Annotated in this window: 43 protein-coding genes and 1 pseudogene; 7 read left to right on the top strand and 37 right to left on the bottom strand. The window is 41.9% G+C overall.

Annotation, left to right across the window (positions count from 1 at the left end; translation table 11 throughout):
- Together AC1DRQ_RS14085 and AC1DRQ_RS14090 are read left to right on the top strand one after the other, a co-directional pair.
- Nucleotides 1-430, top strand: a pseudogene (locus AC1DRQ_RS14085) (glycoside hydrolase family 2); the annotation flags it as partial.
- Between the two features lie 2 nt (nucleotides 431-432).
- The gene (locus AC1DRQ_RS14090) at nucleotides 433-1,608 is read left to right on the top strand and encodes an alginate lyase family protein (RefSeq protein ID WP_477425349.1); all 1,176 of its coding nucleotides are present in this window, start codon (nucleotides 433-435) and stop codon (nucleotides 1,606-1,608) included.
- A 71-nt stretch (nucleotides 1,609-1,679) separates the two neighbouring features.
- Here the strand turns inward: AC1DRQ_RS14090 and AC1DRQ_RS14095 are convergent, their stop codons facing one another.
- From AC1DRQ_RS14095 to AC1DRQ_RS14190, 20 genes are all read right to left on the bottom strand, one after another.
- Nucleotides 1,680-3,104, bottom strand: a complete 1,425-nt coding sequence (locus AC1DRQ_RS14095) for an outer membrane beta-barrel protein (RefSeq protein ID WP_477425351.1) — start codon at nucleotides 3,102-3,104, stop codon at nucleotides 1,680-1,682.
- A gap of 935 nt (nucleotides 3,105-4,039) precedes the next feature.
- Nucleotides 4,040-4,738, bottom strand: coding sequence for an ankyrin repeat domain-containing protein (locus AC1DRQ_RS14100; RefSeq protein ID WP_477425353.1), 699 nt, complete (start codon nucleotides 4,736-4,738; stop codon nucleotides 4,040-4,042).
- A 152-nt stretch (nucleotides 4,739-4,890) separates the two neighbouring features.
- Nucleotides 4,891-5,718 (bottom strand): MBL fold metallo-hydrolase, encoded by an 828-nt coding sequence (locus AC1DRQ_RS14105; RefSeq protein WP_477425355.1) that lies wholly within the window; start codon nucleotides 5,716-5,718, stop codon nucleotides 4,891-4,893.
- A 128-nt stretch (nucleotides 5,719-5,846) separates the two neighbouring features.
- The gene (locus AC1DRQ_RS14110) at nucleotides 5,847-6,287 is read right to left on the bottom strand and encodes a VOC family protein (RefSeq protein ID WP_477425357.1); all 441 of its coding nucleotides are present in this window, start codon (nucleotides 6,285-6,287) and stop codon (nucleotides 5,847-5,849) included.
- A gap of 18 nt (nucleotides 6,288-6,305) precedes the next feature.
- Complete coding sequence (locus tag AC1DRQ_RS14115; protein ID WP_477425359.1) at nucleotides 6,306-7,487, bottom strand: acetyltransferase domain-containing protein; 1,182 nt, start codon at nucleotides 7,485-7,487, stop codon at nucleotides 6,306-6,308.
- 114 nt (nucleotides 7,488-7,601) lie between these two features.
- Entirely contained in the window at nucleotides 7,602-7,967 is a 366-nt protein-coding gene (locus tag AC1DRQ_RS14120) for a bleomycin resistance protein (protein ID WP_477425361.1), read from the bottom strand.
- 29 nt (nucleotides 7,968-7,996) lie between these two features.
- The gene (locus AC1DRQ_RS14125; protein ID WP_477425363.1) at nucleotides 7,997-9,163 is read right to left on the bottom strand and encodes a DUF2264 domain-containing protein; all 1,167 of its coding nucleotides are present in this window, start codon (nucleotides 9,161-9,163) and stop codon (nucleotides 7,997-7,999) included.
- A 113-nt stretch (nucleotides 9,164-9,276) separates the two neighbouring features.
- A complete protein-coding gene (locus tag AC1DRQ_RS14130; protein WP_477425365.1) occupies nucleotides 9,277-10,656 on the bottom strand; it encodes a sulfatase-like hydrolase/transferase in 1,380 nt (459 codons plus the stop codon).
- Nucleotides 10,657-10,788: 132 nt separating this feature from the next.
- Nucleotides 10,789-12,372: an arylsulfatase gene (locus AC1DRQ_RS14135; RefSeq protein WP_477425367.1), complete on the bottom strand. Its 1,584-nt coding sequence runs from the start codon at nucleotides 12,370-12,372 to the stop codon at nucleotides 10,789-10,791.
- A 177-nt stretch (nucleotides 12,373-12,549) separates the two neighbouring features.
- A complete protein-coding gene (locus tag AC1DRQ_RS14140) occupies nucleotides 12,550-13,290 on the bottom strand; it encodes a rhodanese-like domain-containing protein (RefSeq protein ID WP_477425368.1) in 741 nt (246 codons plus the stop codon).
- Nucleotides 13,291-13,300: 10 nt separating this feature from the next.
- Nucleotides 13,301-15,178: an arylsulfatase gene (locus AC1DRQ_RS14145; protein ID WP_477425369.1), complete on the bottom strand. Its 1,878-nt coding sequence runs from the start codon at nucleotides 15,176-15,178 to the stop codon at nucleotides 13,301-13,303.
- A gap of 18 nt (nucleotides 15,179-15,196) precedes the next feature.
- Nucleotides 15,197-17,080 carry an arylsulfatase gene (locus tag AC1DRQ_RS14150; RefSeq protein ID WP_477425370.1) on the bottom strand — a complete coding sequence of 628 codons (1,884 nt, stop codon included), beginning with the start codon at nucleotides 17,078-17,080 and terminating at the stop codon, nucleotides 15,197-15,199.
- Between the two features lie 30 nt (nucleotides 17,081-17,110).
- Nucleotides 17,111-17,512: a rhodanese-like domain-containing protein gene (locus AC1DRQ_RS14155; RefSeq protein ID WP_477425371.1), complete on the bottom strand. Its 402-nt coding sequence runs from the start codon at nucleotides 17,510-17,512 to the stop codon at nucleotides 17,111-17,113.
- Nucleotides 17,513-17,533: 21 nt separating this feature from the next.
- Nucleotides 17,534-18,010: a hypothetical protein gene (locus AC1DRQ_RS14160; RefSeq protein WP_477425372.1), complete on the bottom strand. Its 477-nt coding sequence runs from the start codon at nucleotides 18,008-18,010 to the stop codon at nucleotides 17,534-17,536.
- A gap of 22 nt (nucleotides 18,011-18,032) precedes the next feature.
- The gene (locus tag AC1DRQ_RS14165) at nucleotides 18,033-19,589 is read right to left on the bottom strand and encodes a RagB/SusD family nutrient uptake outer membrane protein (protein WP_477425373.1); all 1,557 of its coding nucleotides are present in this window, start codon (nucleotides 19,587-19,589) and stop codon (nucleotides 18,033-18,035) included.
- Nucleotides 19,590-19,615: 26 nt separating this feature from the next.
- Nucleotides 19,616-22,705 carry a SusC/RagA family TonB-linked outer membrane protein gene (locus AC1DRQ_RS14170; protein WP_477425374.1) on the bottom strand — a complete coding sequence of 1,030 codons (3,090 nt, stop codon included), beginning with the start codon at nucleotides 22,703-22,705 and terminating at the stop codon, nucleotides 19,616-19,618.
- A 378-nt stretch (nucleotides 22,706-23,083) separates the two neighbouring features.
- Nucleotides 23,084-24,229 (bottom strand): formylglycine-generating enzyme family protein, encoded by a 1,146-nt coding sequence (locus AC1DRQ_RS14175; RefSeq protein WP_477425375.1) that lies wholly within the window; start codon nucleotides 24,227-24,229, stop codon nucleotides 23,084-23,086.
- A 20-nt stretch (nucleotides 24,230-24,249) separates the two neighbouring features.
- Nucleotides 24,250-25,215, bottom strand: coding sequence for a sterol desaturase family protein (locus tag AC1DRQ_RS14180; RefSeq protein WP_429401212.1), 966 nt, complete (start codon nucleotides 25,213-25,215; stop codon nucleotides 24,250-24,252).
- A gap of 11 nt (nucleotides 25,216-25,226) precedes the next feature.
- Nucleotides 25,227-25,415: a hypothetical protein gene (locus AC1DRQ_RS14185; RefSeq protein ID WP_429401214.1), complete on the bottom strand. Its 189-nt coding sequence runs from the start codon at nucleotides 25,413-25,415 to the stop codon at nucleotides 25,227-25,229.
- A gap of 2 nt (nucleotides 25,416-25,417) precedes the next feature.
- Nucleotides 25,418-25,585 carry a hypothetical protein gene (locus AC1DRQ_RS14190; protein WP_429401216.1) on the bottom strand — a complete coding sequence of 56 codons (168 nt, stop codon included), beginning with the start codon at nucleotides 25,583-25,585 and terminating at the stop codon, nucleotides 25,418-25,420.
- Nucleotides 25,586-25,717: 132 nt separating this feature from the next.
- Here AC1DRQ_RS14190 and AC1DRQ_RS14195 point away from each other — a divergent pair, with 132 nt between their 5' ends.
- Nucleotides 25,718-25,897: a hypothetical protein gene (locus tag AC1DRQ_RS14195; protein WP_477425376.1), complete on the top strand. Its 180-nt coding sequence runs from the start codon at nucleotides 25,718-25,720 to the stop codon at nucleotides 25,895-25,897.
- 193 nt (nucleotides 25,898-26,090) lie between these two features.
- Here the strand turns inward: AC1DRQ_RS14195 and AC1DRQ_RS14200 are convergent, their stop codons facing one another.
- Together AC1DRQ_RS14200 and AC1DRQ_RS14205 are read right to left on the bottom strand one after the other, a co-directional pair.
- Complete coding sequence (locus AC1DRQ_RS14200; protein ID WP_477425377.1) at nucleotides 26,091-26,420, bottom strand: hypothetical protein; 330 nt, start codon at nucleotides 26,418-26,420, stop codon at nucleotides 26,091-26,093.
- Between the two features lie 8 nt (nucleotides 26,421-26,428).
- Nucleotides 26,429-26,872, bottom strand: coding sequence for a hypothetical protein (locus AC1DRQ_RS14205; RefSeq protein WP_477425378.1), 444 nt, complete (start codon nucleotides 26,870-26,872; stop codon nucleotides 26,429-26,431).
- A gap of 153 nt (nucleotides 26,873-27,025) precedes the next feature.
- Between AC1DRQ_RS14205 and AC1DRQ_RS14210 the strand changes: the two genes are divergently transcribed.
- Both AC1DRQ_RS14210 and AC1DRQ_RS14215 read left to right on the top strand, forming a co-directional pair.
- Nucleotides 27,026-27,628, top strand: a complete 603-nt coding sequence (locus AC1DRQ_RS14210) for a methyltransferase domain-containing protein (protein WP_477425379.1) — start codon at nucleotides 27,026-27,028, stop codon at nucleotides 27,626-27,628.
- Nucleotides 27,629-27,738: 110 nt separating this feature from the next.
- Nucleotides 27,739-28,512 carry an HAD-IIA family hydrolase gene (locus AC1DRQ_RS14215; RefSeq protein ID WP_477425380.1) on the top strand — a complete coding sequence of 258 codons (774 nt, stop codon included), beginning with the start codon at nucleotides 27,739-27,741 and terminating at the stop codon, nucleotides 28,510-28,512.
- 385 nt (nucleotides 28,513-28,897) lie between these two features.
- On the opposite strand, the gene AC1DRQ_RS14220 is transcribed toward AC1DRQ_RS14215, so the two are convergent.
- The 7 genes from AC1DRQ_RS14220 to AC1DRQ_RS14250 all read right to left on the bottom strand — a co-directional run bounded on the left by AC1DRQ_RS14220 (nucleotide 28,898) and on the right by AC1DRQ_RS14250 (nucleotide 40,153).
- The gene (locus AC1DRQ_RS14220; RefSeq protein ID WP_477425381.1) at nucleotides 28,898-30,448 is read right to left on the bottom strand and encodes a DUF5689 domain-containing protein; all 1,551 of its coding nucleotides are present in this window, start codon (nucleotides 30,446-30,448) and stop codon (nucleotides 28,898-28,900) included.
- Between the two features lie 40 nt (nucleotides 30,449-30,488).
- Complete coding sequence (locus AC1DRQ_RS14225) at nucleotides 30,489-31,979, bottom strand: SusD/RagB family nutrient-binding outer membrane lipoprotein (protein ID WP_477425382.1); 1,491 nt, start codon at nucleotides 31,977-31,979, stop codon at nucleotides 30,489-30,491.
- 11 nt (nucleotides 31,980-31,990) lie between these two features.
- Complete coding sequence (locus AC1DRQ_RS14230) at nucleotides 31,991-35,434, bottom strand: SusC/RagA family TonB-linked outer membrane protein (protein ID WP_477425383.1); 3,444 nt, start codon at nucleotides 35,432-35,434, stop codon at nucleotides 31,991-31,993.
- Nucleotides 35,435-35,440: 6 nt separating this feature from the next.
- Nucleotides 35,441-36,409, bottom strand: coding sequence for a FecR family protein (locus tag AC1DRQ_RS14235; protein WP_477425384.1), 969 nt, complete (start codon nucleotides 36,407-36,409; stop codon nucleotides 35,441-35,443).
- Nucleotides 36,410-36,574: 165 nt separating this feature from the next.
- Nucleotides 36,575-37,153 carry an RNA polymerase sigma factor gene (locus AC1DRQ_RS14240; protein ID WP_477425385.1) on the bottom strand — a complete coding sequence of 193 codons (579 nt, stop codon included), beginning with the start codon at nucleotides 37,151-37,153 and terminating at the stop codon, nucleotides 36,575-36,577.
- Between the two features lie 105 nt (nucleotides 37,154-37,258).
- The gene (locus AC1DRQ_RS14245; RefSeq protein WP_429401236.1) at nucleotides 37,259-37,591 is read right to left on the bottom strand and encodes a helix-turn-helix transcriptional regulator; all 333 of its coding nucleotides are present in this window, start codon (nucleotides 37,589-37,591) and stop codon (nucleotides 37,259-37,261) included.
- Nucleotides 37,592-37,687: 96 nt separating this feature from the next.
- Nucleotides 37,688-40,153 (bottom strand): outer membrane beta-barrel protein, encoded by a 2,466-nt coding sequence (locus tag AC1DRQ_RS14250; RefSeq protein ID WP_477425386.1) that lies wholly within the window; start codon nucleotides 40,151-40,153, stop codon nucleotides 37,688-37,690.
- Between the two features lie 260 nt (nucleotides 40,154-40,413).
- On the opposite strand from AC1DRQ_RS14250, the gene AC1DRQ_RS14255 reads away from it, so the two are divergent.
- Together AC1DRQ_RS14255 and AC1DRQ_RS14260 are read left to right on the top strand one after the other, a co-directional pair.
- Entirely contained in the window at nucleotides 40,414-41,538 is a 1,125-nt protein-coding gene (locus AC1DRQ_RS14255) for a sensor histidine kinase (protein ID WP_477425387.1), read from the top strand.
- Between the two features lie 14 nt (nucleotides 41,539-41,552).
- On the top strand, nucleotides 41,553-42,296 hold the full coding sequence (locus AC1DRQ_RS14260) for a LytR/AlgR family response regulator transcription factor (RefSeq protein WP_477425388.1): 744 nt from the start codon (nucleotides 41,553-41,555) through the stop codon (nucleotides 42,294-42,296).
- Between the two features lie 124 nt (nucleotides 42,297-42,420).
- Here the strand turns inward: AC1DRQ_RS14260 and AC1DRQ_RS14265 are convergent, their stop codons facing one another.
- The 8 genes from AC1DRQ_RS14265 to AC1DRQ_RS14300 all read right to left on the bottom strand — a co-directional run.
- Nucleotides 42,421-42,642 carry a hypothetical protein gene (locus AC1DRQ_RS14265; protein WP_477425389.1) on the bottom strand — a complete coding sequence of 74 codons (222 nt, stop codon included), beginning with the start codon at nucleotides 42,640-42,642 and terminating at the stop codon, nucleotides 42,421-42,423.
- A 60-nt stretch (nucleotides 42,643-42,702) separates the two neighbouring features.
- Entirely contained in the window at nucleotides 42,703-43,644 is a 942-nt protein-coding gene (locus AC1DRQ_RS14270) for a DUF6268 family outer membrane beta-barrel protein (protein WP_477425390.1), read from the bottom strand.
- Nucleotides 43,645-43,824: 180 nt separating this feature from the next.
- Entirely contained in the window at nucleotides 43,825-45,216 is a 1,392-nt protein-coding gene (locus AC1DRQ_RS14275; RefSeq protein ID WP_477425391.1) for a glycosyl hydrolase family 18 protein, read from the bottom strand.
- Nucleotides 45,217-45,253: 37 nt separating this feature from the next.
- Nucleotides 45,254-46,666 (bottom strand): glycosyl hydrolase family 18 protein, encoded by a 1,413-nt coding sequence (locus AC1DRQ_RS14280; RefSeq protein WP_477425392.1) that lies wholly within the window; start codon nucleotides 46,664-46,666, stop codon nucleotides 45,254-45,256.
- Nucleotides 46,667-47,155: 489 nt separating this feature from the next.
- The gene (locus tag AC1DRQ_RS14285) at nucleotides 47,156-50,002 is read right to left on the bottom strand and encodes a hypothetical protein (RefSeq protein WP_477425393.1); all 2,847 of its coding nucleotides are present in this window, start codon (nucleotides 50,000-50,002) and stop codon (nucleotides 47,156-47,158) included.
- A 258-nt stretch (nucleotides 50,003-50,260) separates the two neighbouring features.
- On the bottom strand, nucleotides 50,261-52,429 hold the full coding sequence (locus AC1DRQ_RS14290) for an alpha-galactosidase (RefSeq protein ID WP_477425394.1): 2,169 nt from the start codon (nucleotides 52,427-52,429) through the stop codon (nucleotides 50,261-50,263).
- 8 nt (nucleotides 52,430-52,437) lie between these two features.
- Entirely contained in the window at nucleotides 52,438-53,313 is an 876-nt protein-coding gene (locus AC1DRQ_RS14295; RefSeq protein WP_477425395.1) for an AraC family transcriptional regulator, read from the bottom strand.
- Nucleotides 53,314-53,347: 34 nt separating this feature from the next.
- The coding region (locus tag AC1DRQ_RS14300) for an alpha-L-fucosidase (RefSeq protein ID WP_477425396.1) at nucleotides 53,348-54,599 on the bottom strand (1,252 nt) is incomplete at its 5' end.

Here is a 54,599-nt window from a genome sequence, read left to right on the forward strand (position 1 = left end):
CAGCCAGGATTTCCCGGCAGCAGGATTACGCTGGATGGTTCCATTACAATCAGGCAACAATGATATTAAGGTAATTGCACACAAAGGCAAGCAGGTTGTTACCGACCAGATCAGTCAGCAATACCAAACTGAAAAATGGGATAAGCCAGCCAAATTACTGATCGAAAAAATCAAGGATGAAAACGGCGAAGCTACGATACAGGTAAAACTGGTGGACAACAAAGGGGTGCAATGCCTTGATGCTGTTAACTGGATAGCCTTCTCATTAACCGGTGATGGTACACTGATAGATGATCTGGGTACTTCACGAGGATCGCGCAAGGTACAAGCTTACAACGGCCGGGCTCAGATCAGTGTAAAAACAAATAATGGCAAAAGCGTGGTTGGCATACAATCGCCGGGATTATCAACAGTATTTATAAACTTATAGTGATGAAGTTTAAAACAAGATATATATTATTCTTTTTGCCCTTACTTATGCTGAGCTGGCAAACAGATACCCAACCATCGGTTAAGGAGCAGGTAACAGCCGCTTTAAAAGTTGATATTTTGAAAGAAGCCGCCTGGGCTTTGCAACAGCAGCCGGTAACAGTTACTACCGAAACTTGTGCCCGAAGTGCCGGTGGCAAACATGATTTTTACTCCGAAGGCGATTACTGGTGGCCCAATCCACAAAACCCTGACGGCCCTTATATTCAAAAAGACGGACTAACCAATCCGCAAAACTTTGTAGCCCACCGCCTGGCGATGATCCGTTTTAGCCGCATTATTGGCGCGCTGGCATCGGCCTATAAAATTACCGGGGATAAAAAATATGTTAAGCAGGCCCTCTGGCATCTGAAAGCCTGGTTCATTAACCAGGAAACTTTGATGAATCCCAATTTGCAATATGCGCAGGCTATTAAAGGCATAGCTACCGGGCGGGGCATTGGTATCATTGATACTATACAATTGATGGAAGTAGTGCAGGGCCTGGAAGCTATGCAAAGTTCMCCATTGATAGATAAACAAACTATGGATGGTATTAAGGGCTGGTTTAGCCAATATCTTACCTGGCTTACTACGCATCCTTATGGCAAAGATGAAATGAATGCCAAAAACAATCATGGTACCTGCTGGACAATGCAGGTAGCTTGTTTTGCAAAGTTTACCGGGAATAAGGAGATCATGGATTTTTGCCGCAATCGTTTCAAGGAGGTTCTATTACCAAGCCAGATAGCCGCCGATGGTAGCTTTCCACTGGAATTAAAGCGGACCAAACCTTATGGCTATTCCATATTTAACCTGGATGCCATGACCACCATTTGCCAGCTATTAAGCGATAAAACAGATAATTTATGGACTTATCAAACAAGCGACGGTCGTTCTATAAAAAAAGGTATCGAGTTTTTGTACCCTTATTTAAAAGATAAAAACACCTGGCCTTACCCACATGATGTAATGCACTGGGAAAGCTGGCCGGTTGCACCGCCCTCATTGGTTTTTGGGGCCGCTGCTTATGACAATGCCGATTGGCTAAACACCTGGAAAAAATTGGAACACTCTCCTGCCGACGAAGAGATCATTAGAAATTTACCGGTAAGGCACCCGTTGATCTGGTTGAATTAGAAGCCTATAAAAAAGGGCCCGTTCACTAATGAACAGGTCCTTTTAGGGTATTAAATCCTAAGATATGGCGATTAAAACCGTACCAGCAAAGCACCAATAAATCTGGTTTCGGATGGTACCAGATCAGGTGTAAAATCCGTTGGCACGGGTGTAGTATTATATCCGTCTGGGGAGGTTACGCCACCGTGGCCCGCAAAGTAAGGCACACTTGCATGGCGGTGAACAACCTCTAAACGGAAGGTTAAGTAATCATTCGGCATCAGGTCGATAGTTGTTGAATAATCATACCCATGAAACTGATCGCCGGGATTAGCTGTAAACGGATGTGAGCCAACCGCACCGGTATTAATAGCAGGTATTGGGTTTGCATCACCAGTTGGGTACAATACCAGGTAACGACCAGGATTATTGATCACTCCACCACCAATTGTCCAACCTAAGTGACCTTTAGCCATCACCATACGGTGATAGATCATTCCACTGGCAAAATACTGAGCCGGGCCTTTAATCGGGTCGGCATGGAAACCGTTTACACCATCACCCTTTTCAAAACCAATATCACCTGTGATTGAAAATGCGGCGCTGTTAATAAAACTGCCTTTATCCTGGCTTTTAAAATACCTTACCTCAATACTGTTATCAGAATGGAACCGTTTTCTTCCTGGTTTATCTTGTGTATCTGCACCATAATAAGTGTTAGTTAAAGCCTGGAACCATTCTACCGGACGCCATAAAATCTGACCACCTATGCCCGGCTGACTATTGAACATACCATAAGACTGCCAGCCATTGATCAACCAAGGTTCAATTTTCAATTTATCGCTTACAAAGATCTGCACACGGATACCATTAAAAAACCATGGTGTATTATCAGATGTAAAAGATGGCTGATAGGCCCAGTTTTCGGCATTGTAATAAGAAAACAAACCAACATATGACATGAATATACCCGCATCCACGTTAATACCGTGTAATACGTTAAAGTGATAACCTGCATTGGCTTCGCTTAAATAGCGGTATGCGGTTGCCAGATCAAACTGTCCGCGGGTAACGCTAAAATCGTTACGGGGCACAACAGTTGCCCGTGTACCAAACTGTGTAAGTACGCTGGCACGAACATTATCATAATGAAAGTCGCCGCCAAAGGCAATGGTTGAAATTTCAAATTCGTGGTCACGGGCCAAGGCTGTAGAACCTACCACCGTATGGTCTACAGGGTTATGGTTTGATGCGGTATAATTAAAATCGAGCAGGAAACGACCGGTAAAATATTTGGTATCAAGCAGGGCTTTATGCCTGCGGTCGTTACCATTCAGCCAGGTAAAATCGCCAAAGGCAAAGGGTTCGCTTTTGGCAACTACAGTGTCTTTTTTACTTTGGTTAGTTGTAGAGTCCTTGATCTGGGCATTACCTTTTGAAGTGGATGCCGTCAGATCCTGGGAATAGGCATAAGTTAAAGATGCGCCTAAAACAATAGATAAGAAAAGTTTTTTCATTTTTATAAAATATAAGTGTATTGCTCCTGGTGCATGGGCACCAGGCTTACGGTTGTTACCGGTAAGATCTTTTGTATTTAAATTTGAGTAGTTAGCTAATCCGTCAAACTATGTGTGTGTTTGTATATTTATTAGAGAGGCGCCAGCAGTATTGAACTGAACTTTTTCATTGTGATTACGATATTGTTTATTTAAAAATTAAGCGATTTGAAAATGCATGGAAACAGCGCGGGATAAAAAAGCCGGGCAACTACCCCCGGCTTCCAATCAGAACCTAAATTTACCTACTAAATTAAAAAGCAAGTTTCTTGAACTATTCACCAGATTATTGGGCCGGATATAATTACAGATATCGTGGCTCAATTGCATATAGTTTAGGCAATCTCTTATGTTACCGGCTAATGAATGCTCTTTCCAGGTAACCATTTTTATTTACTGCATAGGATGCAGTTGTGTTAGGCCTGTTTCTTTTAACTATAAGCTTTTTCTTCTTTTTGCGGGGCCCAATGAAAGGAAGGATCATGAAAGCTAAAAAACAAATTATTTCAATTATTACTAAATACATAACATTCAACTTTAATATATGCTTCAAATGTTTGGTGTTCACTGTTAAAGCGTTTCCATAACATTTTAGCTATACATGCCAAAGCGATGCCATTTGTATTGTTGATTAATATAAACCGTGTTTTTAGCGTTTAAATGCAGGTTTAGTTAATTAAGCATGATCAATATCAACTCATAATGATAGGCTTGTAATTTCAAAATGATAAAAGCGGATATTATAGCTGTTATTAGTGCTGCATATTAGCAAACTCCTTAATCAGGTAACTGGCTTCTGAATTTAGCCTGTGTTGGTACAGGTCTGTCGGCCGAATAGGTAGTACAATTTAGTGTTAATATGGAGTCGTTTACATTAAATTTAGTAACTAATTGACTTACCTCTCCTCAAAAAGACTTAAAATTTTCCTTTGCCTATTTAATTCGGCTAATTTTTTAGGCGATATCCCTTCGTTGTTCTCTTTATCAAAATCAGCCCCAAACTTTAATAGCAGTTTAATATCTTCAATCTTATATTTTCTTTTTATGGCATAATAAAGCGCTGTATTACCTTTAGCATCTGCAAAATTTACATCTGCACCATTTTTCAGTAACCAGGTGGCTATGTTAAACCGCTTCCAATTATAAGCAGCCAGAAAAGGCGTATCACTACCTGAACCATCATCAATTTTGGCACCATGTTTCTTAAACAGGCTTGCTGCTTTAACATCATCATACCAGGCAATAGCAAACATGCAATGATCTGGGTTAGCACTGTTTTTTAAAAGCCAGGTATAAAGCGTTTCATTTCTTCCGCGGGTATAGGCATACCAAAGTGGTGTAGCGGGGAAAAAACCACAATTCTCCGTGATCCGGTGAACAGAATTGATATCCATACCATTTTTTAAAAGCAATTTTAGAATCTCCATGCTGGTCTCCGCTTTTTGCTGATCCTCACCAATATTAAGGCCACACAAATAATGGAGCGCGTTTTTACCGCTGTTTTCTGCCCATGTGATCCATTTGGCATCTCTGTGAAGTAATTCCTCAATTAGAGAAAGATTCAGATTTTTAATAGCTGTGATGAATTTGTTCATAACTGATTATCTGAATAGTTAACAAAATAATATAACACCCTGAATTTAAGCATTGTGTCAAATTATTTTAAATATTATTCATAAAAAATGCCCTTAAATTATTCAAAGGCATTTTTTGTTTTATCCAGGTAGATGAGCGTTTTGTTCCTGTTTTAAACAGCCGACAAATTAAGTGTTGTACCTGATACATTATATCTTGCTACTGATGAATTAAAAACAGTTTTTGCAACGTTTTTTAAATTTTGCCATTCAAACCCACCATATATAGTATCAAAATCTATTTTTTCGACCCGTCGGAGCACTTCTGCCAATTCCTTTGCCGGCAGAGGGATAAAGTTGGGGTAACTATACATGAAAGCTAAATGTTTTTTACTTTTTGCAACGTAAATACTGTCTCCGGTAAGCAACGCCCCGGCCTTCGAAAAGGCGGGCACCCGCAATACACTACTGCCTGGAAAGTGCCCCCCCGTATTGATGATGGAAATCTCATCCCATAACAACTGTTGAGATCCATCCCAAAACCTGATCATCGGTCCTTTATTAAACATCCATTGCTCATCGGCACGGTGAATATAAACCGGGCAGTCGAAAGTTTCGGCCCACTGGTTTACATTGCTATAAAAATGCGGGTGAGAAAACGCGATAGCCTTTAAACCACCCTTTGATCTGATAAAATCAATTATTTCCGGGTTAAGCAGCGGAATGCAATCCCACAGAATATTACCTCCCGACGAAAGTACTAATAATGCTCTTTGGCCTAAGGCAAACAAAGGGGCTACCTGCAAAGCATACAATGAGGGAGTAAGTTCCGTGATGCTTACTTTATGATGAGTTATTATTTCTGTTGTATTGGTCCAGATCTGTCCTTCGTCAGTAAAGTATTGCCTGTCATCGCTGCAAATTGGGCAAAGGTCTGGTATTAATGTATCAGCTGGATATTGTGTTCCGCAGGTGCTGCAAGTGTTTTTTACTTGTTCCATGATATTATTTTTTCTTAGATGATTTTAATAATTATCAACTAATTTCAGTCATTATTGGTCTATTCATATAGTCCAGTTTTTCCAAAACAAATAGTCCAGCAATTGAATTGTTTTGCGACAGTTAAAGTTTACTTACCCCATTCAGAAAATCGGGTCTCTTCCGGCACATCGGTAAGACTTTCAAATTCAACGCTATACCCGTCAGTGTCTTTCAGGGAAACAACCCACATTCCGTTACCCACAAAAGGTTCTGAAACTTCCAATCCGTTCCCGGTAAACTCGTTGTACATGGCCAAAGCATCTTCGCATATAAAAACTATAGATACTCCTACCCCAACTTTGCTTCCAGGTACCCATTCATGAAATCCTTCTTTATAAGATTCCTGCAGCATTAGCGTACCGCCCCCACGTTGCAGGCTGCACCACTCTATCTTTCCTCTGGGCATCCATTGATTTGTGATCTCAAACCCCAAACCATCCACATAAAAGTGCAACGATGCTTCCATATTTGAAACTGCTAAAAATGGTACAGTTTGTTTGATGTTGGGGTTAACGGTTGTTTGAGTCATCGGCTAATTTGTTAATTCTTATAAATATTTCAGCCATTTCTTTTCCGGGTGATTAGCCTTATAACCGGCATAGCTGCGGCAAACCACATACAGGATTACCTCAACAATAATAAATACCAGGTAAAGCAGTGGCAACCCCCACTGGTGACCGTCGGGCATTTGTGTGTATGGGGCTGTTCCGTACCATTCCTGATGAAAGCTGCCCTCCCTCATATAATTAACAAAGAGTGCTGCAATATGAATAAGCGGGATATGCAAGAGATAATAAAACAGCGGTACACGACCAAATGTGGTTAGTACTCCGGCAAACCAGCCATGAGCCTTTTCTGCAAATGGCACAAGCGCAATCAGCGGACCAAGCGTCATTAAAAGATAAAGTTGTGATGCCGGGTATTTTTGCTGGGCAAGCAGGCGGAATATGAATGGTATATCACCTTTATATGGTGGGCTAAAGCGAATCGATAAACTACCTACAACTAAGAATAGTATGATAGCTGAAAGACCTATCCAAAGGCAAATATTACGGCGCGCGGCTGCCTCCCTGATCAATATCGGGCCAAAACTATAACCGGCCATCATTACCCCTATCCAGGGTACCAAAACGTATAAAATATTGATACCCGGAACGCTGTCCAACCCTGATGGGTAGATGAACTCCCATAACCAGCCAAAGTAGCTGTGCCAGCCTTGCGGCAAAAACCGTGGCAATAACCCAAAGATCTGTTGAAAAAAGATGACAGCAAGCCCAATGAGCCCAATGGTTTTAGCTCGAAGCCTTATAAGCGCAGCCATAACAACCATACACCAGCCCAGCATCCAGATTACGCCGGCCAGGGTAAATTGTGCATAGTTCAGGTTAAATGTCCAGCAAAAGCGGATGAGGGTTAATTCGAGAAATACCAGCAAAAGCCCCCGGCTAACCAAAAAGCGCGACACTGCATGCTTATCATTCAAATTTAGTCTGTATAAAAATGCTCCGGTACCAGCAAAAAACACAAAGGCCGGCACACAAAAATGAGTGACCCACCTGGTGAAGAAGATACCGGGATCCGGTCCACCCGCTGGTATCCCTGAGTATACACGTACATGATCAATGGCCATGAGCACCATAACGGCACCGCGTAACAGATCAACTGAATGAACCCTCGTTACTGAAGTTGTTTTTTCTGTTTGATCAGGAGCAGAAGCCGAAGATGTCATAAAGTATTTTCAATTGATTGGGTTTACCACTTATAAATTTATAAGAAATAAAATCAATAAAAGAATTATGATGTATGGCAGCAAAGTGTTTACTGGATCAATGAGAAAAATGTATCATCCAATTAACTGGCCAAATCTCAGCGTGTTACCATCGGGATCATCCACATAAAACTCCCTCATTCCCCATGTTTGGTCAACCGGCCCCTGGTGTACCGGTGATTCTTTTTTATTAGACGTGTTTAAGCCTCTTCTTATAAATTTTTGAAAGAGTGCATCAACATTGCTTACTATAATATTAACCCTGTTACCAAATACGCCATCACCACTATTAGTTGACAGATCCAGTCGTGCCCCGTCCCTGATCAGCAAAATATAAGAATTTTCGGACTCGGGATTTAAAACCTTAAAATCCAATACCTCTGTGTAAAAACGCACAGACTCATCCATATCCCTGCATTTCATGATCGGTATAATGTTCATTACAATTTTAAAAGATTAAACCTCAAATTTCAATCAATAGCGTGATCTGTACCAGGATCAAGCCCTTTCCATACCTTTTTGGCGGTCCAGTCCTCATCAGCATTTTGCCATAACTCGTCTGAAGAGGGCAACCCTAAAATAAGAAAAGCCTCAGAACAAAGATAAAGACTTCCCGTAGATATATACCCCTCGCCTATGTTAGGCTGATGGCCATAAAGTCCTATCTGTAACCAGCCTTTATCGTCAAAAGTTCCGGGGGCTTCCAATTGCCGTTTGATCATGGTGTACAATGCGGCCCTTACCTGCTGTGGTTTAATATTATCAGGCAATGCTTTGATCAACGCTATTTTTGATAGTAGCTGAAAAGCGCCAAACCTATAGGCCAGTGAGCGGCCGATGGGTGGATAAGTGCCTTCGGGCGATATAAGTCTTTCCTGTATGGCCGCATAGCGCCGGGCATGTTTTAACGCTGTTTCATAAGTTACCTTTTGATTTTTATCAGCGTCTTGCAAAGTCTGCAGCACCTCTAACAGCATTGGTTGAATAACAAAACTGTTATAATAATCCCAATGAAAATTTGGTCCGTCTCCATACAAGCCGTCCCCTTTGTACCATAGTTGGTGCTGTTTAATGGCATAATCCATGCGCATCCGGTCACCATAATTGTCAAACTTTAACAATGCGGCTTCAATAGTTGCACTAAACAGCAGCCAATTGGAATATCCGGGTGTAATAACCCGTGATGATTTCAGGGCAGCAATAATATTTGCTTTGGTGGTAGCATCCAGCGGATCCCATAATTGATGGGGTGCACGCAATAATGCCTGAGCTAAAAAAGCGGCATCTACTACGGGCTGGCCACCCATATTAAAATTCATAAAATCGGGCGAGTTTGGGTCCGTGGCATTGTGAAGGCAGGTACGGGCCAGTTCGATATACTTTTTTCGCAATATACCTTCAGGTGTTTGATCCGGCCCTATTTCCAGCCATGGCGCCATCCCGGCCAGCAAACGGCCAAATGCTTCCAGATAGGTATAATTTCTGCGGTCATTGGTGCTGGCTTCAACCGGCATTTGCAGCTTAAGCTGATTTTTACTCAATGCTGTTAATACAGGGTCGGCTATGTGGGTAAGCGATTTAACCAGGTATGTACGTTCTTTTTGCCCGGCATCATTATTCGGTGCGGACTGAGCCATGGCCATAGCTGACAAAGGCAGGGTTAAGATTAAACAGAGAAATTTGTTTCGCATGGGAGAAATGGTGTGGCATAAAAGTAGTTCTCCTTTTATACACTATCAACAGTTACAATTTAATTTTCTGTTTTGCCAGGAAATTTATCAAACAATGCTTTCAGTTCTTTGGCCTTATCCGGATAATCATCGATCACATTGGTACGTTCGCTGGGATCATATGACAGGTTAAATAATTCTGTTTTGGATTCCTGTGTTTGATTTGAGATCCCACCATTAGTATTGCCTGATTTTACCTCCCTGTATTTCCAATCACCTTTCCTTACGGCCTCACAAATACCATTGTTCACATAATATATTTCACGATGTATAGGATGAGCCACAGCTTTACCCAAAAGCACGTCAGAAATAGATTGCCCGTCGAGTGTACGCCCTTTTGGAAGTGGGGTATTTGTCCATTGGGCAAGCGTTGGCAGTACATCAAGATTGCTAACCATACTGGTAATTGAAGCTCCTACCGGCGTGTGGTTTTTCCAGTAAACAATAAATGGTTCGCGCACGCCGCCTTCATAACTTTGCCCTTTGCTGCCGCGGAACACTCCTGCTGTACCCGCATCCCAGCGTTTGGTAGCGCCATCGCCCGACATGCGCGACGGGAAATCGATCCATGGCCCATTATCGCTCGAGAACATGAATATCGTATTATCTGCCAGCCCTTGTTTTTCCAATTCCTGCCAGATTTGGGCCAAACTCGCATCCAGTTGTTCAACCACATCACCAAGATGGCCACCGTCTGAACGATTTTTATTTTTTTTAGATGATGCAAAAGCCACCGGCAAATGCGGCATGTTATGAGCCAGGTACAGGAAAAATGGTTTACCCTTTTTCTGACCTTTTATATATCTTATAGCTTCGTTGGTATAAAGATCTACGATTGATGAATCTGCCGRCTTAATAACTTCCGGGGTATGGTTCCTGAATATCTTTAAGGTTGTATCTGATTTTACGTAAGGCGTCTTATAATCATGGCTATACAAAAGGCCATAATAAGAGTCGAAGCCCTGTGCCATTGGATGATTAAAAGGTTTATGATCGCCCAAATGCCATTTGCCTATCATGGCTGTTTTATAACCCACGGTTTTAAGCATTTCGGCAATGGTTACTTCCTGATCGGGTAATCCCAACTCTGACCCTGGTGGAATAGGATAAGGCAAGTTCATCCTTGAAGCATAACGGCCTGTTAATAACGATGCCCTCGACGGCGTACAGGACGGACTGGATACCACATAATTGGTTTCACGAACGCCCTTTTGCGCCATCTTATCTAAAAAGGGTGTTTTTATAACCGGATTGCCATAACAGCTCAGATCCGAATAGCCCATATCGTCGGCCAAAACAAAAATGACATTGGGCCGCTGCTGTGCATGGGTGTTAATCGTTATCAGCAGTAATACTAATAATACCAGCTTACCCAGGTACTTATCCATAAAAAAATTCATCCTGATAGGTTTATATTTTATAAAGTAACCGATTGATGTTTTAGTATGCAACAAGAAATCAGTTAGAATTATGTTACAAATTACAACTTCATCTAAAAGCATTAAGCTCCAATACATTATCCTGCGATATTTTTATAGTGCTTTGATCTTATTCCAGTCAACCACGCCTACTTTTTGTGCCCATTGCAGGTATTCGCTCTCCAGGTCTTTTACTTTATCCGGATATTTGGCGGCCAGGTTATTAGTTTCAGATCTGTCGGCTTCCAGGTCATAAAGTTCCCAGAGTTTATCAATTTCGGCAACCAGCTTCCACTTCCCTTTTCGGATGGCCCTGCTCCCCTCATGTTCCCAGAAAATAGCATCGTGGCTCTTATAGGGTTTGTTTTTTAATATGTTTACCAGGCTTATCCCCTCCAATGGGGTTAGTTTTCTGTTCTTAAATTCAGCGGGATAGTTAATACCTGCAAGGCCAAGACAGGTTGGCATAATATCAATAAAATGAGCAGGCGCTGTATTGGTGCTACCGGGTTTAATTACACCCGGGAACCAGGCTATAAATGGTGTGGCAATACCACCCTCATGGGTATTCCTTTTAAATAGTTTAAACGGGGTATTGCTTATATTGGCCCAGGGAATTTCATAACTGTCAATAGAATTTACTGACCCCGGCGTTCCGTTTTTTTGGATCACTGTTGCCAGACTTTTTACTTCATCGGCGCTGCCACCATTGTCTGATACAAAAAGTATGATGGTATTTTTATCTTTTCCTAATTGCTTTAGCTTGTTCATGATCTCGCCCACACCTGCATCCATCCTATCAATCATGGCCGCATAAATGGCCATGCGGGTATCCCATTTATCTTTTTCCTGGGGTGATAACGAATCCCAGTCAGGCACTCTGCTATCCTTTTCAGATAGTTTCCATTCCTTTTTGATAATACCGCTTGCCAGCAGTTTTTCATAGCGCTGCTGGCGCAGCTTGTCCCAGCCTTTAAGGTATTTGCCTTTGTAACGGGCAATATCCTGGGGTAATGCCTGTATGGGCCAGTGCGGCGCGTTATAGGCCACATACAAGAAGAATGGATCTTTCTGAGCTTTGATCTCATCTAATGAGCTTATAGCAAAATCTGTAATGGCCTGGGTAAGATATTTCGAAGTATCGTTCCTGACAATTTCCTTATCATTTAGCATAAAGTTGATCTTGCTTCCATCATTATACAAAGGCTTCGAGTTAAAATAGCTGCTGCCGTTATTCAACATGGTAAAAGATTTGTCGAACCCTCGGTTATAAGCTAATGCAGATGACTGTAAACCCACATGCCATTTGCCAGATACAATGGTATTATAACCAGCTTCATCTTTTAGCAATTCGGCAATGGTGGCGCAATGGTCATTTAAATAACCCTGGTAAGCAGGCGAACCTTTATACTTTACCATATCACCTACACCAGCCTGGTGCGGATACAGGCCGGTTAGTAAAGATGTGCGGGAAGGACAGCACCGACCTGCGTTATAGAACTGGGTCATTTTTAAACCTTCTTTAGCCAGCCTGTCAATATTAGGAGTATGGATCTCTGAGCCGAAGCAACCCAGATCGGCAAAGCCCATATCATCAGCTAAAATGATCACGATGTTGGGCTTAGTATTTGGGGCTTGTGCAAAGGCATTATCGCACAAGAACAGGAATAAAATAAGGTAAGCTATTCGTTTTAACATTGGTGGCATGTTGGTGAATATTCCTATGAAAGGTCATCCCGAACTTGTTTCTGGATCTCACAGGGTGGCTGCAGGCATGTTATATACCTTTATACTCAACCTTGCATGTGGGATCCCGAAACAAGTTCGGGATGACTTATTAATTTGATGGCTTATTATTTATAATGCTAATTGTGTTTATTTTGCACTTGCTAACCCTGTTTTTACCCCATTAACCGCGGCTTCTATCTGTGCTACCGATGAAAAGCCTTGCTTTTTCCAAACTTCTTTTTTGTTTTGGTAAAGCACCAGGGTTGGTAATACATTTACCTTAAGCTCACGAGCCAGGGCAGTATTATCATACACTTCAATGCTGATGATCTTAGGTGTAAAACCCGTTTCAGCTTTCAGGGAATCAAGTACCGGTACCAGTTTTTTACAGGCGCCGCAGTACCTGGAGCCAAAATCAACCAACACCAGTTCTGACGAACCAGTGAGCTCTGTAAACTGTGCTTTTGATAGAGAAACACCTTTTTTAGTAGTTGAAATAATAGGATGTCCTGAACCTATCCAGTTGGCCAAACCACCGGGAAGCTCTTCTACATCTTTAAATCCTTTGGCACGCAGCTCGCGTGATAAAGCCGCGCTCCGGCCATTGGCAATGGAATAAACAAAAGTTGGTTTGTCTTTTTGCAGCGCAGCAAGCCGCTGCTGATAATCGACAGCTTTGGCATCAACGTTAACCGCTCCTTTGATGTGGTTCTGTGCAAATTCCTCTGCCGAACGGGCATCCAGGATCTGTGCGTTTTTTGCATCGTTAAGCTTTTCAGCAAACCCTTCAAGCGATAATAAGGGTGGATTGGCAGGCGTTGTCTGCGCCTTTACAATACCGGTGACAGCTACAAGCATCACCAGTAAATAGGTTTTTAAATTTTTCATGATCAATTGTTTAGTCGTTATTTTCTAAATGATGTATCCTCTTATTATTTATATCGTCCCTGTCAATAAAAGGGTAGATATTATTCTTTTTAGCTTCGGCATCAAATAGGTCCTGGAGTTCTTTAAGCTTTTCAGGATATTTTTTAGCCAGGTCTATACGTTCGTTAAAGTCCTCATTCAGGTTATACAGTTTCCATACATCCTTATCATAGTTGCGCTCAGGAATGGTTTTACCCTGCGGGAAATTGAGCAGGTCGACATTATCCGGGCGGTGGGCGGCTTCGGCCTTCCAGCCGTCTTTGTAAATCGAGCGTGAGGTAAAAATGTAATAATATTGCTTGGTGTGCAGTGATGCAACCTGGGCATTATTAAATGAACTGAATAATGATTTCCCCTGCAAGGTATCCTGTTTAATGCCTTTAACATATTCAGGCAGCTTTAGGCCTGCGGCTTCAATAGTAGTAGGAAATATATCCGAAACATGACCATACTGGTTACGAATACCACCTTTTTCTTTGATCAGTTTTGGATAATAAACAATCAATGGGTTATGGGTACCTCCTTCGGCATCGGCATCTGATTTCCAGTATTTAAATGGAGTATTGGCAGCTTGTGCCCATCCCAGCGGATAGTTGGTTGATGCTTCAGGTGTACCTATCGCTTCCAAATCGGCCTCATTGTTTTTGATATAATCTCCCTCTGGTGTGGTCAATGCTGAATTTTTAGGTTTGATCACGCCGTGAACGGTTCCCTCCTTACTGGCACCGTTATCCCCTATCATCACAAATACCAAGGTATTATCAAACTGACCCGAAGTTTTCAGATAACTGATCACACGGCCCACCTGGTTATCAATATAGGTTAGGTAGCCTGCATAAACTTCCATAAAGCGGGCATACAATTTTTGCTGATCAAGCGGCAAGCTCTTCCAGGCCTGTATACGCTCGTTACGTTCAGGCAGCTTGGCATAGGCGGGTATATAACCTGCCTTTTTTTGATTGGCGAAAACCTTTTCGCGGTAAACATCCCAACCCTCATCAAACTTGCCTTTATACAGATCGCTCCATTCCTTACTTACCTGGTGCGGTGCATGGGTGGCGCCGGGAGCATAATATAAAAAGAAAGGCTGATCTGGCGCTGCCTTATGCGCTGCATCAATATAACCGATGGCCTTATCCGTAATTTGTTCGTTCAAATTGCGGCCATCAGGTTTTATATGGAAATTATCCTCTACCAAATGAGGCGGGTTGTACTGGTCTGTAGCAGATTCCAGGAAACCGAAATGGTGATCAAAACCCTTACCGGTAGGCCAGCGGTCAAAAGGCCCAACGGCAGTAGTATCTTCATCGGGTGTTATACCCCATTTACCAACTGCAAAGGTGCTGTAACCATTGGAGCGCAAAGCTTCGGCAATGGTACCTTTATCGGGCGGGATCCTGCCGTCGTACCCCGGGAAACCTGCTGCTGTTGAGGCATGAGAAAAATTACCCACGTGCACATAATGGTGATTACGCCCGGTTAACAGTGACGAACGTGTTGGCGCACAAATGCCTGCTGTATGAAAATTAATATACCGTAACCCATTATTGGCCAGCGTATCAAAGTTGGGGGTGCTGATGAGCCCGCCAAAGGTACCCGATGCCCCAAACCCTACATCATCCAGCAATATCCAGACAATATTTGGTGCACCTTTAGGTGCCTTAAGTGGTTTGGGCCACCATTCTTTTGATTCGGCCAGGGTTTTACCAACTACTCCTTTATAAGTTGCCGCATCTGAGGGTGCAATATTGGCGGCAGAAACTTTAATAGTAGTTTGCGCTGCCACGGGCAATGTAAAACTTAAAGCAATAACAACTATCGCAAAAGCTTTTTTATGATCGTATTTCATGATGATATGATTTTAAGGTTACTTTTTATAGTTTTGATGTATACGCTGGTGGTAAACGTCGTACCAATCAATAAAGGGATATAGGTTGTTCTTTTTAGCCTGTTCTTCAAAAACCGCTTTCAGCTCTTTTAGCTTTTCAGGATCTTTTTTGGCCAGATCTATGCGTTCGTTAAAGTCGTCGTTCAGGTTATAAAGTTCCCATATATCATCATCAAAACTTTTATCTGGTATGTTTTGCCCAACCTTAAAATCACCCAGCTCTACATTATCAGGATGGTGCGCGGCTTCCGCTTTCCAACCATTACTGTATACAGAACGCGAACCAAAAATATAATAATGCTGTAAATTATGCCTTGTTGTAGCTTCGGGGTGGTCAAACGAATAAACCAGCGATGTTCCCTGCAGCGTATCCTGTTTAATACCTCTTATGTATTCAGGTAGTTTAATGCCTGTAAATTCAAGTGTGGTAGGCAATACATCTATTACATGGCCATATTGGGTACGGATAGTACCTTTATCCTTAATTCCTTTGGGATAATAAACGATGAGCGGATTACGGGTGCCTCCTTCAGAATTGGCGTCCTGTTTCCAGTATTTAAATGGCGTATTGGCCGCCTGCGCCCAGCCTAAAGGATAATTGGTAGTAGCCTGGGGAGTGCCGATATCATCAATATCGTCAAGGTTTGTTTTCAGGTAAGTATCTTCCGCAACCAATTTGGCCGAGTTCTTTTTGGGATTGATCACACCATGAACCGTTCCTTCTTTACTGGCCCCATTATCGCCAATGATCACAAACACGAGGGTATTATCCAATTGTCCGCTTTGTTTTAAATAGCCTACCAAACGCCCCACTTCATGGTCGGTATAGGTTAAATAACCCGCGTAGATCTCCATAAACCGGGCGTATAATTTTTGCTCCGCAGGGGGCAATGATTTCCACGCCGCTATGCGGGGGTTACGCTCTGGTAATTTAGCATAGGCAGGTATAATGCCCAGCTTTTTCTGGCGGGCTATCACTTTTTCTCTAAAATCATCCCAACCCGAATCAAACTGACCCTTGTACAAGTCGCTCCATTCTTTTGCTACCTGGTGTGGTGAATGGGTTGCACCCGGTGCATAGTATAAAAAGAAAGGTTTATCGGGCGCTACTTTATGCTGCCTGGTAATATAACTTATCGCCTTATCGGTGATCTGCTCAGTAAGGTGACGGCCATCAGGCGTTACATGGGCATTATCTTCTACCAGGTCAGGTTTATACTGATCAGTTGCCGAACCCAGGAAACCAAAGAAATGGTCAAAGCCTTTACCCGTTGGCCAGCGGTCAAACGGCCCGGCATCGGTAGCATCCTCATCGGGTGTTAAGCCATACTTGCCTACCGCAAAAGTGTTATACCCATTTTCACGTAGTATTTCGGCTATGGTTCCTTTATCAGGCGGAATCCTGCCATCATAACCCGGAAAACCGGCAGATAAAGCAACATGCGAAAAGCCGCCTTCATGAACATAATGGTGGTTACGCCCCGTAAGCAAGGCGGAACGTGTGGGCGCACAAATTCCCGCTGTATGGAAATTGGTGTAGCGCAATCCATTATTGGCAAGCGTATCAAAATTTGGTGTTTTAATGATGCCGCCAAATGTACTTGTTGCTCCAAAACCTACATCATCCAGGATGATCCATACTACGTTTGGCGCGCCAGTAGGCGCTTTATGAGGCTCAGGCCACCACTCCTTCGAATCATTAAGCGTTTTCCCTACTACGCCGCCATAAGGTTGATTACTTTGGGCTTTTGCACTTTGCAACCCAATTAAACCGATGACCATTATAAGAGGCCATATTTTTTTATAATAACCGGTTTCAGAATTTTCCGGTAGTTTTTGAATGGATTTGTTTAATATACTCATGATATGTTTATGTTATGGTTTAAATTGAAACTATTGAACAGGGAAGCCTGCCTTTGTTAAGCTATCAATGCCGCCAATATTATAGCCCAAACTATACCCCAGCGTTTCCAGAGAATCAGCAGCTTTACCGCTCCGGTTACCAGAATGACAATACAGGTATATAGGCTTTGTTCGATCTAATTTTTCGATCTGATCGACAAAATCAGCAGACTTAATATTGATATTGGACGCATACTTTAAATGCTCTTGGTTATATTCATCCGGGCTGCGTACATCTACCAGGTAAGCTTTGCCCTGCTGTACCTCAGCAAGCAGTTTTTTACTTACTTCGGGTGTTACTACAATTTTAGCCGATCTTTTTTGTGTGTAAGTTTGAGCCTGTATACCTGTAACCGCCAGGAGCAGCAGGATAATGATGTTTAGTTTTTTCATGATACTAATTTAATCTTGACATTATTCAGCATAACTTGATCTAAATTTCACTCCCCATTTGCCGTTCTCTTTGGTGAGGATATATAATGATTCATAGTGACCAATCAGGCTTCCGTCTGCCCGATACCGGGAAAACTCCGTATCTACATGCACTTTATCTGCTGATGCCTGAATGATGTTACGATGATCCCATTTACTATGATCCCAGCCCGACTTTTGCAATTCACCAAAAACCTTTGCAGCATCACGCAAACCGGCTTTTTCTAATACCGACATTTTACCACTGGCCAGCCGGTAATGCGGAAACTGGTAGGTGTTTTCCCATGCCGCGAGGTCCTTTGCATTAAAAGTGGCCATGTACTCGTCAAGTACCTGTAGTACTGCTGCATTTACTCGTGGATCAATAGCATGTGAGCCTTGTTCATTTGCAGTGGATTGCCCAAAAGCCGATGTAAAAAAACCAATGAGCAATAAAACAGCTATTACCGTCCTTTTCATAATGATCAATTGAACTTATTATTTACTCCCACCCCGGATTTTGGGTGAGCTTTCCGTTACTATTATCAATTTCCTGCTGCGGGATAGGGAAAAGATAGAATTTGCCCTTAGCCCCTTTGCTTACGTTAGTTTTGCCTACTTTGAGCAAGCTGGCCTCGAGTATGCCATTACCGCTGGCATCTTTTTCACGGATGAGATCGAACCAGCGCTGATATTCAAATACAAATTCAAGACGGCGCTCCAGGTAAACCGCATCTCTGAAATCAGCCGGGCTCAATCCCGACAAGGCATCAAGCCCGGCGCGGGCCCTCACCCTGTTAATAGAAGTATAAGCTTTGGCAGTTGGGCCGTTAAGCTCGTTTTCTGCTTCGGCATGGATCAGCAATACCTCTGAAAACCTGATGATAGATACATTAGCGCCTGATTCGGCTTCGTTCGAAACAACACCTGGATCGTAGTACTTATTAAAAAAGGGTATCGAATCGCCAGGGATAGTGGCATCATTCAGCTTGCCATAATATAGATTGGTAGTTGGGCTTTGGAAACGGGTTACAAAACTCACATTCCTCCTTTTATCCTTAGCGGTATAAAGCTTGTAAATACTGAAGAACTTATCTACACCGTTAGGTTTAGTAGCATCGGGCACTGAATAAAATACCACTTGATCGGCATAACTGCCCACCATTCCGGGTATCCCATTCAATATTGACCGGGGAGCCTGGTTATTACCCTGTCCCTGGGAATTTGACTTAAACTGAGCCGAGAAAATCTGCTCTTTACCATTTTCTGAAGCCGGTAAAAACACATCAGCATAATTAGCAAACAGGTCATAACCATAAGGGCCGTTGATCACCACTTCGGCCTGGCTAACCGCTTTATCCCACTTACGTTCAGTAAGGTAAACTTTAGCCAGCAATGCGTTAGCTGCTCCCGCGGTTGCCCTGCCCAGATCGGCCCCGGTATAAATATTTGGCAGATCGGTAGCGGCCGCTGTCAGGTCGGCCTCTATCTGCTTATAAACAGTAGCCGCCGCGGTTCTGGGAACTTGCAGGTCGGACAGGTTAATGGAGGTTTGGTCATGCAGCACCAGCGGCACATCACCATATAAACGCACCAGGTTAAAATAATATAAGGCCCTTAAAAATTTGGCCTCGGCTACCAGCCTTTTATTCAATGTAGCATCAAATTGTATATGCGGTATGGTATCAATAGCGATATTGGCTTTTTTTATACCCGCGTAATGCTGCTGCCATATTTGTAAAATGCGCAACCCTGACGATGAATGACCAAGCACCGCCTGCGAGCGTACATCGGCATTGGTAGCACCCGGACCCGGGCCTTCATCATCGCCCATAAAATTCATCCCGGTATTAAACAGTGTGTTATAGGGTGTTTGTACGGCATTGGAGCCGGCATTTAATAGTGAATAGGCGGCACTAACAGCGGCCACAGCATCGGCCTGTGTTTTATAGAACTGATTTGCCGGGATAAAGGACCGCGGGTCTTCATTCAGCTTGGCGCAGGAAACAGCACCAAAGGCAATCAGTATGATCAGATATTTAATATTTTTCGTTTTCATGTGTTTTAAATCAAAATAAAGCTGCCTTATAAGGTGATACCGACCCCTGCAATGATGGATTTATTGTTTGGATAGGCACCATTATCCACACCCGAGGTAATAGCCGATTGTTCGTTACTGCTCACTTCAGGATCGTACCCAGTATATTTGGTCCAGGTAGCCAGGTTTTGGGCGGTTATATAGATCCGGATCTTTTTTATAGGCGACCGGGAAACAATCGATGTTGGAATGGTATAACCCAGGCTTAGATTTTTAACCCTTAAATAAGACCCATTTTCAATAAAGCGGTCAGATATGGTTGCCGCAGGGTCCTGGAAAGCGCTGTGTACATCGGTGTTGGTATTGGTTGGTGTCCAGCGGTTAAGTAAGGTAGTAGTGGCATTGGTATAACCAGTACCCAGCTCCAGTACACTCCTTTGCTGGTTGTAGATCTTATTACCATAAGAACCTTGCAGAGATATGCTCAGGTCAATGCCTTTAAAAGAGAATGTATTGGTAATACCGCCTGTAAATTTAGGTTGGGAGTTGCCCAAGATCACACGATCTGCCGATTGGGTGATCTTGCCATCGCCATTGATATCCTGGTAGGTCTGTCCGCCGGGAGATGTATTAGCTGCTGGGGTAAGCGCAGTGCCTCCCGCCTGTATCAATCCGTTGGTTTTATACCCTATAAATGAACCTATGGGCTGACCTACCCTTAAAATAGAAGGCAGGGATGAATCGGGTATAAACTGGTTAACACCGTTGCCACCAAGGCTAAGCACCTTATTGCGGTTTATAGCAAAAACCAGGTTGGTATTCCACACAAACGACCCGGTAAAATTGCGGGTGTTTAAGCTAAGCTCAAAACCTTTGTTCTCCACCGAACCAACATTTTCATACTGCTGTGGGTTGGTAATAGCGGTATTGGTGATGATGGTAAGTCCGCTTGTTGCCGGTAGTGGTAGATAAAGCAACAGGTTGGTTGTTTTCTTGTAGTAAATGTCCGTAGTAAAACTAATCCTGTCTTTGAGCAAGCCCAGATCAAAACCAAAGTCGTATTGCGTTGTTTTTTCCYAGGTAAGGTTAGGGTTAGCTAAACTGTTGGGTGCAAAACCGGCCACTGTGGTGTTACCAAAGTTGTAACGATAATAACCCAGTTGTGAATAGGATTGATATGCAGGAATGTCGCTGTTACCGGTTTGGCCAGCGCTCAACCTGAATTTAAGCTGGCTGATCTGTTCTACATTGCGCAGGAAACTCTCGCTTGAAGCGTTCCAGGCTACGGCTGCGGATGGAAAGGATGCCCATTGATGGCCAGGAGCAAATTTCGAAGACCCATCGGCCCGTAAAGTAAGCGTAACCAGGTATTTGCCATTAAAGCCATAATTGATACGACCGAGGTATGATTTTAGCGCCCAGGTATTGGATGATGAAGAAGGTGCTATGGCAAACCCACTGCCTGAAATAGAGGTAATGCTGCCAGAACCCAGGTTATTATATGTATCATAATCGCTAACAAAACCCGAAGAGCCGGCTACTGAACCTTCGGCTTTAAATTTTTGCTGGGTAAAACCTGCCAGTATATTCAGATTATGTAGCCCCAGTTTTTTAGTATAGGTCAGGGTGTTTTCATTAAGCCAGTTAGTGGAATTGAGTGTCCCGGTTTCGCCCAGGCCCGAATAGCCGGATCCTTCATAAACAGAGGCTGGCAAATACCGGTTCTGTTTGTTATCAATAATATCAACACCGGCCAAAACCCTTGCGGTCAAATCATCAGTGATCTTATAATCGCCTGATATGTTACCGAGGATACGACTTGTGGTGGTGGTATTAATTTGGTTATAGAGTGTGTTGATGGGGTTACCATAAGTTCCCTCAAATACGTTTTTTATGAAAAATGACCCATCTGGATTATATATCGGGGTAGTTGGTGTCATCAGCAAAATTGCAGGCACTACACCCTGAGGCGCCACCTGTGCACTGATGCGGCTCCCTGTTATAAATGACGAGATCTTCAGTTTATCATTATAGTCATGCTCCACATTTACCCGGCCCGCGTAACGCTCAAAATTTGTATTCTGTAATATACCATCTTGCTTAAAGTAATTACCAGAAAAAGCAAGACGCGTCCTGTCAGTTCCTGAAAGGATAGACAGGTTATGATTCTGAGAATTCCCTGTTCTGAAAGCTGCGCCCTGCCAATCGGTATTCGCATTATAAGGGTTAAGCTGAGCAGGGGTTTGGGGAGTTTTCCCGGTGTTAATTAATGCATCGTTACGGAGTGCACCCCACTGATCTGAATTGAGCAACGGTATGGTTTTGATCACATTTTGCCAGCCATAACTACCATCGTAATTAATGGATGATAAACCTGATTTTCCTTTTTTGGTGGTAATGATAATTACACCATTAGCGCCCCTGGTACCATATATCGCGRTAGCCGAGGCATCTTTTAATACTTCAATATTTTCAATATCAGATGTATTAATAGAAGCTAATGGATTGATCTTTGGCCCGTTGGTTACGCCCGCATCGGTTAATGAGTTACTGTTTGAAGTGGGGAACCCATCAATGATATACAAAGGCTCGGCTACTGCATTAATGGAGTTAACACCCCGTATCTGTACGGTAACCCCGGCACCGGGCTGGCCGGTGGCCTGGGTTACCTGGATACCTGATATGGTTCCCTGCAATACCCTATCCAATGATGGCACAGATTGCTTTAACGCGATATTGGGGACAGAGGCTACGGAACCAGTAATATCTTTTCGTTTTTGCGTTCCGTAACCAACCACAACCACCTGGTTCAACTGGCTCTGTATATCTTTCATCTTTATCTCTACCGGACTGCCATCGGCTATAAACTCCTGCTTTTCGTAGCCGATAAAGGTGATGATCAACTTATAAGGAAATTTTTGGCCGGTAACAAAGCTGAACTTTCCTTCCCCATTGGTCGAAACCACGTGAGTAGTTCCTTCAATGCGTACCACAGCACCGGGCAATGGCTCCTTGGTGGTGCCGTCAATTACCCGGCCTACTAATTTTGAATTGATGATGGGCTGTGTTTGCTGGGCAAATGAGCTAAACGGGATAAAGAAAGTGAGTAGTAATGGGATTAATAAAAGTTTTTTCATGTCGTCGGGGAGTTAGTTAAAGAGGTTAAAAAACTGGACGAATGAAGAGCAACTAATGAATACCTTTTATTGGATCCTACGCTTAGCAGATAAAACTGCCTGTATTGAAAATCGCCTGTCGCGATTTGAAGTGTGAACTGTTGTACAAGCCGGGACACGAACAGCACGTAGCCTTTCCCGACTTTTGCAATATTTTGCATAAATTTGAAATAGTTTAAAATGACACCATTGAAACAGGCTCAACGCCAATCGATCCCTGTTTCGTTGTTTTAACGCTTGGGGAAAAGCAATTGCTTTTCCCTTACTTTTTTTATTTGGACTTGTTATTTTTCTTTCATATTCTTTTCTGTTTATTTTTATTAGGGGTATTTTTTTAACTTAATTTTTTACGCAGCGAAAGCCTAAATGCTCCATGCCACTGTCTTCGGTTGTCTTCATTCTTCTGGATACCCTGTATCCTGAACAATAGCTGTCATTACACAAAAATGAACCTCCCCTAACCACCCGCTTAATGGCATAAGGTTCGTCAGGGTCATATGATTTTGATGGACCGACAGGATCTTTTACTCCCTCAGGTTTATTGATCGTACCGTAATATCCATAACTGTACAGATCAGCGCACCACTCCCAAACATTGCCAGCCATATCATATAAGCCATACCCGTTGGGTGCAAATGAACTCACGGGTGCTGTGTAATAGAATTTGTCATGCTGGGTATTCCTGTATGGGAAATCACCTTCCCAGGTATTGGCTTTGGCCTTTCCCTCACTTATTTTTTCATTACCCCATGGGTATATCTTATCGTTTAACCCACCTCTTGCGGCCCGCTCCCACTCAGCTTCGGTAGGTAAACGCTTACCGGCCCATTTGCAATAAGCCAGTGCGTCATAATAAGATACCTGTACCACCGGATAATTTTCCTTGCCTTTTATATTGCTTCCGGGACCATGCGGATGTTTCCAGCTGGCCCCTGCCTTCCAGGCCCACCATTGGCTATAATCGCTTAAGGTTACCGGCTGTTTGGATGGAACAAAAACCAGGGAAGCGGCTACCAGCAAACTATCGGCTGGTTTTGGAGTTCCCGGAGGCATTTGTTTTTTTAACACCTCCCAATCTGGTTTTTGTTCGGCTGTAGTAATATAACCTGTGGCCTTAACAAATTTTTCAAATTGCGCGTTGGTTACTTCCGTACGGTCTATCCAAAAGCCATCAACTGTTACTTTGTGCTTGGGATATTCATCTTTTTCGGCCTGATCATTATCCGCGCCCATCCTAAAAGTACCTGCCGGGACCCAAACCATTTGATCATGACTGGTGTCGGGCCCGGTCAGTACTGCCCCGGTTAAGTGAGCCGGTTTAAACCGGCTCGGAATATTTGATTCGCAGCATATGGCTTTCTTCTTTTCGGCAACAACATTGGCTTTAGCTGCATTTTTAGCTTTTTCCTTTTGTTTACATGCAGAAAAGACTGTGACAGTTACACCAATTATTAACAATATCCGGTTAACTTCTTTTAGATCCATGAATTTATTATAGCCCGACATTATACTTTTACAGGCTGTAGATCATATGTTTCCTGAGATATTTCCCCTCCTGCATTCTCTTGCTTTTCGGGCCTGTAAAGTTGGTGTTCCTTTAATGGTACATCAGCTTTAACTGTTGGGCCATCGGCAGCAAGTTCACTTCCAGGAACCTTCGATTTAAAAATGGGCCACAATAACTGTGCATACCATTGGTCGCCTTCATAATGTGATATGCCATACGCTTTAGGGTACTGACGAGAGATATGCGCCGTTCCAAAAATAACATCCCATAAAAAGAACATATTACCAAAGTTGCCCTTATAATAACCTACGCCATCATCAGTAGTGGCAGCATGGTGCGCATGATGGGTGGCTGGGGTAGATATAGTACGTTCCAATACCCAGGCCAGCGGGTGAAGTACTTTATATTGATAAAAAGGTTTATCCCACGGGATACTGGAATGTGCCAGTGTAGTAATAGTGCCTTTTATGCCTTTTACTATAATAGCGGGGATACCCAAACCGAGGTAAACCAATGCAGTGGTTAAATAAGTTTGCGAAAAAAACAGTGTATAGATCACATTTTGTCTGCTGGCCATAGCCATACCCATATATGATGCTGAATGGTGGGTACGGTGAAACCGCCATAACCACGGAACTTCATGGTGCAGGCGATGATACCAGTATTGGGTCAGATCGTCTGCAACGGCAATGATGATGAATCCCCAGAAAAATGGCACCCAGTTAAAAGCATCTTTAAAGCCGGGTAATATGGATGGTAAAACTTTAAGTCCGTAATAAGCGACCACTGGTTTTACAATTAATTTGGGAATGGTAAAGCAGGCAATATCTACCCAACGTTCATTTTTATTCCAGCGTTTTTTATAAAGGCCAAAAGAGAACTCGAGCACTCCGAGCACCAACACTAAAACGGAAAAACCATATCCGTTCAGGTTGTCAATTACTTTTTTTATCAGTTCAATCATGATATTGGTATTTAAGGATTTACAGATTTACTTTTTACAGGAGCCTGGGATATTTTTTGCTCCTGCTTTTTCTTTTCCCAGGGACGCTGGCCGGTAAAATAAAAGGTTGCGAACATCAGCACAATGGGCAGTGCGTATATTAGCAAACTAAGCAGGGCATTTTTTACAATTCTTTTTTGGGTAGCTGGTTCCAGTTTCATAGTTAGTTTGATTTAGTTGAAGTTGTGGACACTTGTTCGGGTTTATGGTTTTCAGAAAGTAATTTTTTAGTAAGCCACAGGCCACCGAAAATGATGATAAAGGGTATCAGGGTTACTATAACACCTACCAATATCTTTTTTCCCAGCAGGGATACGTCATTAATGGTCATAATAAATTTGTATAAGGTGATTAAAATATCAGGTTATAGGGCAAATTCAGTTTTGTGTACTGATAGTTGCACTGTTTATAAAATTCAATAAGAAAATTTAGAGATCAGATCGTTGCCGCACGACAATGATTGATGGAAAAGAAAGATCTTTTGATGGGCTGGATCAACAGCAACAACAAAAACGAGAAGAAAAATCAGTTAGAAGTTGATAAGCAGCAAGGCCGGAAATTGGGGTGTGGTCGGATTGCATTTTTTTGTGCTTTTAAAACTGTTTTATGTTATGTTTTTTATCTCTTGGGCAAATGTAAATAATTGTTTTTATAATTACTACTATTTCTATAGATTTTATGTACAATAATTAAATTTCTCTTAAAAAAATCCAATTTATAAGGCGACAAACGAAGATTTGCAACCTTTTTAGTTAGAAAACAATGAAAAATTGGGCAGATTGAGTAGCATTTTGAGTTGCCTGGCCCTGCATAATGGTATTTATATGTATTAAACCTTAAGGGATTAGGCCTACAATTGTATTAGTGATCAGATTAAAAACATCATTTTTAAACCGGTCGGCAGCTATCTGGGCTAATCCCGCTTGTTTTAAGGCAATCATTTGAATTAGTTCTTTTTGCCCTAATACCAGGAACGTAAAGTCATCTTTAGATATTTCCCCATTCGCGAGCTGTTGGGTCCAGGCTTCCAGATCATCCCGAAGGTCAGTAATAATAGCCTGGCCGTCAGCTGTTGCTGAAGCTACAAAATCTTTTAAATTCTTTTCAGCTAAGTCTTTAACACCGTTCTTCAGCGTTTCAAGTACGTTTTTAAAATCTATCGCCATGGTTAAACTTATTGATTTGTTGTTACTTCAGATGGTTTTATCTTTTTGCTTTCAAGTTCGGCTATCTGATCAAAAGCCTTTCCTATCAGTTTCTTCTCCTCCTGGATAAAAGTAGCACCACATGTACCATCCTTTTTCCACTTTACCAGGAATCCGCCGAACAAATGCCCATCCGGGTTATTAAGAATAGTCCACAGCTGGTTGGTAATTTGATTATGAGGACGGTGCGTATCATATTCAATAGCCTTATCTATTTTCAGCTGAATAGTTTTTACTTCCGTTTCATGGGTCGCGTAATTTTCGGTAGCTTTATCCATCAAATCAAGTGCATCTACCTTTAAGGAAGTAACCTGCATGTATGCAGTTTGATCAAATGTTGACATGAGTGGACTGCAACCCAAAAACAGGCATAGGGGCAATACAAGGCAGATATAGAACCGCGCTATTTTCATAATGAATGTTTTAATAAATCTAAACAACTATTTCGATATATCGCTCAAAATCAAAGCATTATTTAAAAATCAAGTAGTTTTACGCAAAAAAACCACGTAATTACCACTTAAATTATCCTTTAACGATTTTTAGTTTAACCAAAGAGCAAATTAATGAGCATTTTAACCGATTCGACGGCTGTATTTCAATATCATCGGTACATGATCATGTTGCATGGCAACCAGGGAACCGCTGCTTTGGGTTGGAGAGATTTGCAAAGCCAGATAATCCGCTTTAAAGCGCTTGCAGAGATTGCTGACCTGAATGGTCATACGGTATTGGATGCAGGCTGCGGCCACGGAGACCTCCGCGCGTATCTTCACCGGCTCTATCCCGAAGTTTTTTATTGTGGCATAGAACAGATCCCTGAACTGCTGGATGAAGCGGTTCGCCGTTATGGGGAATGGCCGGGGACCTCCTTTATTTGCGGGAATTTTGTTAATGGCCTTATACCTGTTACAGATTATGTAGTGGCCAGTGGTTCGCTTAACTACTACAGCCTTGACCCGGAGTTTATATTCAAGGCAATTTTCAAACTGTATGCACACTGCAAACTGGGCTTTGCCTTTAACCTGTTAAGCCATGCTATACCCAACGGACTAATAGTTGCTTACAACCCAAAAGAGATTATGGATTATTGCCTTTCCTTAAGCAAACAGGTGCTTTTAAAAAACGATTACAGCGATGAAGACTTTACTATTTTCATGTACCGTTGATTGAATATTTTTGACATAACATAATATGGTAATATAATTGAAATTTTATTAATGGAATATACCTTACTTTGTTTTAACAAAAACCTTAATAGCTAATAAAATTCTAAAAAATGAAACAAGGACTACTAATTGATATGGACGGCGTTATATATAGCGGCGAAGAATTAATATACGGAGCAGACAAATTCATCAAACATTTATTGGACAAAGGAATACCCTTTGCCTTTATGACAAATAATAGTCAAAGAACAAGTCTTGAGGTAGTTCGTAAGCTAAAAAGATTAGGGATAACTGTTGAACCCAAACATGTATATACAAGTGCCATGGCAACAGGTAAGTTCCTGGGAGATCAAAGCCCCAACGGTACCGCCTATGTACTTGGTGAAGGCGGTTTATTAACCAGTCTGCATGAAAATGGCATTACATTGGTTGATACAGATCCCGAATTTGTGGTTTTAGGAGAAGGCAGAAATTTTACGCTGGAAATGGTTCAGCGGGCCGTTGATATGATCCTGGCCGGTGCCAAATTTATTACCACTAACAGGGACCCATCTCCTAAAAAGCCAGGCTGGAATAATTTAGGGATTGCCGCCACAACAGCAATGATAGAAGAAGCCACTGGCCGAAAAGCATTTGTGACAGGTAAACCAAGCCCCGTAATGATGCGTTCTGCCCRCAAGTTTCTTGGATTGGAAACCGCGGAAACAACAGTAGTTGGAGATACTATGGAAACAGATATTCAGGGTGGTGTGCAGATGGGTTATAAAACAATACTGGTATTATCAGGAATTTCCAGTAAAGATCAGCTGGGCCATTATGCTTTCAAGCCAGACTTGATCGTTGGATCGGTTGATAAAATTGAGTTTCCTTTAAAGTGGTGGTAATAACACCGTCTGGAAGTTAGATTCATTGGATCTTTCCAAAAAAAGAAAAGAGGCTGTATCATAAATCAAATTGACCATCTTTGAGAATTGTCTATTTGAAAACAGACATCACTGGTGTTGTGTTACCTATGAATTGAAATTTAGCCGATGATATTTATACAAAATTGGGTTTACACTTTTTTGGAAAAAAATAACAACCAATTGATTGTCAGGTGAATATATCAATGTTAACCATGAATTGTGTAAACCATGTAAACCCAATTTGTTAACGGCGTCAATCCAACCCAAGACTATACATCGCTTAAGTAGCTGAATAAATCAAAAAAAGAGGCTGATCATGATTTATGATACAGCCTCTTTTCTTTTTTCAATCCGCCGGTTATTATTATTTAAGTTTTGTTGCCCCGGCTCCTTCTATATCAGTAATAACAGAAGAATTTGTTAGCAATAAGTTAACTAATGTCCTTGCAGTCGTCCATTTGCCTAATGTAGCATTATATTCTCCGCCAAGCTGAGCATAAGTGCCAGAAACAGCCGTTGGGTAAGGGAAGAAAAGCGTATTACTGCCTTGTTTGTAGAAAGGTTGATCAGCCAGGGTGATCAAATCCTTCAGATCATAAAAATCGGTGTTAGTGATACGGTAACCCACATTAGTATTAGGATCATATAAACTACCACCGCCCGAATAAAATATTACATCAACAGGTTTGCTGGTTTCAGTTATGTTAGTTCCGGCAAATACAGCAATTCCTGCGGCGTTGCCACTATTTGCCAACAAATTACCTGTTTTGGTACCATGCGTTGCCGGAACACTGGTAGTATTAAAATTAGGGCTATCAGAAGTTGAATAATTAAAGGCTGTTACCCAGTTAGAAGAACTGATATCAGTAGAAGCTGAACCTGCTATTTTCTTACCTGTGCCACCAACGTAAAAGTATGAACCTTTAGTTACCCTGCCTGATGTAATTTCAAGCTTATAGGTCCTCAAATCACCGGTTGCCCACCCTTTTGTAGGAAATCCTGCGGGTGTTGATGCCCCGGCATTATTTGTGGTAACAAATGTAAAGTTTTCTACCGAAAAATCGATATCCCTTGTAGCCACCAATTGTATATATTCATAATTAGCATCGGTACCTAAAGGGTCGGTAATAAAACCACTGATAACAATCGGCGTAATCTCGATGACCGAACTAAGTATCCGTACATCATCACTTTTACGCATCCGTAACTGCGGAATAACAACGCCATCCTGACCGGTAGTTCCGAATATGATACCTGTAAAATTAGCWCTTACAGGTAATCCGGTACCTGCAAATTCAGCTGTTGCTTCCGTATGCAGTGTGATGTTCCCGAAACCATCATTTACCATCTTGTCGCCTCCAAATTTATCAGTTGGGGCAGGCAGCGGGTCAAAGCCTCCTTTAACTACAGCAACTAAAGTACTTTCATAGGCATCCGGATTTGCCAGGATAGCGCTACTGGCTACTCTTTGACCGATCACCGCATTACCCGAAGAAACTTTTGTAATAGCACTGGTTGAGATTCCGGTTATTTGCAAAGTACCGTCAATGCGTTTTAAAACCCCGCCTTCTACATTTATCATTACAGAGTCTCCGGGAGCATAGGTAGCTGCTGCTGCACCAATGGGTATGGATATCCCCCTTAGCTTTGTGCGGCGGTTATTCTGTATTACCAATAAACCAGCAGGCATATTACCCCCTGAGTGGTCAGAAACAACAATACCAACTATTTGGTGCCCACCAAACATGTTTTTGGTATCAAGCGTTACATCCGCTCCTTTGTATATGGTTCTTATATCTGTAATGGCTATGGTTGGAGCTATAACTCCGCCCGGATAGTTATTCCCCTTTTTACAACCAGACAAAACACCGGCTGAGGAAAATAAAAGGAACATATAAAATAATATCTTTTTCATTTTTCAATTTATATCATGATAAATTATACTGTTAAAACAATTATGGTTTTTGCCACCAAACCTGAGTACTTATTACATCGGCTCCCTGCGATGCCACTGCCGCTTTATAACTTGTAGGATTAGCAGATTGTACATAAACAGGGTAAGTTATCCTGGCAGGCATTACGCCACCATTTAACAGCCCCGCTCCTTTAGGTAATATAGGGTGGCCGGACCGGCGATATTCAAACCATTGCTCAAAGTCTGTCCAAAAAATGGTATAATATTTTTGTACATGTATCATCTCCATTTTTTCGTCAAGAGATTTTGTATCATCCCAGGTAATATCCGCACCAGCCTCATAGTCAGCAACCGGAATAGCATAGGTAGGCAACCAAAGGGTAATGGCATTGATAACCCCTTTATCATAATAGGTCTGGGCAGGCGTTGATATCCAGCCTTTGGCAGCAGCTTCGGCCAGGATAAACTGCAGCTCGGCATAATTCATGATATTGCCCATTAAAGGCTCACTCATTAAAGTTTTAGTGGAGGTGGTAGAAAGAAAGTAGGACTTTTTAACCGGGGCATTACCAGGAGCATAACCACTTGGTACACCAACATAACCACCATTGTAGGTAGCTATTGACCAGCTGTTTCCGTACAAGCGAGGATCGGCCCATTTGGTTAAATTATCAATAAAGAAGGATGACATGGATGGTGCGGTCCAGTCCTGCGCCCTTACACCGGCAATAAATGGTGAGGTAAGATAACCCGACCCTGTCCATTTTAAAATAGCTGATTCATTATTACTGGCCATAATAGGGTATGTGGCAGCATTATTATCAACAATGTCCTTAATTTTTGCAATGCAATCGGCAGAAACCTCTGCCTTACCCGATACGCGCATTAATAACCTTAAGTATAACGAGTTGCCAAATTTGCGCCACAGGGAAACATTTCCATTAAAAACCGGATCGCTTGAACCAACAACGTTGACCGCTCCGGTCAGCACCGTATTCGCTTCTTCCAATTGTTTAAATATTCCCTGATATATATCTTTCTGTTTGTCAAATGCCGGTGTTAAATTCCCTTCACTTCCCTGGTTTGACTGTGAGTACGGCACATCACCATAAGTATCAGTAAGCATGGAGTAGATCCAGGCCTGACAGATCAGTGATATCCCCTGGTATCCTTTGTCTAAAGTAAGCGAATCACTGGCTATAGTGTGGATCGACTTAAAATTTGTTAACTGCATATACCAGTTATTCCAGGTATAATCGCCCCAGGTGTTTTTGATATCGTACCTGAAAACCTGCCCTTCTGAATCACTTTGATTTACGGTAACCTGCATCAGTTCATTATTAAAAGTGCGGCAGCGCAGCATATTAGTGGTTAACACGCTAACCAATGCCGGCGCCAACAGCTGTTTTGGTGATGCTATGGGTGAAGTGTTAGGATCGGTATTTATCGCCTCAAAATCTTTTTTGCACGATGGTTGTATTATAGCAAATAGTATTACAACAAAAATAGTTTTATAAATATTTCTTTTCATTTTATAGCAGATTAAAGTGAAATAACAAGGTTAACGCCCATGGTTCTGGTTGAAGGAAACTGCCCTATCTCGAAACCCTGTGTAATATCAGAGCCGCTAAGCGTACCAAACTCCGGATCAAAACCAGGCCATTTTGTCCATATGAACAGGTCGCGGCCATAAACGCCGATAGTAGCCCGCTGTATTCCTAATCTGGAGGTTAACCTTGGTGGAAGGGTATAATCAAACCGGGCTTCCCTCAGTTTGATAAAATTGGTACTGTACGTGGCACCTTCCGCGTTATTAGCTCCAAAGTTTGATTGGTAATACTGATCAATATCTGAGGCTACAACATCGTTTTTACGATATGTTCCATCCGGATTTTGCACCACACCATTTCCAATAATGCCATTGTACCTGCCGGGAAGCGTATTGGTTGTTTTTCCCTGTTCGGCCATTTTATAGGAAGTAAGTGAATAAGCCACGGCACCATATTGCGCATCAAATAGTATGCTAAAATGGAATTGCTTATATCTGAAATCATTACTTAACCCCATTTTCCATTTAGGTGATGTATTACCGAGGTATAAAATATCGGGCGAAATTAATGCAACACCTGTTTTCGGATCAAAAACCACTTGCCCATCAGGAGCACGCTGATAACCCCTGCCATACAGATCGCCCATACTACCTCCTACTTTTGCCACAAGCTGCCCGCCGCCGGTTGGACCTGACTGGAGCACAACTGCACTGTCTGCCAATTCTTTTATTTTATTACTATTGGCCGAAAATGTAAAATTAGTTGTCCATGTAAACCCTTTAGGGTTTGATACCGGGCTACCATTTATGGCCACCTCTATACCCTTGTTAGCAACCTTACCGATGTTAAGCACCTGCCTGCTGTAACCAGATGAGGCATCAACAACCCGGTTAAGGATCTGATTTTTGGTAACACCCGAATATAATGCCAGGTCAAAACCCAGGCGGTTTTTAAAAAACTGCACGTTCGATCCAATTTCAATGGTATTGGTTCTTAATGGTTCCAGGTTTTCATCAGGCAACGTTGTAGGATTTTTTAGCCCACCCGGATAAGTACTCCCTGCTGACGGATAAGCGTATGCAGTTGCGTATGGATTAAGCCCCCCGCTGCCAACGCTGGAAACTGATGCCCTAATTTTGGCAAAACTGATGGTTTCCGGCAACTTAAAGGCATCAGACAAAATAAAACTGGCACTCGCCGATGAATAGAAGAATCCTGCTTTATCAGTTCTTCGTGGTGTTGCCAAAACACTGTTCCAATCTTCGCGGCCGGTAATATCCAGATACAGATAGTTTTTAAAACTGGTTGATAACAGGCCATAAAAGCTATTAATGGCGTATTTGCTGCTATTGGGTATGGTTATCAATGTACCGGCAGTATTGGCCATGGTGTATACACCCGGATTGATCAGTGAATCGGCCCTTACTTCGTCTACCCTGTAAGTATTTCTTAGCATACTGCCTCCCGCTGTACCGGTTATGGTAATATCCTTATTTATCGCTTTGTTATATCTTAACAGGAAATCGCCGCTTACTTCCTGCGAAAAAATATTTTGTGTGCGATAGGAACCTTTAGGAAATTTGGTTCCGGCATCATAAGGACGTTCCTGGGTGCGCTGCTCGTACCCCATATCTAATGAGGTTCTTAATTGCAGGCTTAACTCCTTGGTGATGTTATAAGTGGCCTGAACATTTCCGGTTACCGCGTTACGGCTTGATCTGTTTATAAACTCGTACGAAACTGCGTACGGATTTTCAGGAAATGAGCTGAACGGATATTCGATAGCCCGGTTTGTTTGCCCGTTTTTCCAATAGTTTTTAAGCCAGTTCAAATCGGCGCTGGGTTGCCAGAAAATATACCAGTACATGAGCGATTGGTTACCATAGCCAGCTCCGGGCAAATTATCGCTGAATTTGTTCTGATAATTTACTTTTGAGCTTATCGTAAGTTTATCATTGATCTTGGAGTTTACGGATAAGGCTATCGTATTACGGCCATAACCGGTATTGGGCACTATCCATTTGTTGTTTACATTGGTTGCCGAAAAACGGGCGGTGGTTTTATCTGACCCGCCATCAATACTTACTGAGTTGGTAAACGTTTGGCCCGTATCAAAAAACTCACGTGTCTGGTTTTTATAAGGCACCCAGGGCGTCCTGACAGTTGATTGTTTTTGGGTTATGGGATCAAACTGGTAAAACATTTGCCCGTCAAACCGTGGGCCGTAAGCCGAACTTGTACCGCTGGTACTTGCACCATCCGGACCGGCGCCATAGGAATAATAAGATGCACCGGCCAGGCCTTGTCCGTATTCATATTGCAAATCGGGCCAGCGGTTAATTTTTTCTATAGATGCATTGGAGTTTACGGTTATACCAAGACCTTTTCTTTTGGAGCTGCCTGATTTAGTGGTAATGATAACAGCGCCATTGGCTCCCCGCTGGCCATACAAAGCTGCGGCGCCGGGACCTTTTAGTATAAAAACAGTTTCAATATCTTCAGGATTAATATCATTGATACTGCTGCCATAATCTGCAGGCATATTATCACTGCCGGTACCATACACGTTTTCGCCGGCAATTCCTGTGCGCCTTCCGCTACCATTGTTGATCACTACACCATCTATAACAATTAGTGCTTCATTATCGCCGGTAAGGTTATTTTGGCCTCTTAAAATAATCTTGTTCGATCCGGTCGGTCCGCTGTTTGAGCGGATCAGGTTTAACCCCGCAACTTTGCCAGAAAGCGCATCGGTCCAGTTGCTTGAAATCGCGTCTGTAAGTTGCTGCCCCTTTATGTTACTGGTCGAATAGCCCAATGCTTTCTCATCACGCTTAATGCCCAACGCGGTAACTACTACCTCATTCAAAGTAGCGTTTGACTGACTTAAGGTGATGGTTACACCCGCCGTAGTTTTATTAAAAACCTGGCTTTGGGTGGTGTAGCCAACTGTAGAAAAGTTTATGGTACTACTCTCCGGTACCAAAACAGAAAACTTACCATCGGCATTAGTGAAAAGCAACAGCTTCTTTGCCTGGTCGCTTACGGTAACCCCTACAAGTGGTAATTTATCATCTGCCGATATAACAGAGCCGCTAACTGTAATCATGTCCAGCTTTTTAATAACCAGGTTGCCATCAATGTTTTTAATGCCAATGCCTGCCTGCTGTTGTAATACCTGGGCAAGCTTATCAAACTGCAGGTTTTCATCCGGTAATGTAACCTGGCTGTTCATATTTATATCAGTACCAAAAGAAACCTTATAGCCATATTTGGCTTTAAGGGTATTTACTATTGTTTGTATGCTGATACGCTTTTGATCAAAGCTGTACTGATCTGATGGTTTTACCTGTGCTTTTACCATTACTGAAAATAGCAGCAGCAGTAAAAGCGGGCATAATTTTTTGCTAATAAATAAAAGTTTAAGTTGTTTCATGTTTAATCAGAATATTATAACAGTATGTGGGTTTTTATAGTGGTAATGCAGACCTGTAGCGTAGCTTAAGCCATGTAAAAGATGATCAATGCCCGTATCCTTCATTTCGCCGCTAAAGCGTGCGCGTTTCCTGGCTGATGGCTGTACTTCTATTTTAATATTGTACCACCGTTGCAGTTTTTCGGCTATTTCATCGGCATTGTCTTCTTTAAAAAACAGGGTTTGGTTTTGCAACGACGATGCATCCTGAGCATTTACTTCCTTAATGGTTATTTTATGCGTGCTTAATTGGTAAATGAGTTGCTGACCGGCCTTTACAAAATGTGTGTGGTTATTTTCAGTTATACCCACCAGCCCCGTGGCAACCTTTAYTTCGGTATTTGTTTTTGGGCGGGCGTAAATATTAAAAGATGTACCCAGTACCGTTACCGCTAAATGATTATCGGTACGGATGATAAAAGGCTTGTGCGAGTCATGCTTAACATCAAAAAAGGCCTCGCCTGTTAATTGTATTTCGCGCTTAGCGGTACCAAATGAGTTGTTATAGCTTATTTTTGAATTTGGCGCCATAAATACCTTTGTGCCATCGGGCAGCGTAAGGCGGCCACCCAAATTTTGAGCGCTTTGTAATGTTTGCGTGGTATTTTCAATCTGTGACCTTGTATTATGTACATAAAGCCATCCTAAAGAACAAAGCAGCAATAAGCTGGCAGCAATACCGGTAAGCCAGCGCGATGTTTTAAAATCTTTTTTATTGTTTGATTCTGACGATCCGAAGATCCTGTTGAGGAGATGCAACCATTGTTCGTCAATATCGCCTGGCTTCAAGGGCTGTTCAAGTTGCCTTTTTTTCCTTTCCAGGTAAGTGAGTAAATATCGGTGTTCCGTTTGCTCATCGGCCCAATCGGTAACCTCCTGTATTTCTTCAGGGCGGCTTTCGCCATTTACATAATTTAATATTGTTTCCCAGTTCACACTTTTTAATTTTACTTAAAGAGCATTACAGGGTCGCTTTCCACCTAAAGAAATAATTATGTATATGTTAAACTTTTGTTAAGTACCATCAAAACAACAAAAGCCGGAATATGATCCCGGCTTTTGTTGTTTTGACATGGCTTATTATTTAATCGCCAAACAAAGTTATATTATGGTAAAGATTATATTGATCAGCATAAGTCCGCCCGCTATGGTTGCCTTATCCAGGTTACGGTTTTGTACAGCATGGCTCAGCTGTTCAATAGCTTCCCGCATATTATATTCTACCTTTTTCTCTGATATGTCAAGCACCTGGGCTATTTCGGCATTTTTTAAACCCAACAATCTTAACTCAATCATTTCTTTGCGATGAGATGGCAGCCTGTTGATAAGATCTTCAACAATTTTTATGGATTGTTTGGCAACAAATTTTTCGAACGGATTATAGGTATTTTCCGGGATATTGAATGCGTCATCCGGCAGTTGTGAAGTTTGATAGCGGGCTGAAAGGGCCTTTATCGCGCCGTTTTTTGCAGCCCGAAACAAATACGGCTTTAGCTCATTAATTTTTAATTGATCCTTTTGCTGCCACAGGTTTAAAAAMAGATCAGAAAGTATGTCTTTCGCCATATCTTCATCATTCACTATAGAATTTACGTAGCGAAAAAGAGGAGAGTAATTGTCTTTAAATATGCATTCAAATCCATCTAATGTATGTAATAAGGGCATATTTACTGTTTCCATACGGATTGCAAATTTCGCTCGGGCATGTTTAGATAACAAAACACCAGTGTTAAGTTTGTATTAAGAATACCCCGATCATTACAGTTATATTGAAATAACCTGACATTATTTTAACTTGCCTTTCTCGCTTTCATTGGCTGAAATCAGGGTCATTATGTCGTTTTTTAGAGCCGCCGGTATGAGTATGATGCTCTGTGAAACGTGGGCACCAGGGTCTGAAGATTGATCTCCGGACAGAGAATGGTAGTACCCTTTCAAAATAATGCAACCTTTATCGCTTTCGTACTGTACCGATATCCTTAGTTCAGCAATCAATTGAATATCCTGGTATACCGTACGGGTGCTGATATGAAATTTTTCTTTTAAATAGTCAACCGTTACAACCTTTTTTGTTTGTAAAACTGCAAGCATCTCCAAAAGCCTGTCTATCCTGTTCATTCATTAAATACCATTAAGTTTATACAAAAATGATATAGGGTGGTGACAGCAGTATGTCAGTACTAAAAAATCATTTTAATATTTTTAATTTACACTTTAATCTTTCCTTAGTCTGTCCCTTTCGTCTTTACTACCGTTGTCCTGGTTACCCTGGCCAGCACGGGTGCTGCCAAATGACCTGGAATAAGTAAGTTTTATGATCGGAAACTTAGCAGATTCTGTTTGAACATCAACATGGCTCTTTATAGCAAAAGCCTCCTGTGTTACAGTGCCGTAATGAACATGTATGCGTACGGTTCTTAAAATATCAGCAACAGAGAGCTGAAAACTGCCGCCATTGTTTTTTAATTCTTTTTTTATCCCTGCATTTAATGACCCAAAACCATCAACTTTTACCGTTCCATTATAGGATAAGGAATTGTACCAGCCCGATAATTCAAAGGAAAACCTTTTGGGTAATTTAAACGACTCATTGAAATTCAGGGAATAAATGAAGTAAGTTTTTTCAAACGGGTTGATAGTATAACCGGCACCTTTAAGCTGACTTAGCCCTCCGGTAAAACTATAGGTCATATCCCACCAGTTGTTGACTTTTACCGGCACGTTGGCCTGAAAGGTTATATTGTTTTGAAATGTCAGGTTTTGCGGAGAAATATATAGCAGATCTTTTGACGGCCCCGTGCTTAGCTGATACCTTGTTATAGGATGATCATCCCTGCTAAAAAGCAATGAAAATGAATAGTCACGGTAATTATAACCTAGTTTTATGTTATTGGTAATGGTAGGTTTAAGAAAAGGATTGCCGGTATAAACTGCCGTAGGGTCACTGTAGGCTACATAGGATGCAAGGTCATTATAAGTGGGCCTGCTGATCCTTTTGGTGTAAGATAATTGCAATTCAGACCTGTCATTAAGCTTTTTGGAAAACGAAACATTGGGGAACAGCACTCCAAGCTTACGGTGTACCAGACTTTCCCCTGTATGCGGATCATCCATATTGGTATAAGAATACTCATACCTTGCCCCTATAACCAGATTGGTTGACGGGCTTATTTGCGCATTAACAGAAGCATAAGCAGCTCCTATACCCTCCTTCATGTAAATATCATTAGCTGTTTCGGTATTTTTAACCCAAGCACTATTCGTCAGGCTTTCTATTCCCGATGAACTTGAGCTTGTGGTATAAGTGCCTTTAATACCCGTTTCCAATTTTAATTTGGTGTTTAATTGTTTGGTGTAATCCATTTTGGCCACACCTACTTTTATCGAAGTATTTGCAAAACCCTTTTGCAGCGGAGCATTAACGCTATTATCGGCATACACCTGCTCGCCGTTTTTATTAACAAAGGAGCTCTGTACATCGGTGGGGCTGTCGTTTTTATAATAGATGTAATCTGCATCAAAACTGATCTTCTCTCCTTCGCTTATCACTTTTTCAAGGTTAACGGAGCCTATCAGATTATTCCAGGCATTCAAACCACTTATACGGCCATCATATGTCAATAAGGAATCGGGCAAAACGGTGTACAAAGCATGATTATAAGTAGTGGCCGGTGAATTACTGTTGTTATAAGTGATACTTCCTCCAATAGTTATTTTGGGGCTTAGCTTAAAATCAGCTCCCAATATGGCATTGTGATCATTTTGTACGCGTTTTGTAACGCTGGTAAAAACAACAGTTGCGTCTCCCCCTAAAAAGGGCATATATTGTGCGCTTGTGATAAACAGGTGACTATACGTCCTGTTGTGCGAAAACGAATAGGATCCATATAAATTAGTGTTTTGTGTATTTTTAGCCAAATTAATACTACCCGATCCCTTTTCGCCCCAGCCTTGGCCGCCGCTCAGGGTAAATGAACCGCTGGTGCCCTGCTTTTTATTTTTCTTTGATACAATATTAATCAAGCCTGCACTGCCTTCTGCATCGTACCCGGCAGGTGGGGTTGTCAATAATTCTATTTTATCAATATTATCGGCGCTCATACCGTTTAACATGGTGACCACCTGATCTGTCGGCATACGCATGAGCTTGCCATCCATCATTACCACTACCCCGCTTTTACCATTTAAATTAATACCATTATTCCGGCGATCAATAACCACCCCTGGTGATCTTTCTAAAACCTGTAAAGCCGAGCTCCCTTTAGTGAGCACACTGTTTCCAACATTCACCACCATGCCATCAGGCCTTTGCTGGTACAATGGCTTATTGGCCCGTATCACCACCTCCCCTAACTGCCTGGTAGCCTCATTCATTACTACTGTTCCAAAATCTTTATCGGTTTTATTAGCGGTTAGCTCAAACGCGGAGGAAATCCAGGTTTGGTACCCAACGCTGCTTAACCTCAGCACGTAATTGCCGGGTGGGGTATTTGCAATCCGGTAAATGCCATTTTCATTGGTCAGTGTACTTTTTACTATCGATGTATCGGTGCGTTTTAGCAAGGATACATTTGCAAATGAAAGTGGCTGGCCATTATTAATGGTGATTTTTCCAGATACCTGTGCAAAGGTATCCTGTAATAAACAAAACAGTAACAAGCTAAAGCAAAGGGTCTTCATGTGGGTTCGGCGTTTTTTATTTGCTAACCCAAAGAAATAGCTGCGTAAAAACTTAAAAAAATAGGAATGACAAGCGGCAGCATATAATTGATAAAACGCAGAAAATCAACCAAAAAGCAATATACCAATAGCTGGAGCGCTAAAATCACCACTCATACATTGGTACAGGTAATTGGTCAATTATTTAAGGTGGTTCATGTAAAAGCACTGTATAAATAAATACAATTCATGTATCTTAGATAAAATGTTACCAAAAGGAAATGAGCGCTTTATCAGTTAATAGTTCCAATAACAACTGGTTGTTTAAATACAAGCTATACCATATTCCATTTTGGTGTGTTTACCATTATTTGTGGTGGCTGCTGGCTGTTGGCGATCCTTTAAAAGCTGCACACTCCATGTTTTTTTCGGCTTATACGGTAAAGATCCTTGCTTACGTAGTTTTCCAGGCGCTGGCGGTATATTTTAATTTATATTTTCTGATCCCGCGATACCTCGAAAAAAACAGGCTGATCGAATATATCATTTACCTGACCCTAACTATAGTTTGCGCGGCCTCATTAATTAATACCGGGTATTACCTGAGTGCTTTTTTAGCGCACTGTACTATTCAGACGATGTTTGGAGCCGAGGCAGGCAGTTTTTTTCATTTTTTTGGCACATCGCTCCCTTCTACCGTGGCCAGTATGACGCTTGCCATGAGCATTAAGTTAACCAAGAATTGGATACAAACCGAAAGAAGACAACAACTTTTAGAGAAAGAAAAACTGGAAACAGAACTTAAATTTTTGAAATACCAGTTTAACCCGCATTTTTTGTTTAACAGTATCAATTCCATATTTTTCCTGATCCATAAAAACCCTGATATGGCATCGGCTTCCCTTGCCAAATTTTCTGAGTTATTGCGGTATCAGCTATATGAATGTAATGACCAGCAGATCCCGCTTGGTAAAGAGCTTACCTATCTCGAAAACTTTATTGAACTTGAAAAACTCCGGCAAAACAACAACATAGATGTATCCTTTGAAGTTGAAGAGCCATTTGCAGATCATTTAGGTATTGCCCCTTTTATATTGATGACCTTTGTTGAAAACGCGTTTAAACATGTCTCCAAGCATACCCACGGCCCCAACTGGATCAGCATTAAATTAGCATTGGATCAGCAACAGCTGAATCTGTTTATTGCCAACAGCACATCAACAGAGGCAGCTAACGAAGTATTAAATTACGGTGGCATCGGCCTAAAAAATGTCAGGAGAAGACTTGACCTGATATATCCGGAGCAATATGAGCTGGATATACAAAATAACACGAATAGGTTTGAGGTAAGACTGCAGCTTACATTAGCCGAGTTTGAACTGTCGTCGACACTGCAAATGGCCTGAACACTAACAGATATATGATGATCAACTGTGTAATTATTGATGATGAGCCATTAGCGCGGGAGGGCCTGGCCAATTATGTACGAGAGGTTGATTTTTTACATCTGACCGCGACCTGTGAAAACCCGCTTGAACTGATCAAACTGTTGGACCAGCACCAGATTGATTTGATATTCCTGGATATACAGATGCCCAAAATGAATGGGATAGATTTTTTAAAGATCGTGCAAAATCCGCCTATGGTAGTAATTACCTCGGCTTATCCCAGTTATGCATTGGAAAGTTTCCAGCTAAACGTATTGGATTACCTGTTAAAACCCATCACATTCGACCGCTTTTTTAAATCGGCCCATAAAGCTAAGGATTATCACCGGCTCCTTACCAATTCAGCTTCACCGGGGCAGCAAAAGGATGTACCGGATGCTGATTACTTCTTTATTAAATGCGGTAACAAATACGAGAAAATATATTTTGATGATATCCTGTACGTGCAGGGCATGCAAAATTATGTGACCATTTTTACAGGGAAAGGCAAATATATCACCCTGTTAAACCTAAAAAGTTTAGAGCAAAATTTAGACAGCCGGTCTTTTATCCGGGTGCATAAATCCTATATGGTATCTATCAGTAAAATTGAAGGCATTGAGGGAAATGAAATCTTTATGCAAACCCACCGCATCCCTATCAGCAGGAATTACAGGGAACAGGTAATAGCTCAGGTGGTTGAAAGTAAGCTATGGGATAAAATAAAGCTTTCTTAAATTATCCTGACCTCAAGCATCAATAAAGCCGGTTCTTATGCAAGAACCGGCTTTGGCTTTTCTTATAAAGTTAAATATCAGGCTCGATAATACTTTCAGAAATTTACGCATAACAGTTTATTCCCTAAAAAAGCACCTCACATTGATGGCCGCAATTATTCAGCAACCGGATAATACTTTCTGTTGAGAAATTTTCTCCTTCGACCCTTAAAACATTATCACAATCTTCCAGGTCGAAGTTTATGCGACTGCCAGGCAAATGTTCTGTCAATTTTCGGATGATCAGCACTGACTGGTCTACATCCTGAACATCCGTTTTAAAAACCTCTATCATTTTACTGATCATTGTTGTTGTTAAATAAGTTTGTTTGATCATTATTTACCGACCACTGATTCAAATGCATTGTTAAAACCGATAGTTAATTCCGGTTTGAACTGCAACACCCGCTTTCTTTAATTCGGCCAAAGGCACGCGCTTATTCAAGCTATTGAAGGGTGCCCAGTTTACCTTTTGATCTTTGGAGTACAAGTCTAACTGCTGTGTAAAGTTATATCCCGCACTAACGTTGATCGAAAAGTTTTTTGCCAACATATATTCATAAAACAAACTGGTTTTAAATTGCTGGGCCTGGAAATAATCCGAGTTCATTTTCTTTGACAAGCGGTATGACCCTCCCCCAATGCCAAAATCAATGTTTATACCCATAGCGCTTTTATTTGATAGCTGGTATTTTAATTTTTCAGAAACCGGTAATGTTCCTGAAAAGCTCAGTTTATCGCTAATTTTCCAGTCAATACCAATTATTGGCACCAGTAGCGTTCCAAAAAATTGTTTGGAGAATGCTGCCCCTATCGAATAAGAAAACTTATCTGACTTTTTGATCCTTAACATAGCAGCGCCAGAATAAAGCATATCCTCTCCAGAGATATCCTTCAAATCGGAGGAAAGTGATGGTATAACGGAAACGATCAAGGCATACTTAGGCGAAAATGATTTCTGAAAAGTAAGCGGTACGGAAAATGAGTGAAATTTTGACCCTCCAAACTCAGATCCCATACCCGAAAGAAACAGGCCACTGTACCCAACCCCGGCCAAAAAAAAGTCAAGCTTGCCATTTTGCATTTTACTATATACAGGTAATGTAAGTGTACCATTAACCTGTTGTATGTTCATATCCTTGCCATTAACCTTAAATGGCGAATAGGTGTAATCAGCCTCGAACGAACCCAATTGCAGGTTGACTGGGGCGGGCGGGCTTTGTTGTACTGGTGTACCTGGCTGCGTTTGTGCAGATAATTTAAACGAGATAAAAGCTACGGCAATTAATAACAGGATTCTTGTTTTCATAATGTGTTGTGGGGTTATTTTTTTATTATTTTCCCCTTAAAACACGTTGATCCTGGTTTACCCTTACTCTTAATTGAAATTATTTTGGATATTATCCCGAATTTTCAATAGTCAGGATATTATTAAACAAAAGCAGCCGGTGCAACAATATGCAACGGCTGTTGATTAAAGTTGTACTTATTATTGATTTACTCCAAATGCCTCCCATCCCGATGCGGTGGTACGGGTACAGGTCATGGCTTGCGTGCCGTTCTCACTTGAAATAAATTTGCCGTTATTACCCCTTAAAGTAACCTTTCCATCTGTGGTGGGTACCCAATCAAATTTTTCCCAATCACTGGCTGTGGTACGATTGCAGGTAATGGCCATGGTTCCGTTTTCTGAGGATACATATTTGCCCATACTGCGCAGCGATATTTTGCCACCACCGGCATCAACCACGGTAAATGTTTCCCACGCCGATGCTGTTGGACGGTTGCACCTCATGGCTTGTGTGCCGTTCTCGCCGCTTGCATATTGGTTATTAAACCCTTTAAGTGTTATGGTTTGCCCAATTGGCGCAGTAGTGCCCCCACCTGTGCTGCCAGAAAGCGTAGTAAAAATGGCCGATAGCAGGGAGTTAGCGCCTGTGGCATCCTGTGACAGTTCCCACATCATAATACCACCTCCCTGGTTAAGGGCCAGTGTTGTTTTGCTTTGAATGGTAGGGATGCCATTGTAACCTATCCCGTTCCAGGTATCTGAATTAGGGCTACCGCCACCTGCAAGGATATCGGCATAGGAAGTGTATGGCTCCCGGCCATAAAATGGCACACCCAATATGGCTTTTGCCTTAGGTAAACCCCTGCCAAGCCAGTAGCTTAACGAAGATGAAGCCAATGAATACGGTGAATGATTTGAACCCTCGCCATCATAGGCCATCAGGTTTAAAAAATCCACATAACCAAACACATTGCTCTGAATGCTGGAGCCATCGCCAGAAATAACTGCCGCGGTTAACAGCTTACCCTGGTTATGCAAGGCTGTACTTAACTGCTGCATCAGGGTTGAATAATTATTTGATGAGGCACCATCATCCGGATATTCCCAATCAATATCGGCACCATCAAGGTTATACTGGTTAACCATATTGACAATGTTATTGACAAAATTAGTACGCGATCCTGAATTAGCAGCCAGCGATTCAAATCCACTATCGTTGCCATCATTCCATCCGCCTATGGAGATAGACACCTTTACACCATTTGCATGAGCGGTTGATACCAGGCTTTGCAGCTTCGGAATATTATCAATAGCACCCAGGCCGCCTGATGAGGTTGGTATTACAAACGCGTAATTAATGTGGGTAAGCTTGGAGTACTGAACCTGGTTAACAGCGCCTGCCCAGCTTGGCATGTAACCAACTACCTTAAAGCCGGTGGGGATAGCTGATGTACCTAAAGATCTGGGGCTTGCATCGGGAGATGGAGTTGGGGCCGATGGTGAAAAGTTATTATCTTTTCGGCAAGATGAAAGTGCAAAAAGCACCACTGCTATACAACATAGCAGAAAGGAGTTTAAATTTGTTTTCATAAATTATTTGATTATTGGTTAATGATAGGTTAGTTTATTATTGATTTACCCCAAAAGCTTCCCACCCGGATGCGGTAGTGCGGGTGCAGGTCATGGCCTGCGTACCATTTTCGCTGCTGATGAATTTGCCATTATTGCCCCGTAAAGTAACTTTCCCATCAGTAGTAGGGATCCAGTCAAACTTTTCCCAATCGCTTGCAGTAGTACGGCTACAGGTAATAGCCATGGTTCCGTTTTCTGAGGATACATATTTGCCCATACTGCGCAGCGATATTTTGCCACCACCCGCGTCAATTACGGTAAAATGTTCCCAATCGCCGCTAGTAGTGCGGGTACAGGTCATGGCTTGAGTACCGTTTTCGCCACTTACATACTTGTTATTAAAACCTTTAAGGGATATTACAGTACCAATCGGAGCGGTAGTTGTGCCGCCACCACCGCCGCCGCCATGTGCAACTATTGCTGTATGAATGGCCGATAACAGGGAGTTAGCCCCGGTAGCATCACCCGCTAATTCCCAGATCATCATACCACCAATCCCCCTGTCAAAAGACAGATTGGTTTTACTGGTTATGGTAGGGATACCGTTATAACCAAAGTTTTGAAAAGTATCTGAATTTGGGCTGCCTCCTTGTGCCAGTATCGTGTTATAATTAGCAGTAGAATAATCATAGCGGTTATCGCGAGCGTAAAATGGCACACCTAATATGGTTTTTTCAAGAGGCAGACCGCGGCTGTTCCAGTAGTTTAAACAGTCAACCGCGGATTGATAGGTGGAGTGCTGGAAGTTATTGTCGTCATAATCCATGATGTTGAGCCAATCAACGGCAGTAAACAAACCGCTTACTACATAAGTGGCGCCATTTGAAATAACGGCAGCGGTACACAGCTTGCCATTGTTATGCATGGCTGTGGCCAGTTGCTGCATCATCAATAAAAAATTATTAGCCTCGGTGCCAACTGATGGAAATTCCCAGTCAATATCAACCCCATCAACATTATATTGATTTACAAAGTTCACCATGTTGTTAACAAAAGCGGTACGTAAACCGGAACTGGCTACTATGGTATGAAAAGCATCGCCGCCACCGCCGCCGCCAACAGCAATAAGTACTTTAACATTGTTATTATGCCCAGCTGAAACCAGACTGGTGAATTTTGGTAAATTATCGAGCGGGTTTAAACCTCCGCCGGTTGTAGGGGTAAGAAAGGCATAGTTAATGTGCGTTAGTTTGCTGTACTGGATGCTGTTTACATCCCCTTCCCAGCTGGGTAAGTAGCCTACTACTTTAAATGTTGCCGCTGTTACCGCTTGTGTGGTTTGATTTTCTTTTGGAGCAGGTTCATTTGCAGGTATAATGTCGTTCCGGTTATCCTTACGGCAGGATGATAAAGCAAATAATACCATAATTACTCCGCAGAGCAGATAAGAGTTAAAATTTGATCTCATAAGTTAATAGTTAAGTGGTTTATAAATATTTGTTAATTGTCGATCTAAACTTTGCTCGGTCAAAACGGCCTGTTAACAGACATTTGCGGGACTTATGAATATCAAAATGTGATATTAAGGCAGATGTGATAAAGGCTTTTAGGTTATTTTATAAGCGTAAATCTATATAATATTTTATAAATAACTGATTATAAATGATTTATAAATATCATAATACGCATAAATCGCAAGCGTTGTAGGGCTTTTGTAGGGTATAGTTACGATAGGAATATAGTGATCATCTCAAAAAAATATTTTTCTCGATACGCTTAACCCACAATTAAATTTTTATTAATCATGAGGAAACTTTACTAATAAAAGGATTGATTGTACAGCGGCATTATACGGCGTTATAAATAAAAAAGGCCGTTTACCTGTTAGATAAATGGCCTTTTGAGAGACACCGATGGATATTTTCCCGAATTATTATAGATGGCTTGAAAATGTAAGTTAATTCCCCTTTTTTCTGACGATGCCAAAACGTGCTAACACCCTATTAATTTCAGCACTATCTCTTAATACACTTACCTGCATCCTGTTCATAGCATAATCTGAAATTTGCCAGCCAAGTGGCAGTACCGGCCATATACTTGTATTGGGTACCTGATCAGTAGTAGGTTTGAATAAATAAAAACCATAATGCTTCATCTTAGAAAGAGAGTAGTTCCATCCATCTGATTTTTTCATATAGCCTACCCTGCTATTCAATATGCCTACCGGTGGCGCCAGCGGCTCAAATAAATTTTTGGGCTTACCTATTGGCTCCGTCCGTTTCACCGAATTAGGGAGAGACAAAAATTGTGGCTGTATATAGTTAAATATGGTATCCTCCTTAATCAGCTTGCTGCGTACCCTCTCAAACACGTTCAACACCCCCAGCGAAGTCTCTGCACCGGAATTATCCCAGGTGCCTCCATCAGTAAAATGATGCTTTCCGTTTAATTTAGCTGTAGGACTCACATAAGGGAACCTGGCACTCAGAAAAGCCGCAGTACTCAGTCGCAGGTCGCCGGGATCCTCAATTTCCTGTTCCAAAAACACCGTCGATGGAAAATCAAGGCTATCCAATAATACTGGCGCTGATATACCCTTTTTTCCGCTATCCACATCAAATGTATTGGCAAACAGCAGCGGCACTTCGTAATTGCTCCCCTTCCACATCCTACCCATTGTAACGCCCAGATCCATGTGATGGGCATAGGTATGCCTTTCCCAATCCTCTTCCATCAATCTTGCCCTGTCTGTCCAGGGTGCTATTCCCAGCGCAGATGCCAGCATATCCCTTCCGAGCAAAGCAACAATATCCGAAGTAAGATAATCATTCCGGTAAACGGCGAGGGAATTAACCGGATAAAAAACTGTATCGGCGCTCACATTTTGCCGGTATTGATAACGGGCACTGCAAAGCAATGATAAACCTACCGTGCCGCCTGATGCACCAGAATAGGAAAAAACATAGTGCTGAAAATCCTTCACCTGATTGTCACCCTTATACCCGCTCTTGAGTAAACTATCCAGTGTACCTATAACCATGGTTGTCCATACTGTAGCCCTGATACCCCCGCCATAGGCATTTACAAAAAATACGGGATAAGACTTACCAGGATGCTGAGCAACAAAAGCTTTAATTTCCTGTTTGCGGCTGTTTAGCCATTGCTCTGTATAATTGTTTAATGAATCCAGGTTTTTTTGATAGTTCTTTTGTTTTTGAACGTGAGCTTCATGATAGGTGGTGATGGTGCTTACTGACCGGTAAAGGGTAAACAGCAATAAAAAAGTGATCATGCTGATACCTACCTTTTTGCCTGCAAACAGCAAAAAGGAAAAAAACAATAAATAACCGGCAATAGCGCATAATACTATGGGCATGGTATAAAAGCGGTTGCCACTGGTAAGTTCATTTAAAATGGGTGGAAAATTGCATAAGATAAAAAAAAGCATAGCGGCAAGTCCACTGAAAATGATCCAGGGCGCGGCACGCCATTTGGCAATAGCCGGAACGCTGGTACGCAGGGTGACCGTAATCATAAAAATGACCGATAAAAAGACCAGGTCAAGTGATAAATAAGCAAGAAAATAAGGTTCACGGCTTTGTTTACCATATCCGTAACCCCATATAAACATTGGTAGCAACAGCAGTGCTATGGTCAACCAATAGCGCCATTGAATCACTGTTGTTCCTGATTTATATATGCGGTCAATCCAGTTATAGCGCAAAACGATTTTATAAAAGCCCAGGGAAGCCACCAGAAGAACCAGCGGGGATATTCCGTTAAGCAGGTAATTAATATGGTAAACGTTCATGGTATGCAGGATACCCGTAGCAGGGATCAAAAAAGCGGCAGCACCCAGCAACCGGCCAACATCTACTTTACCGGCTGGTCTGGCGCCGGCCTGCAACCGGGTATTAAAATCAACAGGTCCCATAAAAAATGCCTTATAGCTTATTTTAATGGAATTATCAATTGCCTTTGGTAAATGCCAGCACATGAGGGCCAGCAGCGTGGTTGAGGCCAGGAAATAAAAACTAGCGCTTCGGGATGTGTTGATTGACAGCAGCATGTCCTGTATCTGATCACTTACAAATATCCCCATGAAAAAGGTTAGCAGCGTGAGCAGTACAATACGGAACCGCCAGGAGTAGGTAAGTAATTTCCCCAGCCATGCTGATACATAATCAAGCCAAAACCTGGGCTTACCTAACTTAAAAGACTCATATAGCAACTTGCTGGCCACAATAGCCAACAACAGGTATTTTGCCCATGCAAAAATGCAGATGGTCCAGACACCGGGTAATGCTTCTTTAAGCATGAAGAGGTGTAGCATCCGGCTGGTCCCTATATTTTCAAATACATCTAGCAACCCGGCCAGGACGGCTAAAACTATAAAGTTGAAAACCATTCCCTGCGAGATTACTCGGCGATGGCGGTTTACCTTTTGATAGCCAATCCGGATAATTAAAATAAACAGGATCCCTACATAACACACAATAAGGCCATAGTCGGCATTGTTTTGAAAAATTACCGTATCAATCCCGGTTACAGTTTTTGAGTAAGTTGATTTACTGGTATAAACCTGATCCTTTTTAAATCCGGCCTGCCATTCTTTCAAAATGGAATCCCGCCTGGCATTACTGGTATTAATTTCCCAGCTAATGATACCCGAGGGGCTGTATTTGGTTACGATGAGATAATTATCTTTCAGGGTCATACTGCCGATAAGCAAAAAACCGGTCAGCAGTAATAAAAAAATAGGTTCGAAATGACGGTTGACCCTGCTCTGTAAGCGTCGAAACATAATTATATTAATTGATTGAAGTTAATGAAAAAGAGTGATAACAAGATATTTTCTTTCCCCATTTTCATTAATCCAGGCAATCAAAAAAGTCTGATCAACCGGTCATAATTGAAATTAATATTCAGGGCTGAGAAGCGCTTACACAAGCTGTACTTATATTGAAAGATTTCTTTGCAAAAAACAAGAAGCCACCTTTTTCCTACAGAAAAAGATGGCCAATGGCATTGAATGAGTTACTCCATGATCGTAAATGATTTATTAATTCGCTGCACTTATTTCTATCACCATACTGGTTAAGGGTATTAATTTTCCAGGTGTTAAATTAAGTCCCATCGTCATCAAATAATCGCCGCTAAATACATGTCCGTTTTCTGCCAGGTTTGATTTGGTACCAGGCATAAGGTTTGTTTCTTCTACCTTGTACTGTTTATGGCTGTCGAGGCCCTGCAAGCGCACCCTGTTTAATACTTCCTTGTACCGGGTGTTAAGGTTATAATTAAACAAAACAGCTTTTGATTTTTCTTCATTTACATACATCACCACCATACGATTCTCCTCATACGGCGAAACAATACGATACAGATCACCAAACCAAATTGTATTGTTTAGCCGGTTATAGTTTTTAACGGCTTGTTTACTAAACTTCACTTCTTCATCCGTCATTTTACTAACCTTAATGTCATAGCCCAGCTTGTCCATCATGGCCACATCCGTTCTAAATTTGATAGATTGCTTTCCCCATGAAGTAACATGGCTTGAGATGGTTAAGGCTGGGAAAAAATTACTATATCCCCACTGTATATACAAGCGCTCCAGGGGATCGGTATCATCGCTCGGCCAAAATTCAGTAAAATATTTTAAAGCGCCATAATCGGTACGCCCTCCACCACCAGAGCAGAGCATAATGGGTAAATGTGGATATTTTTGCCGTATCCGATCTAATATTTTATACAGGCTCAAAGTATAATCAACATATAATGCAGATTGCCGGTCTTTTAAATACGGCGACCATGCATTGGTCATGCTGCGGTTGCAATCCCATTTTATATAAGCCAGGCCGGGATTTTTAGCTAACATATCAACAACAACATGATACACATAATCAGCCACTTTAGGGTTTGTAAGATCGAGTACCAATTGATTGCGCTGATAGTTTTCGTCGCGGTTGGGTAGCTTCAGGATCCAGTCAGGATGCTGTTCATACAATTCGCTTTTAGGGTTTACCATTTCGGGCTCCAGCCAGATACCAAACTTTAACCCTTTAGCTTCGGCCTGTTTAACCAGATAGCCTATCCCGTTTGGTAATTTTGATTTATTCTCCTGCCAATCCCCCAGCCCTGCTTTATCGTTATTACGTGGATATTTATTGCCGAACCATCCATCATCAAGCAAAAACAGATCGGTACCCAATTTTGTGGCGTCATCAAATAAATTAACCAATCCCTTTTCATCAAAATTAACATGCGTAGCCTCCCAATTATTAAGCAACGTAAGGCGTGGCTTATTACCATCAAGGACACCATAATTGCGTGCCCATTTATGCAAATTACGACTGGCCCGCCCCTTTCCTGTGGTTGAGTAAGTGAAAATAAAGGCAGGAGTAATAAAAGTTTCACCCTTTTTTAATTTATAAGCCGAGGCATAAGGGTTAATGCCCGATATCACCCTTAACGCGTTGCGTTCATCAATTTCAAAATGGAATTTAAAATTACCCGTCCAGGCTAATGTACCGGCTATCAACTCCCCGGTTGTTTCATCTGCGGGCTTATTCAAGGCCAGGAAAAATACTGGGGTTTGGTACATATCAGCACGCGTCCCTAACTTACTATCTATCTCTTTTACCCCGCTGGTAAGCTTGCTTTCCTGCATTTTCATTTCAGAGGCCCAATCGCCATGAAATCGTGTAAGCCAGTAATCTTTAGCTTCAAAATGCAGCATGGATGAGGCATAATCATCTAAGGTTATTTCACCCTTTTCATTGTTCCTGATCTCTGTCCATGATTTTATGATATCCTCCTTATTGAAAGCCTGGTAATGCAATATTACCTGAACMGGATATTTGGGATCCTGCAGCAAAATGTTTGTTTCCGAAACATTATCATCCAGGTTTTTCGCGTCATGGCTTACATATTGCAGTTCGAGCGATGGATTACCGTCACTATGTGTTAAACGGATGGCAGGCTGTAGCAGGTCTTCCATCCCGCCGGTAATATAGGCTTCATGTTTACCACCGGGTATTAACCGGTCATCATCCTGATTTACAAACCGCTTGCCCAGATATGACTGATATACCCTGTTATTGGCGCCGATGGTAAGTATAACACTTACATTTTTGGTAGCAATAACTATTTCTTTTCGGGCTTGCGCGTTTACAACAACAGCGCTATAAAAAATAGTTAAGTAGGTAAATAATATAAATTTCTTCATACAAAGAATTAGGATTTTACCCGGATAAACTCCTTTTGATAGTTTAAAGGACTTTTACCCGTAATGAGCTTAAAGTATTTAYGAAAATTGGCGAAGTTGTTAAAGCCACTTTCATAACATAATTGTTTTAATGGCAGCTTATTTTCTATAAGCAACTTACAGGCATGGCCAACTTTAATCTCCAGCAAAAACTTAGAATAGGTTTTGCGTGTACGCGATTTAAAATAACGACTAAAAGAGTTTGGGCTGATCCCTACCAGGTCGGCAAGTTCATCCATATGTATTTTATTTTTGAAGTTTGCCAGTGAATATTTATAAATAACATTGATGCAATCATTTCGCGATTCTTCCACATTAGGGCTAAACCCTATTGATGATAAGTTATCCATATGATCACATTCGGCAATTGCAGTCAGGGCCTCAATTAGCAAAACTATTCTTTTTGACCCTTCGGCAATAAGCAGCCTTTCCATAATTTCGGCAATAACCTTTTTAGTTTTGCCGGTAATTTGTATCCCACGCCTGGCTTTTTCCAGAATAGTTTTGATCATCTTGTTTTCGGGCAGTTGCAAAAAATCATTTCCCCAAAAATTCTCGCCAAAATGGACAACCCCGATATTAACAGGAACATCATTATCCGGAGCAAAATAAATGTTGTCAAACCGCCAGTAATGTGGCAGGTAAGCCCCTACCATTACAATATCACCAGATTTAAATTGCCGTATATTATCGCCAACAAATTGGGTCCCGCTACCTTTTTTAAAATGGATCAGCTCTATTTCCGGGTGGTAATGCCACCGGTTGTTAACACAAGGAACAAGATCTTGCCGAACACTAAAAGATTGAGCAGGACCGGCTGATACTTTAAGTAATTGTGGCTTCATTCAACTTGACCTATTATTGATATATCTCCAATTATTAATCAATTGCACCTGTTTTCATTTTACCAGTGGCTTTAACTCCCTGCGTATCCATAACTCCTTTTACTTCCACCTTAATTACCGTAGCAATGTTATCTGTAACTTTAGCAGGTGTGTTTATAGTTATGCCATCATTACTTGCATCGGTTTTTAAACTGGCCCCACCAGCGAGCATTTTAGCGCTAACAACTTCATTTTTAAATCCGGGAATTACCAGTTTACCATCCGCTGGCCAGTTAAATACAGAAAAATACAGGATCGTGTTTTTACCATCGGGCTTAAGGGTACAGCGCCCCCAGCTTAGCGGTTGTAGAGGGCTGGCCTTGGTGGCATATATGGCTTCGCCGTTCACCTTCATCCATTCGCCCATCTTTTTTAATGAATTGATGCTTTCCTGCGGAAACTCCCCTTCATCAGTTGGACCAACGTTTAACAGGTAGTTCCCTCCTTTTGACGCAATATCAATGAGGTTGTGGATCAGGGTTTCGGGTGTTTTCCATTTATGGTCAAAGCTTTTATAACCCCAGGTTCCGTTCATGGTCATACAGGTTTCCCAGTCTTTGCCGTCAAGTTCACTCAGGTTGGGTATTTTTTGTTCCGGTGTTTTATAATCACCTGCAAAATTGGGGCGTTTAAGCCGGTCATTACTGATGATGTTGGGTTGCAGCTTTAATACGTCATGTAGTTTTTGCGCGTACTCATCGGTCATGTTGGTTGGTGTATCCCACCAGATCACCGCAACCTCTCCATAATTGGTAAGCAGTTCCTTTACCTGCGGAACGGCTACCTTATCAATATAATCGGCCATGGTGGCAGTGGTTTGTGCCGGATCCCAGTGACCGCTGTGTTCCTGAGTATAGGCATCTATTTTTGCCGAATCGGGATTTGCCCAGCCTTCACTGCTTATTTTGCGTGCTGCCGCCCCGCCCGGATTATTCCAGTCCTGCGCCTGCGAATAATAAAAGCCCAGTTTAATACCATACTTATGACAAGCTGCTGCCAATGGTTTTAAAACATCCTTGCCATATGGTGTAGCATCGGCAATATTCCATTTACTGGCGTTTGATTTAAACATGGCAAAGCCATCATGGTGTTTTGCGGTGATCACAATGTATTTCATACCAGCTTCTTTAGCCAGTTTTACCCAGGCATCCGCGTCATATTTTACCGGGTTAAACTTTTTGGCAAACTGTTGGTACTCAGCTACCGGGATTTTGGCCCTGTTCATGATCCATTCGCCGCCACGGCCT

This window comes from Mucilaginibacter sp. P4_E8 (genome assembly GCF_056401495.1).

Bases quoted from the DNA above. Each gene is read 5' to 3' on its own strand.
- AC1DRQ_RS14165 (WP_477425373.1), bottom strand. From the start codon at position 19,589: ATGAAAACGAAAAATATTAAATATCTGATCATACTGATTGCCTTTGGT.
- AC1DRQ_RS14175 (WP_477425375.1), bottom strand. From the start codon at position 24,229: ATGGATCTAAAAGAAGTTAACCGGATATTGTTAATAATTGGTGTAACT.
- AC1DRQ_RS14195 (WP_477425376.1), top strand. From the start codon at position 25,718: ATGGAAAAGAAAGATCTTTTGATGGGCTGGATCAACAGCAACAACAAA.
- AC1DRQ_RS14095 (WP_477425351.1), bottom strand. From the start codon at position 3,104: ATGAAAAAACTTTTCTTATCTATTGTTTTAGGCGCATCTTTAACTTAT.
- AC1DRQ_RS14115 (WP_477425359.1), bottom strand. From the start codon at position 7,487: ATGACATCTTCGGCTTCTGCTCCTGATCAAACAGAAAAAACAACTTCA.
- AC1DRQ_RS14255 (WP_477425387.1), top strand. From the start codon at position 40,414: ATGAGCGCTTTATCAGTTAATAGTTCCAATAACAACTGGTTGTTTAAA.
- AC1DRQ_RS14185 (WP_429401214.1), bottom strand. From the start codon at position 25,415: ATGAAACTGGAACCAGCTACCCAAAAAAGAATTGTAAAAAATGCCCTG.
- AC1DRQ_RS14105 (WP_477425355.1), bottom strand. From the start codon at position 5,718: ATGGAACAAGTAAAAAACACTTGCAGCACCTGCGGAACACAATATCCA.
- AC1DRQ_RS14150 (WP_477425370.1), bottom strand. From the start codon at position 17,080: ATGAGTATATTAAACAAATCCATTCAAAAACTACCGGAAAATTCTGAA.
- AC1DRQ_RS14270 (WP_477425390.1), bottom strand. From the start codon at position 43,644: ATGAAAACAAGAATCCTGTTATTAATTGCCGTAGCTTTTATCTCGTTT.
- AC1DRQ_RS14245 (WP_429401236.1), bottom strand. From the start codon at position 37,591: ATGAACAGGATAGACAGGCTTTTGGAGATGCTTGCAGTTTTACAAACA.
- AC1DRQ_RS14160 (WP_477425372.1), bottom strand. From the start codon at position 18,010: ATGAAAAGGACGGTAATAGCTGTTTTATTGCTCATTGGTTTTTTTACA.
- AC1DRQ_RS14280 (WP_477425392.1), bottom strand. From the start codon at position 46,666: ATGAGATCAAATTTTAACTCTTATCTGCTCTGCGGAGTAATTATGGTA.
- AC1DRQ_RS14200 (WP_477425377.1), bottom strand. From the start codon at position 26,420: ATGGCGATAGATTTTAAAAACGTACTTGAAACGCTGAAGAACGGTGTT.
- AC1DRQ_RS14230 (WP_477425383.1), bottom strand. From the start codon at position 35,434: ATGAAACAACTTAAACTTTTATTTATTAGCAAAAAATTATGCCCGCTT.
- AC1DRQ_RS14275 (WP_477425391.1), bottom strand. From the start codon at position 45,216: ATGAAAACAAATTTAAACTCCTTTCTGCTATGTTGTATAGCAGTGGTG.
- AC1DRQ_RS14210 (WP_477425379.1), top strand. From the start codon at position 27,026: ATGAGCATTTTAACCGATTCGACGGCTGTATTTCAATATCATCGGTAC.
- AC1DRQ_RS14120 (WP_477425361.1), bottom strand. From the start codon at position 7,967: ATGAACATTATACCGATCATGAAATGCAGGGATATGGATGAGTCTGTG.
- AC1DRQ_RS14135 (WP_477425367.1), bottom strand. From the start codon at position 12,372: ATGTTAAAACGAATAGCTTACCTTATTTTATTCCTGTTCTTGTGCGAT.
- AC1DRQ_RS14180 (WP_429401212.1), bottom strand. From the start codon at position 25,215: ATGATTGAACTGATAAAAAAAGTAATTGACAACCTGAACGGATATGGT.
- AC1DRQ_RS14225 (WP_477425382.1), bottom strand. From the start codon at position 31,979: ATGAAAAGAAATATTTATAAAACTATTTTTGTTGTAATACTATTTGCT.
- AC1DRQ_RS14285 (WP_477425393.1), bottom strand. From the start codon at position 50,002: ATGTTTCGACGCTTACAGAGCAGGGTCAACCGTCATTTCGAACCTATT.
- AC1DRQ_RS14260 (WP_477425388.1), top strand. From the start codon at position 41,553: ATGATGATCAACTGTGTAATTATTGATGATGAGCCATTAGCGCGGGAG.
- AC1DRQ_RS14190 (WP_429401216.1), bottom strand. From the start codon at position 25,585: ATGACCATTAATGACGTATCCCTGCTGGGAAAAAAGATATTGGTAGGT.
- AC1DRQ_RS14155 (WP_477425371.1), bottom strand. From the start codon at position 17,512: ATGAAAAAACTAAACATCATTATCCTGCTGCTCCTGGCGGTTACAGGT.
- AC1DRQ_RS14125 (WP_477425363.1), bottom strand. From the start codon at position 9,163: ATGGCTCAGTCCGCACCGAATAATGATGCCGGGCAAAAAGAACGTACA.
- AC1DRQ_RS14100 (WP_477425353.1), bottom strand. From the start codon at position 4,738: ATGAACAAATTCATCACAGCTATTAAAAATCTGAATCTTTCTCTAATT.
- AC1DRQ_RS14140 (WP_477425368.1), bottom strand. From the start codon at position 13,290: ATGAAAAATTTAAAAACCTATTTACTGGTGATGCTTGTAGCTGTCACC.
- AC1DRQ_RS14145 (WP_477425369.1), bottom strand. From the start codon at position 15,178: ATGAAATACGATCATAAAAAAGCTTTTGCGATAGTTGTTATTGCTTTA.
- AC1DRQ_RS14250 (WP_477425386.1), bottom strand. From the start codon at position 40,153: ATGAAGACCCTTTGCTTTAGCTTGTTACTGTTTTGTTTATTACAGGAT.
- AC1DRQ_RS14205 (WP_477425378.1), bottom strand. From the start codon at position 26,872: ATGAAAATAGCGCGGTTCTATATCTGCCTTGTATTGCCCCTATGCCTG.
- AC1DRQ_RS14110 (WP_477425357.1), bottom strand. From the start codon at position 6,287: ATGACTCAAACAACCGTTAACCCCAACATCAAACAAACTGTACCATTT.
- AC1DRQ_RS14265 (WP_477425389.1), bottom strand. From the start codon at position 42,642: ATGATCAGTAAAATGATAGAGGTTTTTAAAACGGATGTTCAGGATGTA.